The 42,793-nt window shown below is 55.6% G+C and carries 40 protein-coding genes and 1 riboswitch; all 40 genes read left to right on the top strand.

The annotated features are described in order from the left end of the window. Positions 1 to 431, top strand: a 431-nt coding sequence (pth, locus tag PPOP_RS08845) for an aminoacyl-tRNA hydrolase (protein ID WP_006285907.1), incomplete at its 5' end; no start/stop codon positions are given. Between the two features lie 74 nt (positions 432 to 505). Further along, positions 506 to 736 (top strand): anti-sigma-F factor Fin, encoded by a 231-nt coding sequence (locus tag PPOP_RS08850; RefSeq protein WP_006285909.1) that lies wholly within the window; start codon positions 506 to 508, stop codon positions 734 to 736. Between the two features lie 122 nt (positions 737 to 858). Next, entirely contained in the window at positions 859 to 4,389 is a 3,531-nt protein-coding gene (mfd, locus tag PPOP_RS08855; protein WP_042228076.1) for a transcription-repair coupling factor, read from the top strand. Beyond that, on the top strand, positions 4,376 to 5,500 hold the full coding sequence (locus PPOP_RS08860) for a peptidylprolyl isomerase (RefSeq protein ID WP_006285911.1): 1,125 nt from the start codon (positions 4,376 to 4,378) through the stop codon (positions 5,498 to 5,500). Before mfd ends, PPOP_RS08860 begins: the two co-directional genes overlap by 14 nt. A 363-nt stretch (positions 5,501 to 5,863) precedes the next feature. After that, positions 5,864 to 6,406 carry a stage V sporulation protein T gene (gene spoVT, locus PPOP_RS08865; protein WP_006285913.1) on the top strand — a complete coding sequence of 181 codons (543 nt, stop codon included), beginning with the start codon at positions 5,864 to 5,866 and terminating at the stop codon, positions 6,404 to 6,406. 199 nt (positions 6,407 to 6,605) lie between these two features. Next, entirely contained in the window at positions 6,606 to 8,234 is a 1,629-nt protein-coding gene (locus PPOP_RS08870) for a putative polysaccharide biosynthesis protein (protein WP_042228079.1), read from the top strand. A 47-nt stretch (positions 8,235 to 8,281) separates the two neighbouring features. After that, complete coding sequence (gene yabN / locus PPOP_RS08875) at positions 8,282 to 9,787, top strand: bifunctional methyltransferase/pyrophosphohydrolase YabN (protein WP_006285917.1); 1,506 nt, start codon at positions 8,282 to 8,284, stop codon at positions 9,785 to 9,787. Between the two features lie 200 nt (positions 9,788 to 9,987). After that, positions 9,988 to 10,260, top strand: a complete 273-nt coding sequence (locus PPOP_RS08880) for an HU family DNA-binding protein (protein WP_006285919.1) — start codon at positions 9,988 to 9,990, stop codon at positions 10,258 to 10,260. After that, positions 10,260 to 10,538, top strand: coding sequence for an RNA-binding S4 domain-containing protein (locus PPOP_RS08885; protein WP_006285920.1), 279 nt, complete (start codon positions 10,260 to 10,262; stop codon positions 10,536 to 10,538). The genes PPOP_RS08880 and PPOP_RS08885 overlap by 1 nt, the downstream gene beginning before the upstream one ends. Before the next feature lie 186 nt (positions 10,539 to 10,724). After that, positions 10,725 to 10,768: riboswitch (PreQ1 riboswitch) on the top strand. Between the two features lie 86 nt (positions 10,769 to 10,854). Further along, positions 10,855 to 11,580, top strand: coding sequence for a 7-cyano-7-deazaguanine synthase QueC (queC, locus tag PPOP_RS08890; RefSeq protein WP_006285922.1), 726 nt, complete (start codon positions 10,855 to 10,857; stop codon positions 11,578 to 11,580). Further along, on the top strand, positions 11,577 to 12,065 hold the full coding sequence (queD, locus tag PPOP_RS08895) for a 6-carboxytetrahydropterin synthase QueD (protein ID WP_006285923.1): 489 nt from the start codon (positions 11,577 to 11,579) through the stop codon (positions 12,063 to 12,065). Before queC ends, queD begins: the two co-directional genes overlap by 4 nt. Then, a complete protein-coding gene (gene queE, locus PPOP_RS08900) occupies positions 12,062 to 12,787 on the top strand; it encodes a 7-carboxy-7-deazaguanine synthase QueE (protein ID WP_006285924.1) in 726 nt (241 codons plus the stop codon). The genes queD and queE overlap by 4 nt, the downstream gene beginning before the upstream one ends. A 110-nt stretch (positions 12,788 to 12,897) precedes the next feature. Next, entirely contained in the window at positions 12,898 to 13,389 is a 492-nt protein-coding gene (gene queF, locus PPOP_RS08905) for a preQ(1) synthase (RefSeq protein WP_006285925.1), read from the top strand. A gap of 222 nt (positions 13,390 to 13,611) precedes the next feature. Continuing rightward, complete coding sequence (yabP, locus tag PPOP_RS08910) at positions 13,612 to 13,899, top strand: sporulation protein YabP (protein ID WP_006285927.1); 288 nt, start codon at positions 13,612 to 13,614, stop codon at positions 13,897 to 13,899. Next, positions 13,896 to 14,540 (top strand): spore cortex biosynthesis protein YabQ, encoded by a 645-nt coding sequence (yabQ, locus tag PPOP_RS08915; RefSeq protein WP_042228082.1) that lies wholly within the window; start codon positions 13,896 to 13,898, stop codon positions 14,538 to 14,540. Before yabP ends, yabQ begins: the two co-directional genes overlap by 4 nt. Before the next feature lie 45 nt (positions 14,541 to 14,585). After that, on the top strand, positions 14,586 to 14,906 hold the full coding sequence (locus PPOP_RS08920) for an FtsB family cell division protein (RefSeq protein ID WP_234399749.1): 321 nt from the start codon (positions 14,586 to 14,588) through the stop codon (positions 14,904 to 14,906). A 126-nt stretch (positions 14,907 to 15,032) separates the two neighbouring features. After that, complete coding sequence (locus PPOP_RS08925; protein WP_006285932.1) at positions 15,033 to 15,497, top strand: S1 domain-containing RNA-binding protein; 465 nt, start codon at positions 15,033 to 15,035, stop codon at positions 15,495 to 15,497. A 614-nt stretch (positions 15,498 to 16,111) separates the two neighbouring features. Further along, the gene (gene spoIIE / locus PPOP_RS08930) at positions 16,112 to 18,616 is read left to right on the top strand and encodes a stage II sporulation protein E (protein ID WP_042228084.1); all 2,505 of its coding nucleotides are present in this window, start codon (positions 16,112 to 16,114) and stop codon (positions 18,614 to 18,616) included. Between the two features lie 279 nt (positions 18,617 to 18,895). Next, the gene (locus PPOP_RS08935; protein ID WP_006285935.1) at positions 18,896 to 19,660 is read left to right on the top strand and encodes a vWA domain-containing protein; all 765 of its coding nucleotides are present in this window, start codon (positions 18,896 to 18,898) and stop codon (positions 19,658 to 19,660) included. Then, positions 19,644 to 20,654: a protein kinase domain-containing protein gene (locus tag PPOP_RS08940; protein WP_234399751.1), complete on the top strand. Its 1,011-nt coding sequence runs from the start codon at positions 19,644 to 19,646 to the stop codon at positions 20,652 to 20,654. Before PPOP_RS08935 ends, PPOP_RS08940 begins: the two co-directional genes overlap by 17 nt. A gap of 154 nt (positions 20,655 to 20,808) precedes the next feature. Continuing rightward, positions 20,809 to 22,386 carry a tRNA lysidine(34) synthetase TilS gene (tilS, locus tag PPOP_RS08945; RefSeq protein ID WP_006285937.1) on the top strand — a complete coding sequence of 526 codons (1,578 nt, stop codon included), beginning with the start codon at positions 20,809 to 20,811 and terminating at the stop codon, positions 22,384 to 22,386. Between the two features lie 81 nt (positions 22,387 to 22,467). After that, a complete protein-coding gene (hpt, locus tag PPOP_RS08950; protein WP_006285938.1) occupies positions 22,468 to 23,016 on the top strand; it encodes a hypoxanthine phosphoribosyltransferase in 549 nt (182 codons plus the stop codon). An 89-nt stretch (positions 23,017 to 23,105) separates the two neighbouring features. Then, positions 23,106 to 25,226, top strand: coding sequence for an ATP-dependent zinc metalloprotease FtsH (gene ftsH / locus PPOP_RS08955; protein ID WP_006285939.1), 2,121 nt, complete (start codon positions 23,106 to 23,108; stop codon positions 25,224 to 25,226). A gap of 159 nt (positions 25,227 to 25,385) precedes the next feature. Next, positions 25,386 to 26,324: a quinolinate synthase NadA gene (nadA, locus tag PPOP_RS08960; RefSeq protein WP_042228100.1), complete on the top strand. Its 939-nt coding sequence runs from the start codon at positions 25,386 to 25,388 to the stop codon at positions 26,322 to 26,324. A gap of 70 nt (positions 26,325 to 26,394) precedes the next feature. Beyond that, positions 26,395 to 28,020, top strand: a complete 1,626-nt coding sequence (gene nadB / locus PPOP_RS08965) for an L-aspartate oxidase (RefSeq protein ID WP_042228087.1) — start codon at positions 26,395 to 26,397, stop codon at positions 28,018 to 28,020. Beyond that, positions 28,013 to 28,876: a carboxylating nicotinate-nucleotide diphosphorylase gene (gene nadC / locus PPOP_RS08970; RefSeq protein ID WP_006285942.1), complete on the top strand. Its 864-nt coding sequence runs from the start codon at positions 28,013 to 28,015 to the stop codon at positions 28,874 to 28,876. Before nadB ends, nadC begins: the two co-directional genes overlap by 8 nt. A 3-nt stretch (positions 28,877 to 28,879) precedes the next feature. After that, a complete protein-coding gene (locus PPOP_RS08975; protein WP_006285943.1) occupies positions 28,880 to 29,653 on the top strand; it encodes a type III pantothenate kinase in 774 nt (257 codons plus the stop codon). A gap of 51 nt (positions 29,654 to 29,704) precedes the next feature. Continuing rightward, positions 29,705 to 30,625 (top strand): Hsp33 family molecular chaperone HslO, encoded by a 921-nt coding sequence (gene hslO, locus PPOP_RS08980; protein ID WP_006285944.1) that lies wholly within the window; start codon positions 29,705 to 29,707, stop codon positions 30,623 to 30,625. A 159-nt stretch (positions 30,626 to 30,784) separates the two neighbouring features. Continuing rightward, complete coding sequence (locus tag PPOP_RS08985; RefSeq protein ID WP_006285945.1) at positions 30,785 to 31,729, top strand: SurA N-terminal domain-containing protein; 945 nt, start codon at positions 30,785 to 30,787, stop codon at positions 31,727 to 31,729. Between the two features lie 256 nt (positions 31,730 to 31,985). Then, positions 31,986 to 32,927 carry a cysteine synthase A gene (gene cysK / locus PPOP_RS08990; RefSeq protein WP_006285946.1) on the top strand — a complete coding sequence of 314 codons (942 nt, stop codon included), beginning with the start codon at positions 31,986 to 31,988 and terminating at the stop codon, positions 32,925 to 32,927. 204 nt (positions 32,928 to 33,131) lie between these two features. After that, the gene (locus tag PPOP_RS08995) at positions 33,132 to 34,757 is read left to right on the top strand and encodes an anthranilate synthase component I family protein (RefSeq protein WP_042228089.1); all 1,626 of its coding nucleotides are present in this window, start codon (positions 33,132 to 33,134) and stop codon (positions 34,755 to 34,757) included. After that, the gene (locus PPOP_RS09000; protein ID WP_006285948.1) at positions 34,754 to 35,332 is read left to right on the top strand and encodes an anthranilate synthase component II; all 579 of its coding nucleotides are present in this window, start codon (positions 34,754 to 34,756) and stop codon (positions 35,330 to 35,332) included. Before PPOP_RS08995 ends, PPOP_RS09000 begins: the two co-directional genes overlap by 4 nt. Then, positions 35,329 to 36,216 carry an aminotransferase class IV gene (locus PPOP_RS09005; RefSeq protein WP_006285949.1) on the top strand — a complete coding sequence of 296 codons (888 nt, stop codon included), beginning with the start codon at positions 35,329 to 35,331 and terminating at the stop codon, positions 36,214 to 36,216. Before PPOP_RS09000 ends, PPOP_RS09005 begins: the two co-directional genes overlap by 4 nt. Before the next feature lie 92 nt (positions 36,217 to 36,308). Then, complete coding sequence (gene folP, locus PPOP_RS09010) at positions 36,309 to 37,148, top strand: dihydropteroate synthase (protein WP_042228090.1); 840 nt, start codon at positions 36,309 to 36,311, stop codon at positions 37,146 to 37,148. Between the two features lie 40 nt (positions 37,149 to 37,188). Next, positions 37,189 to 37,602 carry a dihydroneopterin aldolase gene (gene folB, locus PPOP_RS09015; protein ID WP_042228092.1) on the top strand — a complete coding sequence of 138 codons (414 nt, stop codon included), beginning with the start codon at positions 37,189 to 37,191 and terminating at the stop codon, positions 37,600 to 37,602. Continuing rightward, positions 37,595 to 38,134: a 2-amino-4-hydroxy-6-hydroxymethyldihydropteridine diphosphokinase gene (folK, locus tag PPOP_RS09020; protein ID WP_006285952.1), complete on the top strand. Its 540-nt coding sequence runs from the start codon at positions 37,595 to 37,597 to the stop codon at positions 38,132 to 38,134. Before folB ends, folK begins: the two co-directional genes overlap by 8 nt. Before the next feature lie 259 nt (positions 38,135 to 38,393). Next, complete coding sequence (gene dusB / locus PPOP_RS09025; protein ID WP_042228094.1) at positions 38,394 to 39,386, top strand: tRNA dihydrouridine synthase DusB; 993 nt, start codon at positions 38,394 to 38,396, stop codon at positions 39,384 to 39,386. Between the two features lie 381 nt (positions 39,387 to 39,767). Further along, positions 39,768 to 40,244 (top strand): transcription elongation factor GreA, encoded by a 477-nt coding sequence (greA, locus tag PPOP_RS09030; protein WP_006285954.1) that lies wholly within the window; start codon positions 39,768 to 39,770, stop codon positions 40,242 to 40,244. A gap of 278 nt (positions 40,245 to 40,522) precedes the next feature. After that, positions 40,523 to 42,031, top strand: coding sequence for a lysine--tRNA ligase (gene lysS / locus PPOP_RS09035; protein WP_006285955.1), 1,509 nt, complete (start codon positions 40,523 to 40,525; stop codon positions 42,029 to 42,031). A 242-nt stretch (positions 42,032 to 42,273) separates the two neighbouring features. After that, positions 42,274 to 42,384 carry a glycoside hydrolase family 95 protein gene (locus PPOP_RS24070; RefSeq protein WP_234399753.1) on the top strand — a complete coding sequence of 37 codons (111 nt, stop codon included), beginning with the start codon at positions 42,274 to 42,276 and terminating at the stop codon, positions 42,382 to 42,384. Positions 42,385 to 42,793: the final 409 nt, after the last annotated feature.

Genomic DNA, 42,793 nt, shown 5'->3' on the forward strand with positions numbered 1-42,793 from the left:
CCCTGATTGGCGAAGGGTGTGTCGGTACGGAGAAAATCGTGCTGATTAAGCCGATGACCTATATGAATCTATCAGGCGAAGCAGTACGAGCCTATATGGATTATTACAAGGCCAGCCCGGTAGACCTGACCGTATTGTATGATGATATGGATACCGAGCTGGGCAAAGTCCGCCTGCGGTATCAAGGAAGCTCCGGCGGGCACAACGGCATCAAGTCGCTGATTCAGCACTTGGGTACGCAATCGTTCAACCGGGTTCGTATGGGCATCTCTCGCCCGCAGCCGGGACGCGAGATCGTGGATTACGTCCTATCGCCCTTCGCCAAGGCCGAGCGCAACAAGCTGGGGGAGGCCATTGACAAAACCTGTGATGCGGTCGAATTCGCGCTGACTCATTCTTTTGATCAGACGATGGCCAAATTTAACGGGTAATCCGGCTAAATGCGCCCTATCCGGGACATACTGAGTAACTGAATCGGTATAATCACGCGATAGGGGGCATATACATGTCTGTGAATTATGTCTGCAAACATTGTCATACGTTAATCGGGCGCGTCGAAGGGGGCGAGATCGACGAGACGAGACTCGGCTTTCATCTGCTGACTGACGCAGAGCGCCATGAATATATTAAGGTTCATCCCAATGGAGACGTAACGGTGCGAATGACTTGCGATTTTTGTACAGAAGCAATCCAAATGCACCCCGAATTGTCCTTGCTATCATCGCCTTTGCAATGATAGCTTGTTGCATGCGAACATACGTCAGCCTTGGCTTGCCGCCGAGGCTAAATTTGGACGGACCCGAAAACTATATAACCCTGAAAATATGATTACGCGGGTAAGAAAGAGAGGCCTGTCCTTTGTTAAACGCACTCATGAAAGCATTATCTGGAGAGCGGGATATCGACTCCATCGTCGAAGGCATTCGCAGCGGGATGAAGGAGCAACTGGTATCCGGCCTGGCCGGTTCGACGCGGCAGGTCATGATGGCTGCTCTGTATCATCAGTTGGAGCGGCCTCTGCTGGTCGTAACGCACAATATGTTCTCTGCGCAGAAGGTAGCAGAGGATCTGCAAGAATGCTTGTCTGCGGACCAAGTATTGTTGTACCCGGCGAATGAGCTTATCGCTGCGGAAGCGGCCATATCCAGTCCGGAAGTGATTGCACAGCAGATAGAGGCACTGACTGGTATCGCCCGCGGTTTTCGCGGGATCGTCGTAACTCCGTATGCGGGGCTGCGACGGTTTTTGCCTGCCCGGGAGACGGTGGCATCCTCTCAATTGTCCATCGCCGTGGGCGACGAGGTGAAACTAGATTCCTTCCTCGAGTCCCTCGTCTCTCTCGGTTATGAGCGGGCTGAACGGGTGGAAGCGGCCGGAGAATTCAGTGTCCGGGGCGGCATCGTCGATCTTTACCCGCTGACATCGCCTCATCCGTACCGGATCGAGTGGTTCGACGATGAAATCGATTCGATCCGTTCCTTCGAAGCGGCCGATCAGCGTTCGGTGGAGAAGCTGAAGCAGTTGAATATCCCGTCGGCCAAGGAATGGATTGCCGACAAGACACGCTTCGCCCAGGCGGCCGAAGCGGCTTCCGCACGTCTGGAGGAGCAGCTTGCCCGAATGACCGATCGCCAGGTGAAGGAGAAGCTGCAGCAGGAGATTGGTCACGATATCGAGCGGCTGCGGGGCTCTTCCTATTTCAGTGAAATGTATAAATACGTGTCGCTGCTCTATCCGGAGCGGCATACGCTTTATGACTACATGCCGCAGGACACGCTGCTTCTGATAGACGAGCCGGCCCGGGTCATGGAGACGGCCAAGCAGTTGGAACGCGACGAAGCGGAGTGGAGCACGCATCTGCTTCAGAACGGCAAATCGCTGCCGTCGTTGGAGCTGGGCCTCACCGCTGACGCAGCCATGGGAAAGCGTCCGTTCCAGACGCTGTACCTGGCGCTATTCCTGCGTCAGGTGCCGCACACCCAGCCACAGAACATTATCAATGTCATGTGCCGGACGATGCAGAACTTCCATGGGCAGATGAATGTGCTCAAGGCCGAGATGGAACGGTGGAAAAAAGCGGGGGCGAATGTCATCATTCTGGCTAACGGACCGGAGCGGGTAGAACGGGTGCGCCGGGTGCTACAGGACTACCAAATCCCGGAGCCGACGATTATGACCGGCAATCTGCAATCGGGCTTCGAGCTGCCTTCGATCCATCTCGTTGTTATCACTGAAGGCGAGATGTTCTCCCAGAAGCAACGCAAGACGCGGCGCGCCGACGCAAGCATGAAGTTGGACAATGCGGAGCGAATCCGCAATTACACCGAGCTGAAAATCGGGGACTACGTCGTCCATCAAAATCATGGCATCGGCAAATATATCGGCATTGGCACCTTGGAGATCAACGGCATTCATAAAGACTATCTGCATATTATGTATGCCGGGGGCGACAAGCTGTCCGTGCCGGTCGATCAGCTTCATCTCATTCAGCGCTATGTCAGTTCGGAGGAGAAGGAGCCGAAAATATACAAGCTGGGCGGAACGGAATGGACCAAGGTCAAAAACAAGGTCCGTTCATCGGTTAAGGACATTGCCGACGATCTGATTAAGCTGTATGCTGCTAGACAAGCCTCGTCCGGCTATGCCTTCGACAAGGATACGTCGGAGCAGCAGGATTTCGAGGATCTGTTCCCGTATGAAGAGACGCGGGATCAACTGCGGGCGATCGCCGAGATTAAGAAGGATATGGAGCTGCCGCGACCGATGGATCGGCTGTTGTGCGGCGATGTCGGCTATGGCAAGACCGAGGTCGCGGTGCGCGCCGCCTTCAAGGCGGCTATCGAGGGCAAGCAGGTGGCGATCCTCGTGCCGACGACGATCCTGGCACAGCAGCACTACGAGACGTTCCGCGAGCGCTTCGCGGACTATCCGTTCCATATTCAGGTGATGAGCCGGTTTCGGTCGCGCAAAGAACAGAACGAGACGATCAAGGGGTTGAAGACGGGGAGCGTCGATGTGGTCATCGGGACGCACCGTCTGCTCTCTCAAGATGTCGTGTTCAAGGAGATTGGATTGCTGATTGTGGATGAAGAACAGCGCTTCGGGGTTACGCACAAGGAGAAGCTGAAGAAGCTGAAGACGAATGTAGACGTGCTAACGCTGACGGCCACGCCGATACCGCGCACGCTTCATATGTCGATGCTCGGCGTGAGGGACTTGTCTGTCATCGAGACGCCGCCGGAGAACCGCTTCCCGGTTCAGACGTACGTGCTGGAGTACAGCGATTCGCTGGTGAGAGAGGCGATAGAACGCGAGCTGGCGCGGGACGGCCAAGTGTACTTCCTGTTCAACCGGGTTCAGGGCATCCATCAGATGGCGGATCATATCAAGATGCTGGTGCCGGAAGCGAAGGTGGCGGTGAGCCACGGCCAGATGTCAGAGACAGAGCTGGAGAAGACGATTCTTGACTTCCTGGACGGGGAGTACGACGTGCTGGTCAGCACCAGCATTATCGAGACTGGGGTGGACATCCCGAATGTCAATACGCTCATCGTGCACGACGCGGACAAGATGGGCTTGTCCCAGCTGTATCAGCTTCGCGGGCGCGTTGGCCGCTCGAACCGGATCGCCTATGCGTACTTCACATACCAGCGCGACAAAGTATTGAATGAGGTCGCAGAGAAGCGCCTCCAAGCGATTAAGGAGTTCACCGAGCTTGGATCCGGCTTCAAGATCGCGATGCGCGACCTGTCGATTCGGGGCGCGGGCAATCTGCTGGGCGCGGAGCAGCATGGATTCATCGCTTCGGTCGGCTTCGATCTATACTCGCAGATGCTGGCGGATGAGATCAATAAGCGCAAGGTTGAACTGGATGGGGTCGCCATTCACGACCAGCAGGAGCTGTCGACGATCGTCGACCTCAATATCGACGCCTATTTGCCGCCGAATTATATTTATGATAGTATTCAGAAGATTGAGATTTACAAAAAAGTTGCCGGTCTCGCCTCATTGGAGGAAGTCGAAGAATTGCGCGATGAACTCATCGATCGCTTTGGTGAACCGCCGCTTGCCGTCTTGCAGCTGCTTGCCGTCGCACGGCTGAAGCTGCATGCGAGGCAGTATGGATTGGAATCCATCGTGCAGCGTGGGGATACGGTCACCATGAAGGTCCACCCTTCGGCTGAACCATGGCTTGACCGTAAGAAGCTGGCAATGATTGCGGCCCGGATCGATCGGCGTATCGTCGTCGATCGCGAAGCGCAGGGAACCGTGAAAGTCAATGTGCGCGGGTTGGATGGATTGCAGCTGCTGATGCAATTGGAGCAATTCATGCTCGAAGCTACAGATGCGATCAAAGCGAAGGGAGAATTACAACATGTTGCAAAATAAACAGACACGCTCCAAAAAATGGCTGCTGTTCGCACTGTCTGCCGTGTTGACGCTATCCGTCCTGACGGGATGCGGCAAAAAGGATACAACGGAGGCATCGAAGGATGGAAGCAAGGTGGTAGCTACTTATGAAGGCGGAGAAATTACCGAGGACGAATTCAAGAAGGAAAAGGCCACTATGCTCGTGTTCACTCCCGAGTATGAGCAAATTATCGACATGGACCAGTTCCAGGAATATCTCTTGACGCAGCAGATCGCTTCCTTGTACCTGGAGAGCCAAGCGTCCGACAAGGCGAAGAAGACGGGCGAAGAGAAGGCCAAGGAACAGTTGGCTCTGATGAAACAGCAGGCCGGCGATGATCAATTCAAGAAAATTCTGGATGCACAAAAGCTGACCGAGGCCGATGTAACGAAGTACATGACCCGGATGTTGACGGTCAATCAGGATTTCAATGACAAGGTCACCGATGATCAGTTGAAGGCCGAATTTGAGAAGAACAAGCAGGATCTGACTGTAGCGACCGTTCGCCACGTGCTGATCGGCTTTGAGGATAAGAATGGAAAAGAGCGCACAAATGAAGATGCGCTCAAGCTGGCCAAAGATATCGAAACCCGTCTGAAGAAAGGCGAGGACTTTGAGAAGCTGGCCAAGGAATATTCGGATGACAGCGGATCGGCTGACAAGGGCGGCCTGTACAAGGATGTGGCGGTAGGCAATTGGGTGTCTCAATTCAAGGAGGCGGCCTTAACGCTGCCGATCAACGAGATCAGCGAGCCGGTCGAGAGCGATTACGGGTACCATGTGATCCGGGTTGAAGCTCGTACGGAGAAGACGTTCGACAAGCTGACCGACGCCGAGAAGACGTCGCTGCGGACCGCTGCCGCATCGGAATTGATGAACGACTTCGTGGAGAAAGATCTGGACAAACTCATCAAGAAGATCGATCTACCGAAGACCGAGGAGGAGCCGAACGCATCCAAGGAAGAGCAGCCGGCTGACTCAACAGACGAGAACAAGGATACGGAGCAGGACGATAAGAAAACCGAGACGCCACAGGACAACAACGCGGCAACAGACAAGAAAGAGGACAAGGCGGAAGGTACGAAATAAAGTGATTGCCAGTGTGGCTGTCCCCAGTGTCGGGGACGGCTCTTTTTTTGTGCCCCTGCCTAGGGATAAAGACCTAGATGAAGTTTCTATTCGACAAAAACAGAGTTTTAGGATAAAATTATCCAATGTTAACGGCAGTAAGTGTGAAAAATTTGAGAAAGTAGAGAAAATATGTCGTTATTTGTCGTAAAAACGTGAGATGTTTTGCAGTCAACCGGGCATGAACGGAGTATCATGCAATGTATAAGAAGTTGGGAGCAGATGAATACTATGGTCAGAGTTTTGAAACGATACCGCATCTCTCCTAAAAATAATAATTCAGTTGACCTTTAAAACTAATCTTGGAAAGCGGGGCAACCTTTAATGAAAGCTACTGGTATTGTTCGTCGTATTGATGATCTCGGACGCGTAGTCATTCCCAAAGAAATTCGTCGTACACTGCGTATTCGCGAAGGAGATCCACTTGAAATTTTCGTTGATCGCGACGGGGAAGTCATCCTTAAAAAATATTCGCCTATCGGGGAATTGGGCGATTTCGCCAAGGAATATGCGGAATCTCTGTATGAAAGTACAGGGCATGTTACGATGATTTCCGATCGCGACATCATCATCACGTTGGCTGGAGGCTCGAAGAAGGAGTTTTTGGACAAGCAGATCGGCATGCTTCTGGAAAACTGCATGGACAACCGTAAGTCGGTACTAGAGACGAATTCCGGCAATTATGAGATCGTAAAGGATCATCAGGAGACGTTATCTTCTTTTGTCGCTGCGCCGATTGTGTCGGGTGGTGATCCGATTGGAACGGTCGTGCTGATGAGTCGGGATGATGGCGTCAAGATGGGCCAGATGGAAGTGAAAATGGCAGAAACGGCTGCCGGGTTCCTCGGAAAACAAATGGAACAATAATCCGCTCCGGCGGTGCATCGCTCCTGCTCGTGAAGGGCCGCCCCATGGGGCGCATATCTTCTGAAGCGGGAGTTTTTTGTTCCGGGAGCCAGGCTCTGTCCGCCGCAGCGGCCTATGATATAATACGTGTACATTAAAATGCGCGTAAGGAATCATGGACGAGCGGCAACCTTTGGATTCGGATGGGCGGGAGACAAGCATGGGGCGTACAACAGGAAGGCATGCCATATCCGGCGCCTTGATGCTGGGAGCGGCGGCGGTGTTGTCGAAGATGATCGGCACGCTGCAAAAGATTCCGCTGCAGAATATTGGGGGCGACGGTGTTTTCGGCATCTACAACGCCGTATATCCCTTTTACGTGCTGTTGGTGGTTGTCGCCTCGGCAGGCATCCCTGTCGCCGTGGCCCGTCTCATCGCCGAATGCGAAGCGACGGGGGACGAGACGGGATCGAACCGCGTGCTGTACGCCTCCTGCCTCTTGATGAGCATCACCGGGCTGATTGGCTTCCTCGCTCTGACCTGGGGAGCCGAGACGGTCGCTTCGTGGATCGGCAACCGCCATACCGTGCCGGCGATACGCAGCTCGGCCTACGCGCTGCTCGTCATGCCGCTGGGCGCTGCCCTGCGGGGCTACGACCAAGGGCGGGGACGGATGGAATCGACGGCCGCTTCGCAGGTGGCGGAGCAGACCGGCCGGGTGGGGATCATGATCGCGCTTCTGCTCTATTATGTGAGCCGGGAAGCGCCGGAGGAGACGATTGCGGCCGGCGCCACCTTCGGCTCTTTCGCGGGCGGCGTGTGCGGCTTGGCGGCGATGGCCTGCTTCCGGTGGAAGGAGCGGCGTTCCGCCGCTTCGGCAACCCGGGCCATATCGGCAGCGTCCGCCCCGGCGGCATCGCCGACAATCGGCGGCTGGATGTGGCGGCTGGCCCGGACGGCCTTGCCGATCTGCCTCGGCGCCATCGTGATGCCGGCCGTGAACGTCGTCGATGTGTTCACGGTGCCGCGCCTGCTGGCCCGAAGCGGGCTCGGCGAGGCGGGAGCGCTGGCGGAGTTCGGCGTCTACAGCCGCGCTTTCCCGTTGGTTCAGCTCGCAACGATGGTCGCCAGCTCGCTCGCGGTCGGCCTTGTGCCGTCCGTGGCCGATGCCGCCCGCCGCGATGCGGGCGAACTGCGGGAGCTGCTGGCGTCCGCGCTGCGCTGGACCTGGTTGATCGGCTGGGCCACGGCGACGGGGCTGATCGCTCTAGCCGAGCCGATCAATGTGGCGCTCTACACAAATGCCACCGGCATGGCGGCCTTCGTGTGGATTGCGTCCACGGCGGTCAGCGGCATGCTGCAGGCCGTGACCGCCCCGCTGCTGCAGGGCATAGGAGCCGTGCGCGCCCCCGCCCTGATTTTGCTATTCGCTGCCGGCGTGAAGGCGGCGATCAATCTGTGGCTGGTGCCGGCCTATGGCATCGCCGGGGCCGCCATGAGCTCGGCCGCCTCGCTTGCGCTCGCGGCGGCGCTGAATGCGGCCGCGCTGAGCCGCGCCAGCGGCGTACGCTACGCCGCCTGGGGCGCCCGGACCGCGCGCCTGGCGCTGGCGCTCGCCGTCATGGCCGCGGCAGCGCGTCTCCCTGCGCTCGCCCCGGCTGCGCTCGGCCTTGGCGTTCGCACAGGTGCCCTGCTCGCGGTCGCCGGCGGCGTGCCGCTCGGCGCGCTCGTCTTCGCCGGGCTGGCGCTGAGGCTCGGCTTCGTGCGGCCGCACGAACTGGCGGCCCTGCCGCGCATCGGACCGGCGCTGATCCGGATCGCGGCCAAGATCGTGCCGCGGAACAGGTAACGGATGGTTCTCCCCAGGGAGAGCCTAGACAAGAAGGAGGCATTCCCATGTCAGGAACAATCACGGTCGTCGGGCTTGGCTCCGGCGACACCGGACAGCTGACGCTGGACGTATGGACCAGGCTCCGCCAGGCGGGATGGCTGTATGTGCGCACGGAGCGCCATCCGGTGATGTCGCTGCTGCAGGAGGAAGGGACGGCATACCGTTCGTTCGATGAGGTGTACGAAGCGAAGGACGATTTCCCGGCGGTGTACGAGGAGATTGCCCAGGCGTTAATTGCAGCGGCACAGGACGGCGGCTCGGTCGTCTACGCGGTGCCGGGACATCCGATGGTGGCGGAGGCCACCGTGAAGCTGCTGTCCGAGCGCTGTCCGGCCGAAGGCATCCGGTTGGAGATCCGAGGCGGCGAGAGCTTCCTCGATCAAGCCTTTATCCGGCTCGGTTTCGATCCGATCGAAGGGTTCCAGCTCCTGGACGCGAGCGGACTGAAGCGCTCCATGTTCAATCCCTGGTTGCACACCGTTATCGGACAAGTGTATGATACGTTTACAGCTTCTGAGGTGAAGCTGGGCTTGATGGAAGTATATCCGGATGATTACGAGATCATCGCCGCTCATGCGCTCGGCGTCGAGGGGCAGGAGGAAATCCGCCGCGTGCCGCTATTCGAGCTTGATCGGCTGGAGGGCTACGGCAGCCTGTCGCTCATCTACGTGCCCCGTTCGGAGGCGGACGAGGTGCTGAACGGCACGTTCGACAAGCTGCACGAGATCGTGGCGACGCTGCGCAGCCCCGAAGGCTGCCCGTGGGATCGGGAGCAGACGCATCAGTCGATTCGCAAAAACTTCATCGAAGAGACCTATGAGGTGCTGGAAACGATCGACGATGACGATCCCGTCGGCATGCAGGAGGAGTTGGGCGACGTGCTGCTTCAGATTATGCTGCATGCCCAGATGGAGGAAGAGACGGGGACCTTCTCGGCGTATGATGTCATTCGGGGCCTGAACGAGAAGCTCATCTTCCGCCACCCTCATGTGTTCGGGGACAAGGCGGCCGCCGATTCGGAATCGGCGCTCCGCAATTGGGAGCAGATGAAGGCCGAAGAGAAGCGGCGCAAGGGACGCGACGCGGAACGCAAGTCCATATTAGATGGGGTGCCGCGGGACTTGCCGGCGCTAATGAAGGCCCGGGAACTGCAGCACAAAGCGGCCAAGGTCGGCTTCGACTGGGATCGGATCGAGGATGTACTTGACAAACTGGCCGAAGAATTGCAAGAATTGCGAGAGGCGATCAGTTTGGCAGAGACGGCAGGGGGCGGGGAGAAGCACCATGCGCATGCCGTAGAGGAACTGGGCGACGTGCTGTTCGCGGCAGTAAATGCGGCAAGATTTCTAGGAGCCGACCCGGAAGCGGCGTTGACGGGGACGAACCGCAAATTTATTCGTCGTTTTCAGTATATTGAGGAACAGCTTCGTATAGACGGCAAATCTTTTGACCAGACTGATTTACTAGAAATGGAGAAGTGGTGGCAGGAAGCGAAGCAATTGAAGCCTTGACCGGATCGGCTCAGCGGCCTGATACCCCTTATTTATCGTCAGAATATGAAAAAGTGCCGTAACCGGGGAGGATTTTACTCGCAAAGCAAGAATACATACATGCGAGAATACAACAGGGATTGTATTTTGCGACTCCGGCATCAGCCGCGAGCCCAACACACTCTATTGAATGAACTAATAGGATTGGGAGGCCAATAAACATGAACAAGACAGATTTGATCAACAACATCTCGGATAAAAGCGGATTGACCAAAAAAGACGTAGAAGCAGCATTGAACGGCTTCTTCGGCGAAGTTACCGAAGCATTGTCCAAAGGCGACAAAGTGCAACTGATTGGATTCGGCACATTCGAGACTCGCAAGCGCGCAGGCCGCACAGGCCGCAACCCGCAAACCGGCAATACGATCGAAATTCCGGAATCCACGGTTCCGGCGTTCAAAGCGGGCAACAAGCTTAAAGAAGCTGTAAAATAATGCGGCTCGACAAATTCCTGAAGGTGTCGCGGCTCATTAAGCGGCGTACCGTAGCCAAAGATGTGTCCGAACAGGGACGCGTCATTTTGAACGGCCGCGAGGCGAAGCCGAGCACGACCGTCAAGGTGGGAGACGAGATTATGGTTCAGTTCGGGCAGAAGCTCGTTACGGTCCGCATCGAACGTCTCCAGGAGACGACGAAGAAGGAAGAAGCAGCCGGCATGTACACGCTGCTGAAGGAAGAGCCTATTCCGCGATCGCAGGATCTGGAATGGTAATCGCCATGAATCCATCAAGCACGGCCCTTTTCCAATAACGGGGAGGGCCGTGCTTGTGCTTTGCCGCTTTGCCGGGAGGCTGCAGAGGGGCTTCGAACGCGGTGGAAGGGAAAATAAGTCTTTGAATCTCTTCTCCCTGTTTCCTATAATAGACGTATAACCAAATACACATTCCGTCGGCATTCGGCGGGAGAGGTTCGCAATCTCCCTCTATAAAAAACTAAGGCTGACAGCATCCGTTTGGGCATGGTTCTCCCTTGGTGTTGTCTTGTTCTGTAGAGGAATAAGAAGGGATGGACACAGGATGAATGATGCAATGAACCGCAAGGAAGCAGCCGCAGATCGGGCTGCGGGCACAGCCGTCCGGGGCAAGCCGCAGGAGAAGGCGGTCGTCGTCTTTAGCGGCGGGCAGGATAGCACGACCTGCCTGTTCTGGGCGCTGGAACGCTTCGATACCGTCGAGACGGTTACGTTCGACTATGGACAGCGCCACCGCAGCGAGCTGGAGCATGCGAAGCGGATTGCAGCCAAGCTGCAAGTGCCGAACCGTGTACTCGACATGACGCTGCTCAATCAACTGGCGCCGAATGCGCTTACCCGGGTCGATATCGACATCGCCCAGGAGGAGGGCGAACTGCCGAACACGTTCGTCGAGGGGCGCAACCTGCTCTTCTTCTCATTCGCCGCGATCTACGCGAAGCAGATCGGCGCGCGGCATATCGTAACGGGCGTCTGTGAGACCGACTTCAGCGGCTATCCCGATTGCCGAGACGTATTTGTCAAATCGCTGAACGTCACGCTCAATCTGGCGATGGACTACGGCTTCGTCCTTCATACGCCGCTCATGTGGCTGAATAAGGCTGAGACCTGGCGAATGGCAGATGAGCTGGGGGCGTTCGACTTCGTGCGTACAGAGACATTGACCTGCTATAACGGATTCCCGGGCGACGGTTGCGGACAATGCCCATCCTGCAAGCTACGGCGCGCCGGGCTGGAGGACTATCTCGCGGAGAGAGCGCAGAAGGCGGGGGCTAGGGCATGAACAGACCGGGCCCGTTCCGCATCGTAGAGAAGCTGCAGCAATACGGAACCGATATATCTCGCGAGTCGCTGCGCTACCACAAGCGCCGCGTACTCGTCAGCAAGGAATTCACCTTCGACGCGGCGCATCATCTGCACGCCTACGAAGGCAAGTGCAAAAATCTGCACGGTCATACGTACAAGGCCGTGTTCGGCCTGAGCGGCTATACGAATGACATTGGTATCGCCCTTGATTTCGGAGATATCAAGGAGATCTGGAAGGATCGGATCGAGACGTATCTCGATCACCGTTACTTGAACGAGACACTCCCCCCGATGAATACGACGGCGGAGAATATGGTCGTCTGGCTGTATGAGCAGATGAGCGCCGCGCTGGCAGAGGAACCGTACCGCGCCCGCTGCGAAGGCGGGCGGGTCGAGTTCGTCCGTCTCTACGAGACGCCGACCAGCTATGCCGAGGCGAGACGGGAGTGGATGGAGCAATGACCATCCCGGTGCTGGAACTGTTCGGACCGACCGTGCAGGGTGAAGGCATGCTTGTCGGCCGGATGACAATGTTCGTGCGCACGGCAGGCTGCGACTACCGCTGTTCCTGGTGCGATTCCGCCTTCACGTGGGACGGATCAGCGAAGGATGAGATTCGCAGCTTGACGGCGGAAGACATCCTGCGGGAGCTGAACACGCTCGCCGCTGGCCGCTTCGATCATGTCACGATCTCGGGCGGCAATCCCGCCCTGCTCCCGGGCATCGGCGATCTTGTGCATCTGCTTCGAGAGCACGGCATTTGCACCGCAGTGGAGACGCAAGGCTCGCGGTGGCAGGAATGGCTGCTGGACATCGATGACGTCACGCTATCGCCGAAGCCGCCCAGCTCCGGCATGAGCACCGATGAAGCGCGGCTCGATCCGATCGTGAGCGAACTGTGGGAGCGTCCGGATCGGAAGGGGCTGTGCCTGAAGATTGTTGTCTTCGACGAGCGCGATCTCGAGTATGCCATCCGCATGCATGAGCGGTATCCGGACATTCCGTTCATCCTACAGACGGGGAATGACGATGTGCGAAGCGCGGATGACCACGAGTTAATCCGGAAGCTGCTCTGCCGGTATGAATGGCTAATCGAGCAGGTCGCCGCCGATCCGCGACTGAACCGGGTCCGGGTGCTGCCGCAGTTGCACACGCTCGTATGGGGCAACAAGCGCGGCGTATGACAGGAGGCAGGCCTGTCGTCAGGCCGCTTGCAAAGGGAGCGGCCCTGGTGCGGAATCGGGGCGCTTATAAATTCGGCACGAATAACCGATATAGAAGGGGAGACAATGGCATGACAGGCAGGAATGAAGCAGAATTGCAACTGAAGCATCTTGGGGGGAAGACGGAATACGCGACCGACTACGCGCCTCATGTGCTGGAGGCGTTCGATAATAAGCACCCGGATCGCGATTATTTCGTCAAGTTCAACTGTCCGGAGTTCACCAGTCTCTGTCCGATGACGGGGCAGCCGGACTTTGCGACGATGTACATCAGCTACATTCCGGACCGGAAGTGCGTCGAGAGCAAGTCGCTGAAGCTCTATATGTTCAGCTTCCGCAATCATGGCGACTTCCATGAGGATTGCATTAATATCATTATGAACGATCTGATCGGGCTGCTCGATCCGAAATATATCGAAATATGGGGCAAGTTCACGCCGCGCGGCGGCATTTCTATCGATCCGTATTGCAATTACGGCCGCCCCGGCACGAAGTTCGAGGAGATGGCGGCTTATCGTCTGATGAATCATGATTTATATCCGGAAACGGTCGACAACCGGTAGGAAAGGTTGTTCAAAAAGTCTATTTTGATCACGAAGCCGACTTGAGCAAGCAACTCGACATCGAATCTTGCATTCACTTTCGAGAAGCGTATGCTTCCGAAGTATGATTCCTTGAGAAACATGGTAGCTGCTACGAATAGAGAATTGTTGGAAGCGTGGCTGCGTTGAAGTTCTATTCTGGCATTCCCTTCATAAGCTAGTATTGAGAAGGAGGTACATGCCATGATGGAATTGAACAAGCCAACGGTCAAGCGCCAGGAAATTAAGATGGTCAACCGCAAGCTGCTGGAGATTAGCGGGGTAAGCAAAGTAGAGAGCTTCGACAGCGAGGAGTTCCTGCTTGATACCGAATGCGGATTTCTGACCGTACGCGGCCACAATCTTCATATCAAAAACTTAAGCCTTGAACAAGGACAAGTCGCCATTGAAGGCACGGTCAACTCCCTGACCTATCTGGATGCGAGTTCGCACGATAAATTCAAAGGCTTCTTCGGGAAGTTATTCAAGTGAGCCTGTACGTACAATGGACGACCATGCTGCTTATGATGCTGAGCGGCTTGGCGCTAGGCATCGTATTTGATGGCTACCGCGTCGTAGCGGGACAATTCCGTTTCCCTCGGTGGACGGTTCCGCTGCTGGATTTGATGTATTGGTTGGCTGCGACGCTGTTCGTGTTTCAGATGCTCGTGAAGGGCAATCAGGGAGAGCTTCGCTTTTACGTCTTTCTTGGCTTGGCCGCCGGGGCGTGGTTATATGTTATCCTTCTCAGCAAGGTAACGGTGGGGATCGTGACGTGGCTCGTGCGGGCCATCTTGTCAATTTCTCGGTTCATCCGGCGATGCCTGTATGTTCTGCTCGTGCTGCCGCTCAAGGGCCTATGGATCTTTACAAAAGGTCTAGCTTCGTTTTTGCTGTCGCCGGCTATGTTCCTCGGAAAAATTGTGCTACAATGTGTTAAACCGCTCTGGTTGTTGATCCGATGGATTTTCCGCCCGCTCATCCTGCCGATCTGGGAACGGTTGGGTATGACGGAACGGCTTCGCTGGATTAAGCAGAAGGTATTATCCGGAATACGTCGAATGAATCAATGGGCGGCATCGAGAAGAGCGATGGCGGCTCATCTGCTGCGCCGGTTTCATCGTAAGAAGTAACGGGTAATTACTTATGCTGACGATATTGAAGATGGGGGTGTGCGTATGTCTGCGTCCCGTACACCGGATCGTACTCGTGAGAACATAATGGCAGGAGCCAAGCGAAGATTGCGATTGTGGATGGGGTTTATGGTGGTGTTCGCGGGGTGGGGCTTGTATACGTACATCGACCAGGCTGCTGCCATTAAGGGGCTCAAAGCCGACTATCAGGCGCAGGAGAAAAAGAAGCTGAGTGCCGAACAGACGCGGAACGAGGTTCAACAGGAAGTGGATCGCCTAAATACGACCGAATATATACTTCAGATAGCGAGAAGTCAAGGGATGCTGCTTCCGGACGAAGTCCTTATCCGCAAGCATGAGGAATAGGCGCCATATCGGGACAACCGTCGGTTGACCACTTGGTGCGGTTACAGTATAATCACGACATAAGCATTGCTTTCGATAACGAAGCGGTGTGCCGTTTACCATTTTAAGGGAGGAACATTTTATTCTATGACAATTGAAGTGGGCACCAAGTTACAAGGCAAGGTGACAGGCATTACGCATTTTGGGGCGTTCGTTGATCTGTCGGGAGGTGTCACGGGACTGGTTCACATCTCTGAAATTGCCGATAACTATGTCAAGGACGTGAATGACCATTTGAAGATTGACGATATCGTCACGGTCAAAGTAATTAACGTCGACAAGGACGGCAAAATTGGCTTGTCTATCAAACAGACAGTGGATAAGCCAGCATCGGAGCAAAGACCGCCAAGAGGACCTCGTCAAGACCGTCCGAACCGAGACGGCGGAGGAAGAGGCGGCTTTGGTAACCGCGACCGGGGTGGCCGCAAGCCTAATTTCGCTTCTTTTGAGGATAAAATGTCGCGCTTCCTTAAAGACAGTGAAGAGCGCATCTCGTCTTTGAAAAAGAACACAGAGTCCAAGCGTGGAGGCCGTGGCGCACGCCGCATGTAATAGATGACGAAGGAACGAAGCCGTAGACCGGACACCCGGTGTTGCGGCTTTTTTGCTGCATTCGCTCGGGACGTCCTGACCGGAGGCAAGCCTGCAATATCTGCAGCAATGAGAAGAGGTTGAACGGAAAACGGCCACTTTCCAAGCCGGTCATCGAGACCTCAACGCTCTCTCTTGCTGACTTCGACACCTGCTGCATCCTTTTCCACCTATGCCTCTGCTGCCTTTACAAAGGCTTCCGTCCTCCTATTTCGCCTCCAGTAGTCTCCACATTATGACGGAATGGCAGATTCATCGCATTGATTTTTCTGCCGCCACTATTTTTGTCACCCGTCCGAATGGTTACGACATGTTCTTACGCTATTCCATATCCTTTCCTCTTATTTGTAAATGATAGCAAATCCGGAATTGCAAGAAAGTGACAATCCCTGGCTTGCTCCCATACCGGCTTACACCGCACGACCCCTTGCGCGCACAGGCTTGGCCGTTTTCTCGCGCTGGACTCAACTGGTGTCGGAAATTTTTTTGAGCGGGACCCCTTTTTCTGACAAACTATTTCCAGTTCCTTCCCTATAATGAGAGGCACACATTTCATAGAATAGGTGGTGCTTGGTATGAGTAAGACAAAGGTGATTCCGTTTCCGAAGAAATGCGGGCAGAGCAGGGGTCAAGGAGAGAGCGAGTGGATCTTCCCTTATAACAAATGGCGGCTGGAACGATTCAAGCGGGTGCTTGGCACGCGGAAATGGACCTTCATGTTTGTGCTTATCGGGTTCTTGCTGGGACGGGCCATGATCTTGAATGAGTTATTTCCGTTCGCCGCTGCGTTTTTTGCGGTCGTTTATTTCACGCGTCGTGAGCTGGCAGCCTGGGTAGGGATGGCATTGCTGGCCGGAAGCTTGTTTGCGCCGGGGCAGATTTCGATCATGATGGGCATGCAGTTGTTGCTTATCGTACTGATGCACCGCAGCTTGAAAGCGTATGAACGGACCGATTTGAACATGGCGCCGATCATTGTATTTGCCGCCACGCTGCTCGTCAAGCTGTTCGTGACCTTTATATCGACGGCCCTGACCTGGTACGCCCTCGTGATGGATATGACGGATGCCGTGCTCGGTCTCGTCCTGACCCTCGTGTTTATACAAGCATTGCCCGTTCTAACGATGAGTAAACGTAATTATACGCTGAGGGTAGAGGAAATGATCTGCCTGATGATTCTCCTGGCCTCTGTTATGACCGGCGCCGTAGGCTGGACCGTCCAGTCGTTGCAGTTCGATCATATCATTTCCCGCTATTTCGTGCTGCTGTTCGCCCTGGTTGGCGGTTCCCCGCTTGGCGCCTCGGTCGGGGTCGTGCTCGGCTTGATTCTCGGCTTGGCCGAGCCGAACTCGTTGACGCAGATGAGCGTGTTGGCGTTTGCCGGCTTGCTGGCTGGACTGCTGAAGGACGGCCAGCGCTGGGCGGTTGCCTTCGGCATGCTGCTCGGGACGGCGATTCTGTCCGTCTATCTCGGGCCTCCAACGGAGGTGATAGCATCGACATGGGAGACGATTGTCGCAGCGGCGCTATTCTTGCTTACTCCTAAATCGATATGCGCCACCTTGGCCAAATATGTTCCGGGAACGAATGAGCATACGAAATCGCAGCATGAATATGCGAAGCGGATGCGTGATATGACGGCAGAACGGGTCACCCAGTTCTCGGAGGTGTTCCGGCAGCTATCGAGCAGCTTCAAGCAGACCGCCCATACTGGCGATCCTCCGACGGTCGAAGAGGAGCGCAACCGGATGATCGAGGCGGTAACGGGCTCCACCTGTCTCGGCTGTCCCCGGCAGCAGGCCTGCTGGAACCATAAGCCGCTCCAGACGATGTCGATGATGAACCAGATGATGAGTAAGATCGAGCAGGACACCGAGATCGTCTCTTACAAGGAGAAGCAGTTGCCCCAGATGTGGAGGAGCCACTGCATGATGGCGCCGAAGGTGCTCACGCTGATGAGGGAGCGTATGATCCGGGGGGCGCTGGACGAGCATTGGCAGAAGCGGATTTTGGACAGCCGCCATTTCGTTGCCGATCAGTTGGCCGGCGTCTCGCAGGTCATGGATGATCTGGCCCGGGAGATTCGGCGCGAAGGACGGGAGCTGTTCATGCAGGAAGAACAGATTCGGCAGGCAATGGAGGATCTCGGGTTGTCCGTGAACCGCGTCGACATTTTATCGCTTGATGCGGGACGGATCGAGATCGAGATGATTCATACCTTCACCGATGGTTATGACGAGTGCCGCAAGCTCATTGCGCCGCTGCTGTCGGATATATTGGGCGAGCATATCGCCGTCAGAGAGGAGAGGACAACTGGAACGGAGGGGCATGGCATGGTCACCTTCGTATCGGCGAAGGCATTTGAGGTGGAGACCGGCATGGCCGGGGCTGCCAAAGGAGGGGATATCCTGTCGGGAGACAGCTTCAGCGTGCTGGAGCTTGGCAGCGGGAAGTATGCGGTCGCCTTGAGCGACGGGATGGGCAACGGTGAACGGGCCCGCATGGAGAGCAGCACCGCATTGAAGCTTCTATCCCAATTCCTGCAATCGGGTATTGACGAGAAGCTGGCGATCCAATCCGTCAATTCGGTGCTGACGCTGCGGTCGACGGATGAGATCTACGCGACGGTCGATATGGCGATCATCGATCTGTATTCCGCCAAGACGACGTTCATGAAGAGCGGCTCCACGCCCAGCTTCATCAAGAGCGGGAAGGATGTCCGCTTAGTATCGGGCAGCAACTTGCCGATAGGTATTATACAGGATATTGATTTCGAGATGATTGACTCGGATTTGCAGCCGGGAGATATCTTGATTATGATGACGGACGGTATCTTCGATGCCTCCGGGTCCACAGTCAATAAGGAGGTGTGGATGAAGCGGCTCATCAGCGAACTGGAGACGGACGATCCACAAGAGATTGCCGATCTTCTCCTGGAGACCGTTATCCGTCATGCCAGTGGTCATATCGAGGACGACATGACCGTCGTCGTGACGCGTGTTGCACACTATCAGCCGCAGTGGGCGACGCTGCACTGGAATGGGCATGACCGTATGGAGCGGCCGCTGACGGTCAGCTAATCACTCGACCGCGGCTTCCTGCTTCCGCCCCCGCAATCGGGGTGTAAACTCTCTTTTCCTTGGAAATAATAGAAGAGGCAGTTCAAAAAGTCCGCTTTTGATTACGAAGAAATTCGGCATCGAATCTTGCCTTGCACTGCGCTGCTGCTTACAAGTTTTGCACAGCAAAACTCGCATCGGAAGATACGAGTTCTCGCAACCTTCTCGGCACTGAAAACCGGTCTTTTTGAACTCACGCTTGTACTAGATTCGGTAATGAGAGGATGTGCGGAAATCGACATGAAGCAAATTCTATTGATAACCGACGGCTGCTCCAATGTAGGCGTTCAGCCTGCCGTTGCTGCTGCAGAAGCACGGGAGTTGTGCATCACGGTTAACGTTGTGGGCATTGTGGATTACGGAAAGATAGGCGAGCTTGGAGCGCGGGAGATTGACGAGATTGCTCGTGCCGGAGGAGGGATAAGCCGCATCGTCCAGTCGCACAAACTGTCGCAGACGGTGCAGATGATGACGCGTAAAGCGGTTGTGCAGACCATTCATCAGGCAGTGAACAGGGAGCTGCGTCAAATAGTAGGAACCAGGCAGAACGTCGAATTCGAGACCCTTCCGCCGGAGCAGCGATCGGAAGTGGTGCGCGTCATGGACGAACTAAGCGAGAATTCGCCGCTGCGCATCGCCCTGCTCATCGATGCGAGCGCGAGCATGAAGCCGAAGCTCCCGGCAGTAGAGGAAGCGATACGGGATCTAATGCTGAGCCTGCAGGCTAGAGCGGGCAAAAGCGAGTTGAGCGTGTTCCATTTCCCGGGACTTTACGGCGGAGAAGAGGCCGTGCTGGATATGGAATGGACCGATGATATCAGCCGCGCGAAGCGTTTGTTCCAGCGCTTGAATATGCGGGGAACGACCCCGACCGGGCCAGCCCTCTTGAAAGTGATCAACCATTATCAATATGATGGAGGCAAGGCGAGTCAGAATCGCGACCTGATGTCGTACGCCTCAGATGGAACAGGAACGGATGGGATGTGGAGTGACTACATCGTGTAACATGGAGAATGAACAGCATCATGTACAGGCAGCGGTGCTTCGCGTCGAAGCGGGAACCACGCTGCAGGGAGTATGGAACGGGCGCGTTTACCGAATTGAGCGACGGCTTGGCCGCGGGGCCAACGGAGTCGTGTATTTGGTGACTCATCTTCCGCCTGCAGTGCAGCCGCGCGGAGGAAGGACCGCTGCCTATGCACTCAAAATGGGAATGAACTCGGTCGATCTCCAGTCCGAGATTAACGCGTTGCAGACATGGGAGAAGGGTTGGCGAGCGGTGGCGGGGCACGGCCATGCCCGACCATTTCTCGTCGACAACGATGATTGCGATCTGCACGGCAAGCGGATCCCGTTCTATGTGATGAGGTACATACCAGGGGTGAGCCTCCGCAAGTTCATTTACAAGCATGGGCCGGAATGGTATGGCATCGTGGGAGGACGCTTGTTGGGAAAGCTCAGGCAGTTGCACCGGCAGGGGCTTGTCTTTGGTGATCTGAAGGCGGAGAACGTACTGGTGAACGATAATGGAGAGGTTGAATTGATCGATTATGGAGGTCTGACCTCCATCGGGAAAAGCGTAAAGCAATTCACGGAATGGTATGACCGTGGGTATTGGCACGCCGGATCGCGAACGGCCGACTTCCAGTATGATCTGTTCTCCTTCGCGGTCATGACGATTCAGTTGATGGCCGAGCAGGAGCTTCGGGAACGGATCAAGACAACGCTCCCGCAGACGCGCGATATCAAGGATCTAATTGAGATCGCCCGGAACCACCCCCGGGTGCGATCGTATGAGCCATGGCTGGCACCGGCCTTGCGCGGGGAATTCTCCTCCCCGGAGGAGGCATGCCGCCTGTGGCATGAACGGACACGGAAGCTGCATCGCTCCGCTAAACCACTGAACCGCCCTACGCCGTCGTGGCTGAAGTGGGTTTTTGTCGTGTCTGTGCTGTTGTTGGCGGCGAGCATCGCTTTTTGGGCATGGGGTTTCGATTAATGGGACATATTGTGTTATATTGAATTTATACATAGTAAATACGTTTATCCGCAGGTCTCTTTTATAACATAAGGAATCAGATCCTCGGACTCGGCATGTTCGGGGAAGAGGAGTCTGCGGCAGCAGGAAATAATGGAAGGAATCGGGGGTAGACATGACGGCACCGGGCAGGCACGCGGGCAATGATAGCGAATATGCGTGGCGGCAATGGACGGAGAAGCTGCGGGATACCGTAGAGCAGCACCGGCTATGGAACGATGGCGACCGCATCGTGATCGCGGTCTCGGGCGGACCGGACTCCATGCTGCTGCTGCATGCCATTGCTGCCCTGATCGGACATCAACCGGGAAGCGAACGGATGATCATCGCCCACGTGCATCACGGCTTCCGCCCGCAGGAGTCGGATGAAGAAGCGCGGTTCGTCGAGCGGGAAGCGGAGCGGCTCGGGATAAGACTCGCGATGGAGCGAGTGGATGCTCCGGGCTGGGCGGTGGAGCATAAGATGAATGCGCAAGCGGCAGCGCGGCAGCTCCGCTATGACTTCCTGAAGGAAGTCGCTGCCCGCGAGCAGGCATCGGTAATCGCATTGGCGCATCATGCTGATGATCAGGCAGAGACGGTGCTGATGCGGCTACTACGCGGAACCGGCAGCACGGGGCTGTCGGGGATGGCTTGGAATCGGGAGGCAGATGGCTTCTCCTTCGTCCGGCCGCTGCTGGGCGTTCGCAAGGCGGAATTGGTGGAGTGGTGCCGCCTGCGCGGCATCGCTTACGTGACGGACAGCAGCAATGCCAAGACCGATTACTTGCGCAACCGGGTCCGGTTGGACGTTATGCCGCGACTTGAGCAGGAGAACCCGGGCCTGGTCGCTTCCCTATGCCGCACCGCCGATGTGCTGCGGGAAGAGAATGATTGGATGGAGGAACAGGCACGACAGTGGTTTCAGCGCGTGGCGAGGATAGTAAAGGATGGAGAAGGCGTTCCAATGGAGTCACCGTCGCTGGACGGCGTCGTTCTTGATCGAAGGGCGCTTCTACAAGTACATGTTGCTTTACAACGCAGGTTGATTAAACTAATATTAAACTATCTCACGCGGGAAGCGGAACAAGCTGATTTCGACACGGTTGAGGCGCTGCGGAATGCGGCAATCCGGGAACAGCCATCCACGTGGAAGACGAATGCAGCTTCCGGAGTCGAATTCCGGAGAGAATACGACCGTTTGCTATGGCTGCGCCAACCTATCGGTTACATGAAGAATGGACCGGATATGCGGGATCTGACAATCGATCGTATATATGAATCGGGCAGTCTCCCGATACCGTCGAATGGCAGTACACTGCATTGGGCTATAGAGTGCGATAGCGGATCTTCCATCGCGCAGGAAGCGGTCCATCACCCCGCATCCGAAGGAACGCGGGTCCCCTCGGGACAGGCGAAGGCGTTATTCGATGCGGAGCAATTGTGTTGGCCGCTGTGTGTCCGATATCGCCGCAACGGCGATCGAATGCGTATTTTAGGGTTAAATGGCAGCAAAAAGGTGCAAGATATGTTCGTCGATGCCAAAATCGCGCCCTCGCTTCGCGGCACCGTTCCCATCGTGACGGATGCCAACGGGAAGATCTTGTGGGTACCGGGCGTTCGGCGTTCGGATGCCGCGCTGGTCCGGCCCTCAACGGACCTTGTCCTGCGGCTTGAACTGGAAGGCGGTGCGCATATTCCGGCGCAGCAGTGATTATGCTCCGCCCAACCTGACCGCATGATGTAATTTACGTTCATGTAAGTTCTCAGTATTGACTCTAGGAGGGGCCCATCATTGTATAACGACATTGAAAAGGTAATTATCAGCGAGGAGCAAATTCAGGCGAAGGTCCAGGAACTAGGTGCTCAGATCAGCCACGAATATGAAGGGAAATGCCCGCTGGTCATCTGTGTCCTGAAAGGCGCATTCGTCTTCATGGCGGATCTGGTCAAGCGAATTACCGTGCCGTTGGAATTGGACTTCATGGCGGTATCCAGCTATGGAGCTTCCACGAAGTCTTCCGGTGTCGTACGGATTATTAAAGATTTGGATGTATCCGTGGAAGGCCGGGATGTGCTCATTGTTGAAGACATTATAGATACCGGCTTAACGCTCAGCTACCTGATTGAAGTGCTTCAAGGCCGCAAGGCGAATTCCATTCGTCTCGTGACGCTGTTCGATAAGCCGGCGCGCCGCACCGTTAATCTAGAAGCGGACTACAAAGGATTCGTGCTTCCCGACGAATTCATCGTCGGCTATGGCTTGGATTATGCCGAACGCTACCGCAATCTTCCATATATAGGCGTATTGAAGCCAACGATCTACTCGAATGAAGCCAAGTAAGACACATGCCTTACATGCTTGCTGGTCAAGTTGTGATGGCATTACGTGCTATGATACAATAATTTCGTGTCCTTGAGAGGAGGTTGGGGATGAATCGGTTCATCAAGAATTCTGGTTTTTATCTGATTCTTTTTTTGGTCGTGGTAGGATTTGTCCAGTTCATCGGCAACGGCAATGAAGCCACGGACACACCAAGATATGACCAGTTTCGCAAAGAGCTTTCGGCTAACAATATAGAAGAAATGACGGTTCAATATGAAGGTCGGGCTTATTTGGTCATCGGGAAATATAGAAAGATTCCAGAAGGGGCGAAATCCCAGCAGTTCGTAACGTATATTCCGGATAGCAATCCGGCCGTCGAAGAGTTAATGAACGCCGGGGATAATCAGCAATCACTGGAGATTAATTGGAAAAAAATGGAGGAACAAAGCCTCTGGCTGACGTTCCTGACGTCGATTATTCCATTTATCATCCTGTTCATCCTGTTCTTCTTCTTCTTTAATCAAGCGCAGGGCGGCGGCGGAAAGGTAATGAACTTCGGGAAGAGCCGCGCACGCTTGTATAATGAAGAGAAGAAGCGCGTTACCTTTGAAGACGTCGCAGGTGCGGATGAAGAGAAGCAAGAGCTAGTAGAGGTTGTCGAGTTCCTGAAGGATCCGCGCAGGTTCGCAGCCCTTGGCGCCCGCATTCCGAAGGGGGTGCTGCTGAATGGCCCTCCGGGCACCGGTAAGACGTTGCTGGCCCGTGCCGTTGCAGGGGAAGCAGGCGTTCCATTCTTCAGCATCTCCGGTTCCGACTTCGTGGAAATGTTCGTCGGTGTCGGTGCATCCCGGGTCCGCGACCTGTTCGAGAATGCGAAGAAGAATGCGCCATGTATTATTTTCATTGACGAGATCGATGCTGTCGGCCGTCAACGGGGCGCCGGTCTGGGTGGCGGCCATGACGAGCGGGAGCAGACGCTCAACCAGTTGCTGGTCGAGATGGATGGCTTCGGCGCCAACGAAGGCATCATCATTGTTGCAGCGACGAACCGTCCGGATATTTTAGACCCGGCATTGCTTCGCCCTGGGCGCTTTGACCGTCAGATTACGGTTGATCGCCCGGATGTGAAGGGCCGCGAGGCGGTGCTGAAGGTACATGCCCGCAATAAGCCGTTGAACAAAAACGTGAACCTCGATACAATCGCCAAGCGGACGACCGGCTTCACCGGCGCCGACTTGGAGAATTTGCTGAATGAAGCGGCGCTGCTGGCAGCCCGCAAAAATCATAAGGACATTACGATGACGGACGTTGACGAGGCGATCGACCGAGTCATCGTCGGAACGGAGAAGCGCAGCCGCATGATCAGCGAGCGTGAGAAGCGGATTGTTGCATTCCATGAAGCCGGACATACGGTGATCGGTTACTTCCTGGAGCATGCGGATATGGTCCACAAGGTGACAATCATTCCGCGCGGCCGTGCCGGCGGTTACGTCATCATGCTGCCGAAGGAAGACCGCATGCTGGTGACGAAACAGGAGTTGCTCGATAAAATCACGGGATTGCTCGGGGGCCGAGTCGCCGAAGAATTGTTTATCGGCGAGATTGGCACCGGCGCATACAGCGACTTCCAGCAGGCAACCCGCATTGTGCGCAGCATGATTATGGAATATGGTATGAGCGAGAAGCTTGGTCCGATGCAGTTCGGCAATCGTCAAGGAGAAGTGTTCCTGGGCCGCGACCTCGGTCACGAACAAAACTACTCCGATTCCATTGCGTACGAGATCGACCAAGAGATGCAGCGCGTCATGAATGAATGTTATGAGCGAGCGAAGAAGCTCTTGACGGAGCATTCTCACGAGGTAAGCTTGATCGCGAATACGCTTCTCAAGGTCGAGACCTTGGAGTTGGAGCAGATCAAGCAACTTATCGAGGAAGGCAAGCTGAGCGAGAGAACGCCTGCATCGACGGATGAGCCTGAATCCGGCTCGCCGGTTTTCGAGACCACGGGCGATGTGAGGGTGAATCTGGTAGGTAAGCCGGAGAAGCTTGGCCCGACCCAATGGGAGGGTCCTCCATCCGGCTCGCCGACAGGCGATATTTCTAACGGCTCTTCGCCGGCTGACATTCGCGGTGACTCTACCGAGCAGCCGAAGGCGGAACCGACATCTGAGCCGTCGGCGCCTGCGGACAAGGATGAGTCGCTGAATGACAAGAAAGACGAACAATAACCGCAATTACGTGGGCCGCCCTCCGGGCGATTGCAAGAGCGTACCTTCCGGTACGCTCTTTTTTACGGCAATTGGGTCCGCATTCCGAATTGACACCGTGGGTTGGTGTGTGTAAATTATAGGTTAATGACAAGGCCAAGGAGTGGGTTGAAGGTGACATTGGAAGCACTGGCGCTGGCACGGAAGGAAGAGCAGAAGCAGGAGCTCCGTAAACGGTTGATGCAGTTGAAGAAAGAGCGTAACGCCATTATATTAGCTCATTATTATCAGCGGGATGAGATTCAGGAAGTCGCTGATTTCAGGGGGGATTCCTTCTTGTTGGCGCAGAAGGCCGCTGAGACCGACGCAGGCGTTATTGTCTTTTGCGGTGTCCACTTCATGGGGGAGAGCGCCAAAATCTTGGCTCCGAACAAAACGGTCATCATCCCCGATGAGCGGGCGGGCTGCCCGATGGCCGACATGATCAATGTGGACGGGCTGCGGAATCTGAAGGCGGAGCATCCGAATGCCAAAGTCGTTACCTATATCAATTCCTCTGCGGAGATTAAGGCAGAGACCGATATTTGCTGCACTTCCTCCAATGCGGTGAAGGTCATCGCTTCGCTGGATGCGGAAGAGATCATTTGGGTTCCCGACAAGAACCTTGGCCATTATGTAGAGCAGCAGACCGGCCGTTCCTTGATTAAATGGGAAGGCTACTGCAATACGCATGACATGCTGACGGTGAAGGATGTGATGGAGATGAAGGCGAAGTATCCGGGCGCGCCGTTCGTCGTGCATCCCGAATGCCGCCCGGAAGTTGTGGCCATGGGTGATTTCGTCGGTAGCACAACTGCCATTATCGATTATTGCAAACGATCGAATGCGACCGATATTATTGTAGGGACAGAGGACGGCACCGGGTATCCATTGCGGAACGACAGTCCGGAGAAGCGATTCCACTTCGCCACGAAGTATCTCGTCTGTCCGAACATGAAGGTAAATAATCTCAAAAAACTCGTGAAATGCCTCGAAACGATGCAGCCGCAAATTTATGTGCCGCCGCAGGTTGCCGAAACAGCACGGTTATCCTTGGAGCGCATGTTACAAGTCAAGTAGAGTAGCATGCGCTACTCTTCTGTTCATATATAACGAAGCAAAAGAATCCATCTACGAGGTTGTGAAGGCAATGGCGAATCGGATTCCCCGTTACTTGATAGATTTTGCACTCGAAGATCTGAAGCATGTCCATACGGATGTCCTTGTGATTGGCGCCGGTATTGCTGGTCTTTATACTGCTATCCAGGCAAGCCGGGAACAGCGGGTGCTGGTAATAACGAAGAAGTCGTTGTTCGACAGCAATACGCGCTATGCGCAGGGCGGGATTGCGGCGGTGTTCGCGGACGATGATTCCCCGGCCTACCACCACCGGGATACATTAATTGCCGGGGCTGGCCTGTGTGTCCCTGAAGCGGTCGATGTGCTTGTCCACGAGGGCCCGGCTGGTGTCCAGGAGCTGATACGGATGGGCGCATCCTTCGATGAAGAGAACGGGGCTGTTGCCTTGACGCGGGAAGGGGCGCACAGCCATCGCCGCATACTGCATGCGAACGGCGACGCCACCGGATATGAGATTGTGCGCGCCTTGGTGGATCGTGTCCAGCAGCAGGAGCAGGTCACACTCTGGGACGATCATTTCGTTATCGATCTCGTTACCGATGCGGGTGAATGCTGTGGCGCGATTGTCCAGCGGGCAGACGGTAAGCGCATCTTCGTCAGCGCCAAGGCTACGATCATCTGCTCCGGCGGGACGGGTCAGCTGTACCGCTATACGACGAATCCGGAGGTCGCTACGGGTGACGGCATCGCTATGGCGTATCGCGCAGGGGCTTATATTCAGGATATGGAGTTCATTCAATTCCATCCGACCGTGTTCAGCTATCCAGGGGTGCCGCGCTTCCTCATTTCCGAGGCGGTGCGGGGCGAGGGCGCCTACCTGCGCAATATCCAGGGAGAGCGCTTCATGGAGAAATATCATCCCCAATTGGAGCTTGCACCCCGCGACGTCGTAGCCCGGGCTATCGTCAACGAGATGGAAGCGACCAAGTCGACCTTCGTCTATCTGGATATTACCCATAAGGCGGAGACGATGATTAAGCATCGCTTCCCAACGATATATGATACCTGCCTCCAATATGGCCTTGATCTAACGAACGACTGGATTCCGGTATCGCCGGCTGCCCACTACATGATGGGCGGCATTAAGACGGACTTGTGGGGAGAGACCAATATTCGCCGTCTGTTCGCCTGCGGCGAAGTATCCTCTACCGGCGTGCACGGGGCAAATCGTCTGGCTAGCAACTCATTATCGGAAGCGATTGTGTACGGCAAGCGGATCGTGGAGCGGATTGCCGGACTTGAACCGCGGGCGATGGCTTGTCCGCATGCCGCGCATCAGCGTGATCATCATGAGCTATGCTTCCAGCCGATAGTGGAGCGGCGGCTAAAGCTGCAGAAGGTGATGGTCCGTTATGTCGGGCTGCGCCGTCATGCGGACGGGCTGATGAAGGGATTAGGGGAGTTGAAGCGCCAAGCGGCTATATTCGCTATGCGGTTGTCGAAGCGGGAGGAGTATGAATTGGCCAATATGCTGGTCTGCGCCATGCTGGTTGCCGAGTCCGCCTTGTGGCGGGAAGAGAGCCGCGGCGCTCATGCGCGGGAGGAATTCCCCGAGCGGGATGACGAGACGTGGTGTACGCATACCCTGCTGCATCGTGAATATGGAATTACGAAGGAGCGAGTGAGCATTGTATAGCTTGGAACGATTGGCTCTGCGCCGACAGTTGGAAGCGTGGTTGCAAGAAGATATAGGAACGGGCGACGTCACGACAGCCTACACCATTCCGGCTGGACACCAGTCCCGCGGCATTATTCATGCGAAGGAAGAGGGCATAATCGCAGGACTGCCGGTAGCCGAAGCCGTGTTCGAGGTTGTGGATCCCTCGCTGCGGTTCAAGGCTCAGACCGAAGACGGAGCCGTTGTTGCCCGCGGCACCGTCCTGGCGGAGGTGGAAGGGAGCACGCACAGTATTTTGAGTGGGGAACGGCTCGCTTTGAACCTGCTGCAGCGCCTGTCCGGGATTGCGACGAAGACGCACAAGTTCGTTCAAGCCATTGACGGATTGAATATGAAGCTGGTCGATACCCGCAAGACGACCCCGGGCCACCGTGCCCTCGAAAAATATGCGGTTCGTGTCGGTGGGGGGAGCAATCACCGCTTCGGCTTGTATGATACCGTTATGATCAAGGACAACCACATCAAGGGTGCCGGAGGGATTGATGCGGCGGTAAGCCGGGCACGCGCTCATGTTCCGTATACGATGAACATTGAGGTCGAAGCTGAATCGATCGAGCAAGTGAAGGAAGCGGTGCGGGCTGGAGCGGATATGATTATGTTGGACAATATGGACATGGCACGGATGCGCGAGGCAGTCGCCCTGATCCGGGAAGCCGCGCCACATGCCCTCATCGAAGCATCGGGAGGCGTCACCCTGGATACGATTCGTGACAAGGCGCTGACCGGCGTCGACGTCGTGTCTGTCGGCGCATTGACCTATTCCTTTCACGCCCTGGACATCAGCCTGGACTTGAATGAGAAGAAAGAAGGGTAGGCCGTGATACTTGTTATCGATATAGGGAACACCAACATTGTCCTGGGTGTATACGAAGGAGACAGGCTGCTAGATAACTGGCGTTTGTCGACGAGCCGCCAGTCGACGACAGATGAATATGGCGTCATGATATACAATCTGTTCACGATGACCAAGCTGTCGGTTAAGGATATTGAAGGCGTCATTCTTTCTTCCGTCGTCCCGCCGATTATGAATACGATGGAGATGCTATGCAAGAAGTATTTAAATAAGGTGCCGCTCATTGTTGGACCTGGCGTCAAGACCGGTGTCAATCTTCGTATCGAGAACCCGCGTGAGGTGGGAGCGGACCGGATTGTCAACGCGGTGGCGGCGATTGAATGGTATGGCGGTCTGAAGCCGCTAGTCGTCGTTGACTTCGGGACGGCGACGACTTTCGATGTCATCGACGTGAAGTGCAACTATATCGGCGGCGCGATCGTGCCGGGCATTGGCGTATCTACCGAAGCGTTGTATCAGCGGGCGGCGAAGCTGCCGCGGATTGAATTGACGAAGCCCAGGTCGGTGATTGGGCGCAATACGGTTCATTCCATGCAGGCCGGTATTATTTTTGGATACGCTGGCCAGGTGGACGGCATCGTGGACCGTATAACCAACGAACTTGGAGCCGAACCTACCGTTATCGCCACCGGCGGCATGGCGGAGCTTATTGCAAGCGAATCGCGAACTATTGATACGACGAACCCGTTGTTGACGCTGGAAGGCTTGCGCCTTATTTATAATCGGAACAAATTGTAACCCTTTGACGGCCTAACTCGTCGTAGAATAAGAACAGTACAGGAGGCTCCCATGAACGATAGGTTAGGACAGCAACCCGAAGAGAGGGAGATGATGCAGGACATGCTGATTCGCGGCACCGGGCTGGGCGGCAAGGTCCGCATCTTCGCGGTACGCACGACCGAGCTGGTCCATGAATTGCAGCGGCGCCACAGTACCTACCCGACGGCGACGGCTGCGCTTGGACGCACGGTTACCGCTGCCGCCATGATGGGCGCCATGCTGAAGGGCGATGAGAAATTGACCGTACAGATTAAGGGCGATGGGCCGATCGGACAGATTGTCGTCGATGCAAACGCTCATGGCGAGGTGCGCGGCTATGTTACGCATCCGCAGGTGCATTTGGCCAGCAACACCCAAGGCAAGCTGGATGTGGCAGGAGCGGTCGGACGAAGCGGCTTCATCCATGTCATCAAGGATCTTGGCCTGAAGGAGCCGTATCGCGGCAGCTCCCCGATCATCTCGGGAGAATTGGCGGAGGACTTCACGTATTACTTCGCCACCTCCGAGCAGACCCCGTCTGCCGTAGGCCTCGGGGTGCTGGTGGACGTCGACAATTCGGTCCTGCATGCGGGAGGCTTCATTGTACAATTGCTGCCTGGACTGACCGACGAACAGATCAATCAGATCGAGCATTCACTCAGCATGCTCCCTCCCGTAACCTCTCTGCTGGATCAAGGCATGGAGCTGGATGAGTTGGCGACTTGGATTATTAGTGACGCGAACGTTATGGATCGGATGGCGATCCGCTTCCAATGCCAATGCTCCCAGGAGCGGGTGGAGCGGACATTGATTAGTGTAGGCAAGGGCGAATTGACAGCACTGATTGAAGAGGATGGCCAGGCGGAGGTCGTTTGTCATTTTTGCAACGAGAAGTATTCATTTGAAAGAGAAGAGCTGGAACAACTGCGTGATCAGGCACAACAAGCCTAGCCGGACAAGTCGCAATGGATGAGCACGGGCCGAAGGCGAGCCCCGCATCGAACGATGGGACCCGGATCGTGGTTCCGCATCCGAATCGGTCGATAGGGTGGGCGACCCGGAGGTAGGAGCGGCTAACACGGAAATAACGGGATAAGGGAAGCAAGCGATATGACGAAAGAAGTCAAAAGCTTATGGGGCTGCATTCTCATTCTGTGTGCCTGCATCTTGGTGCTCGCCGGCATGCTCATCTTCAAGCATGATCGCCCTTCCGCAGCGCCGGATGCGAGCGCTCCCCCCGATTCCTCAACGGTTGTGGCAACCGTCGGCGGGGAAAAGGTAACGCGCCAGGAATGGCAAGAGGAATTGGAGCGACAGTATGGCGTGCAGGTTATGGGACAGATGTTGACGGCCAGGGCGGCAGCGAAGGAAGCGGAAGCGTTAGGGATTGAAGTAAGCCCGAAAGAAGTGGAACAAGAGATTGCGCGGCAAATGCGTGGATATGAAAGCCCCGAAGCTTATTTTCAGGCAATGGCGGACCAGTTGGGCATGAGTCCGGAGCAGATTCGGCAGGATATCCATCACCGGCTGCTGCTGGAGAAGATCGCGACTCATAACGTGAATGTGTCGGAGGAGGAGCTTGACCGGTATTGGCAGGACCATTGGGATGCTTACGAGTCTGTCGATGTGTATCAGCTCGCTCATATTGTCGTGCCGATCCGCGAGGAAGCGGAGGACGTGCTGGCGAAGCTGAAGGACGGAGAGACCTTCGCCTCCTTGGCAGGGAGATTGTCGGTCGATGAATTTTCCTCCTATCAGGAAGGTCGTCTCGGATGGATCGACGCTAATGATCCGTTCTTCTCCCCCACGGAGCTGGAAGCGGCGCGCGAGATGGAGGTAGGAGATATCTCGGAGCCGATTGAAGTGAGTGATGGATTCGCCATTCTCACCGTAATCGGCAAGCGCGAAGCCCAGTCAGAGGGGGAAGCCGCGATCAAGGTGCAGGCCCGTCGCGATGTGGCGTTAACCAAATCGCCCCCACTGAAGGAGTTGGAAGAGGGGCTTCGCAAAAAGTATAATGCTGTCGTTTTCGCGGCAGTACCCGTGAACGGGTAAATAAAAGGGATAACCGCAAGAGCGAGTGGATTCGACCGCCCTTGCGATTATCCCTTTTTGTCATGCAAAGGTACTGGTTGTTGTAGTTTGGAGCAAGCCCCCATTTTTTGGCATAACCTTTGCGTGCGCTATTGACAACCTAAAGGTGGATTGGTAAGATTACATAAAACCAAGTTATTTAGTCGGAAATTAGTAAATCATACGGATGTACACGCGGCAAGACCGAGATATTAAATAATGGCAGGAGGGCATCGTTATGGCAAGAATCGTCAATAATGTAACCGAATTGATTGGGGACACCCCTCTGGTACGCTTGAACCGCATCGTGCCGGAAGGGAGTGCCGAGGTTTACGTCAAGCTCGAATATCAGAATCCGGGAGCCAGCGTAAAGGACCGGATCGCAATCAGCATGATCGAAGTGGCAGAACGGGAAGGCTTGCTGAAGCCTGGCGATACGATCGTTGAGCCAACGAGCGGTAACACCGGGATCGGCCTGGCTATGGTGGCAGCAGCCAAAGGCTACAAGGCGATTCTCGTCATGCCGGAGACAATGAGCATCGAACGGCGCAATCTGCTGCGCGCATACGGTGCAGATCTTATACTCACCCCGGGCGCGGAAGGAATGAACGGGGCCGTGCGGGAGGCAGAGGAGCTTGTTCAGGAGAATCCTGCTTACTTCATGCCGCAACAGTTCAACAATAAGGCGAACGTCAAAGTGCACAGGGAGACGACAGGGCCGGAGATTGTCGAAGCGATTCGTTCGCTGGACGGTCGGCTTGATGCGTTCGTGGCCGGAATCGGCACCGGCGGAACGATCTCGGGAACCGGTGAAGTACTGAAGGAAAATTTCCCGGGGATCCGCGTGGTCGCGGTCGAACCATCCACTTCTCCGCTGCTGTCGGGGGGCAAGCCGGGACCGCATAAAATTCAAGGCATCGGGGCGAACTTCATTCCGGAGATTCTGAATCGCGACATTTACGATCAAGTCATTGCGGTGGATAATGAAGATGCGTTCGAGGTGGCCCGCCAGGTCGCGAAGTCGGAAGGCATTCTGTGCGGCATCTCATCGGGAGCGGCCATTCATGCGGCCCTGCAGGTCGCCCGCGAGCTGGGCGAAGGGAAGCGCGTCATTGCTGTCGTTCCAAGTAATGGCGAGCGCTACTTGAGCACATCGCTGTTCACTTTCGAGAATGAATAGATTGGATTTATCGCATATCCCCTCCCATCAGGAGCATGCGGGCAAGTCATTGCCCTGCGCGCTTTCTGGTGGAGAGGGGTTTTTTGGATATGCAGGGGTTCCTTTTTTTCCCGGGGCTCTTTGTTTATACTTACGGTAACGATTCCGGTGATTCATGTCATAGGCGTGAGATCAACGGTATGACGAGGTGGAGAAGTGGAGCAGATGTCCCTGCGTGAAGCAGCGATCATTACAGCCGGTCATTGGAGCCGGTGGGTACAGGAAGGATACACCGTACTTCCTTATGTTTCGAAATATGAATGGGGGCATGAGGCGCTGGCTTCCTGGCTTCCGGTATGGGAGGATGCAGGCACTCATGCGACCGTACTCGAGAGCGGCAAGGACGGCCGGTACACGTATTTGGCATGCCGGCCCGTGTCTGTCATTACCGGGAAGGATCGGGAGGCGTTCATTCAAGAAGGGAGCAAGCCGGCCCGCCGGGAGGAAGGCGAGCCTCTCCAACTGTTGAAGCGATGGATGTCCCCTTACCGAGCGCCAAAGGTGGAGGGGATACCCAAGTTCGTTGGCGGCTGCATCGGGTATTTAAGCTATGACGTCGCCCGTTCCCTTGAACGGCTGCCCGAGTCGGCGGCAGATGATCTGGAGCTGCCGGATTACGTATTTGTGCAAATGGATGAGCTGTGGATTGTAGACAAGCAGGAGGGGCGGCTGTACTGCGCTGTGATGACGCGCTGGCCGGACGGGAATGCCGGGCAGCAAGCGGCTGGTGCTGCTCTTGCCATGAAGTATGAGGAAGCGGCATTGCGGGCGCAGGCGATGAAGGACCAGTGGGACGGATGGCAGGAACGGGCTTCCGCGAGCTTCAGCCCGCGCCAAGCGGCAAGCTCCTTGTCCGTTCGCGGCCATGATCTGCAGACGATAGATATTGAGGCGTTCGAAGGGGTCGCTTCGGCATTTCCGAAGGAGGAGTTCAAGGATGCGGTGCGCCGCATTCAGCACTATATCGGGCAAGGGGATGTGTTCCAGGTGAACTTGTCCATGCGCCAGTCCCGCCGCTTGCGGGAGACGCCGGATCGGCTATATGAATGGCTGCGCGCATTGAACCCGTCCCCGTACATGGGTTTACTTCGGTTCCCCGAGTTCCAGCTCGTGTCCTGCTCCCCGGAGCTGCTGGTTCGGCTGGAGCAAGGCGCCGTGAGCACACGCCCGATAGCCGGGACGAGACGCCGCGGCCGTACACCGGAAGAGGACGCGTGCCTGGCGGAGGAGCTTCGGACCAACGAGAAGGAGTGCGCGGAGCATATTATGCTCGTCGATCTGGAGCGCAACGACCTTGGCCGCATCTCAGCCTATAGATCGGTGCGGGTGGATGAACTGATGGTCATCGAGATGTACTCCCATGTCATGCATCTCGTCTCGGAGGTGCACGGCACGCTCGCCGAGGGTAAGGATGCCTTTGATGTCATCCAAGCGACATTCCCCGGCGGGACGATCACCGGTGCGCCGAAGGTGCGTACGATGGAAATTATCGAGGAGTTGGAGCCGGTCCGCCGCGGGCCATATACCGGGTCGTTCGGCTGGATTGACTATAACGGTGATTTGGAATTAAATATTATTATTCGTACGCTGGTGGTGAAAGACCAGATAGGCTATATTCAGGCGGGGGCCGGCATCGTGATCGATTCCGACCCGGAACGGGAATATGCCGAATGCCTGAACAAAGCCAAGGTATTATGGAAGGCAGTGCAGTTGAGCGAGAGTGTTCCGGCAGATGAGGTTCCGCCGGGAGAGAATGAAGCAGAGGCAGACGAGAGGAGCGGTTCAGGATGATTCTAGTTATTGATAACTATGATTCGTTTACGTACAACTTGGTGCAATATCTGGGGGAGCTCGGCGAAGAGGTGCGGGTCTACCGCAATGATGAGATCGATATCGCGGACATCGGACGGCTGCAGCCGGATCATCTACTGCTGTCCCCAGGCCCATGCACGCCGAACGAAGCGGGCATCACGCTGCAGGTCATTGAGCATTTCGCGGACAGCATCCCGATTCTGGGCGTATGTCTCGGCCATCAGGCGATCGGCCAAGCCTTCGGTGGGGAGGTTGTCCGTGCCGGACGGCTGATGCATGGCAAGACGTCGTCGATCCTTCACCAGGGCGAATCGATCTTCGCCGGCTTGCCGAATCCGTTCACGGCGACCCGGTATCATTCGCTTATCGTCGATCGGGCGAGTCTGCCGGCTTGCCTGGCGATTACGGCGAAGACGGCCGAAGGAGAGATTATGGGGTTGCAGCATAAGGAATATCCGCTTGTTGGCGTTCAATTCCATCCGGAGTCGATTATTTCCGAGCATGGCCACCAGATGCTGCGCAATTTCTTGAGCATGGCGGCGCTTGTGCGATGACGGGCATCATCGGTTGGAATGGAGAGCTGGTGCTGCGTCATCAAGCCGCGATTTCCGTGATGGACCACGGCTTTTTGTACGGCATGAGCCTGTTCGAGACAATGCGCACGTATAGCGGCCGTCCCTTCCTGCTGGACCGGCATCTGGACCGGCTGGCCGGCGCATGCGAGGAGTTGGGAATCCGTTGGACGGCCGAAGCGGAGCAGGCAGAGGCCCATATCCGGGCCGTCATGGCTGCGAATCATCTGGAAGAGGCCTATGTCCGGTATACGGTAAGCGCCGGCGAGAACGGCATCGGCTTACCGGGCGGCGATTACGCCACCCCGGTGACGGTTGTGCTGGTCAAGCCGCTGCCAGACGTCCCGGATGCGCTGTATGCAGATGGGAAGCCGCTGCAGCGGCTGCGGCTGGCGCGCAACCGGCCCGAGGGGAACAGGCGCTTCAAGTCGAGCCATTACATGAATAATATTCTCGCCAAGCGTGAGCTGGCCGGCTATGGGTCGGCAACTCTTGGGTCGGAAGGGTTAATGCTGAGTGGGGAAGGATGGCTGGCGGAGGGCATCGTCAGCAATCTGTTCTTCCTTATGGGCCGCCTACTTTGTACCCCAGAGCTTGCAACGGGCATTCTTCCCGGCATCACGCGGGGGGCCGTTCTGGAGCTGGCTTCGGCCTGCGGGCTTGTGGCGGAGGAAGGGCTGTACCGCTGGGATGACCTGCTTCAGGCAGACGAAATTTTCATGACGAACTCAGTGCAGGAGCTCGTCCCGATAACTATGCTATGGGATGAGACAGGACAGATGACCGAAGTGAGCGGGGGACGAATCGGAAGCTACACCCGGGCGCTGCTGGACGCTTATCGCTCCCTGACGGTGCGCAATTCTTGACAAACTATGAATGAAGGACGAGGCGTGGCGGCCCATTATTATAGTCACAACATTCATGAACAAGAGCTTATGATAGATCGGAGATGTTGAACATGCTGCAGCCGACATGGCGGCAACGAACCTATCGTTGGGCGAATGGTGCCTTGACTCTCGGTCAGCGCACTCTAATTATGGGAATATTGAATGTGACCCCAGATTCCTTCTCGGACGGCGGCCGGTACAACCGCGTGGGCGCGGCCCTGCGGCACGCGGAGGAGATGCTCGAAGCCGGAGCCGATATTATCGATATCGGCGGGGAGTCGACCCGTCCGGGTCATCAGCCCGTTGGGCAGGAGGAAGAACTGGAACGGGTGATGCCGATCATCGAGGCGCTGCGCTGGGAGTTGCCGCAGACCCCGATCTCGGTGGATACGTATAAAGCGGAGGTGGCGCGGCAAGCACTGAAGGCAGGTGCCCATATTATTAATGACATCTGGGGCTGCAGGAAGGAGCCGGAGATGGCGCATGTCGCCGCCCGCTATGGATGTCCTCTTATCTTGATGCATAACCGACTGGAACGGCGATATGATCGGTTCGTCGATGAGGTGAAGGCGGATTTACTCGAAAGCGTAGTGTTGGCCAAAGCGACGGGAGTGAAGGACGACCAGATTTGGCTCGATCCCGGAATCGGCTTCGCTAAGACCAGGGAGGACAATCTCGTCCTGATGAGTCATCTCGACGAGCTGTGCGCGTTAGGATATCCGGTATTGCTCGGCACATCCCGCAAGAAGTTCATCCGGGATACGCTGCAACTGCCGGTCGACGATGTGGTGGAAGGAACGGCGGCGACGGTGGCGCTCGGCATTGCACAGGGCTGCCAGATCGTGCGCGTGCATGATGTCGTCTCGATCGCCCGTACGGCGCGGATGTGCGACGCGGTGCTGTACCGTTGACAGCAAGCGGCCATATAAAGGGAGGAAAGGAGTGGGGGCGATGAGAGTCGTGAAGCCGGATCGGATGCAGCTCCATCGAATGGAGTTTTTCGGCAAGCATGGGGTGTTCGCGGAGGAACGGACGCTGGGCCAGCGCTGGATCGTCGATCTCGATTTGCAGATCGATTTGCAGAAGGCGGGGCAATCCGATAAGCTGGAGGACTCCGTTCATTATGGCGAAGTGTTTTATTCCGTCAAATCCATTGTAGAGGAGCAGTCGTATCTGCTCGTGGAGGCGTTGGCCGAGCGGATTGCCGAGACGCTGCTGGATGGCTATCCCGCGATTCAAGTGGCTCATGTGCGGGTAACGAAGCCCCACCCGCCGTTCGATATTCATTTCCAGGGTGTGACGATAGACATTACGCGGGCTCGGGAGACGGAGGAGATCGTTCAGGTGGAGGCTGCCGATGAATGAGATGAAACGGAAAGCTGTGGCCTATATTGCGCTTGGAGCCAATCTTGGCGATCGGGAGCGCTCTCTGCGGGAAGCACTGGCGAAGCTGGACGCCCACCCCGCAATTCGGGTGGTCGCATGCTCGGACATTTATGAGACGGAGCCGGTCGGTTATACGGATCAGCGTCCATTTTTGAATATGGTGGCCCGGATGGCTTGTACGCTGGCACCGCAGGATCTGCTGCACGTGATGCTGGACATCGAGCTGGAGATGGGACGGGTTCGAGATGTTCGCTGGGGACCCCGCGTCATCGATCTAGACCTGTTATATATGGAAGGATTCGAGATAGATTTGCCAGAATTGACGCTGCCTCACCCGCGGATGGAAGAGCGGTTATTCGTGCTCATTCCGCTGACGGACATTGTGCCTTTGGATAATAGCCGGCTACATGCATTCGTTCACCGTGCCCTGGGAACACTGGATGGGAAGGAAGAGATTCGGAAGTGGACACGCTTCAGTTGGCCCGACGAGTCCTCGCCTTCCGCAAATTAAAAGGCTTGACCCAGCAGCACTAGCCGACCAGCTGGGCATGTCGGTATCCGTGCTGGGCGAGATAGAGCGGGGATGGCAGAGATTGGATGAAGCTACAATGGGGCGCATTGTCTGGGAACCGGCGTTCGCAAGAGGAACTGGTATCTGATCCTCCTTTTCGGTAAAATGAAATCCTGGCATGCCCTAATGAATACGACCCGGCTCACGATGAGAAGACGGTGCATTCAATAGGACAACGAGGGAAAGGAGAGTGGACGATGTGTTGAAAATCGCCGACATCGAAATGAAAAATCAAGTCGTGCTGGCGCCGATGGCAGGCGTCTGCAATCCGGCGTTCCGGCTGATCGCGAAGGAATTCGGCTGCGGCCTCGTGTGCGCGGAGATGGTTAGCGACAAAGCGCTCGTCCATGGCAATGAACGGACGAGAGAAATGCTATATGTCGACGAACGGGAAAAGCCACTCAGTTTGCAGATTTTCGGAGGAGACCGTAAGTCGTTGGTGGAAGCGGCCAAAATTGTTGACAAAGAATCGAATGCGGATATTATCGACATCAATATGGGGTGTCCCGTTCCGAAGGTGACGAAATGCGATGCGGGCGCGCGTTGGTTGCTCGATCCGAACAAAATTTATGAGATGGTGTCGGCGGTTGTCGATGCCGTGGAGAAGCCGGTTACGGTCAAGATGCGCATCGGCTGGGACGACGAGCATATTTATGTCGTGGACAACGCCAAGGCTATCGAGCGTGCAGGCGGTCGGGCGGTCAGCATCCATGGCCGCACGCGGGAGCAATTGTATACCGGCAAGGCGGATTGGAGCTACATTCGTGAGGTGAAGGAGGCGGTCTCGATTCCGGTTATCGGGAACGGCGACGTGGCGACGCCGGAAGACGCGCGGCGCATGCTTGATGAGACGGGATGCGACGGTGTCATGATCGGCCGTGGCGCCTTGGGCAATCCGTGGATGTTGTACCGGACCGTCGAATATTTGACTACCGGCAAGCTTCTTCCGGATCCGACGCCGGTGGAGAAGGTACGCATTGCGATTATCCATATGGATCGCCTTATCGCGTTGAAGGGGGCGAAGGTGGCGGTCAGGGAAATGCGCAAGCATTTGGCCTGGTACTTGAAGGGACTGCCGGGAGCGGCACGCGTCAAGGACAAGGTGATGGAAGAGACGCAGCGCGACGAGATGGTGCGGTTGCTGGAGGATTATGTTGCCGGCATTGAAGCGAAGGAAAGTATGGCCAACTAGATGAATGCATGCGGCAGGGCGATATGCCCTGCTGATTTTATCAATATTGGATTGAATGGAATAATATCGACACCATTCTTTGCTGCCTAATTCAGGATAGGACCTACATCCAAGTGTTATTACTTCAGTGGAGCGTCTCATTGACTTTTACAAAATCATCCCATATAATTCAACAATAGAAAATTAGCTACGGGCTGATGCGTGCCCATGGATATATCGGGAATCTGGAACAAGCCTGCGCGAAGGAAAGGGGGCATCATGTGGCCGTGATGCCATATGATGAGATTAATTCATTCGCATCGATAAGCCGGCGTTGCTTACTGCGAGAGCGGCCCGAAGCTCGCATGCGAAAATAATGATCATGACAGGAGAATCGGTAAGATGAGTGATAAAGAAGTCATTCTGACCCAGGAGGGTCTGAAGAAACTCGAGGAAGAACTCGATAATCTCAAATCCGTCAAACGCCGCGAGGTGGCGGAACGAATCAAGATAGCGATCGGATACGGGGATATCAGTGAGAACTCCGAATATGAAGACGCGAAGAACGAACAGGCATTCATTGAAGGTCGTATCATTACATTGGAAAAAATGCTTCGCAACGCCCGCATCATCAACAACGACGAAATCGATACGGATACCGTGAGCATTGGCTCCACAGTTATCGTTCAGGATCTCGAGTTTGGCGACACGATGGAGTATACCATTGTTGGTTCGGCGGAATCCGATCCATTGAAGAACCGGATTTCGAATGAGAGTCCGGTAGGCAAGGCGATTTTGGGCAAAGCCAAGGGCACGGTCGTAGACGTCAGCGTGCCTGCGGGCGTGATTCAATACAAAATCGTCGATATCAAGCTCTAAGCCACGACCTAGCAAGAGCGAAGAAGCAGCTCGCATAGCGGCGGTTATCCGACAGCAGCAACGGGGACATAACAGATGAAAGCTTCCTTTAGGGAAGCTTTTTTTCTCATCGTCGGCATTGATATTGGGGGCAGTCGGCCGTTGCTAGACAAGCTGTCGGGCCGATGACAATCATTGACTATATCCCGGCGGCCCTTCGTGTTATGATAACGGTATGGAATGATCCGCAATGGGCTGATGCCAACCGGACAGGCGGAGCAATAGAAGGAGTGAAACGTATGACGGATGTCGTCAATCAAGAGACCGAATTAAGTGAATTGCTACAGATTCGCCGCAACAAGTTGGACGAATTGCGGAAGCTCGGCATTGATCCGTTCGGTGCCAAATATAGCCGCACACATACAGCCAAGGTTGTATTGGATAAATATAATGGCATGACGAAGGAAGAACTGGAGACGGAGGGCGCTATCGTCAGTCTGGCCGGACGCATGATGGCGAAGCGGGAGATGGGCAAGGCGAGCTTCGCCCATATTCAGGATCTGAGCAGCCGCCTACAGATCTATGTCCGTCAGGACACGGTCCCTGCTGCGAAGTATGAGGCGTTCACGATGCTCGACCTTGGCGATATTATCGGGGTAAGCGGTAAGGTATTCAAGACGAAGACCGGCGAACTGTCAGTAAAGGTAACGGATCTGGAGGTGCTATCCAAGTCGCTCTATCCGCTGCCGGAGAAGTATCACGGCTTGAAGGACGTGGAGATGCGCTACCGCCAGCGTTATGTCGATCTCATCATGAATCCGGACGTGCAGCAGACCTTTATTGCACGCTCCCGCATCATTCAATCGATGCGCCGTTATTTGGACTCGCTCGGCTACCTGGAAGTGGAGACGCCGACACTGCATGCGATCGCGGGTGGCGCGGCGGCGCGGCCGTTCATCACGCATCATAACGCGCTCGATATGACGCTGTACATGCGGATCGCGATTGAGCTGCACTTGAAGCGTCTCATTGTCGGCGGTCTGGAGAAGGTATACGAAATCGGACGCGTCTATCGCAATGAAGGGATTTCTACCCGCCATAACCCTGAATTTACGATGATCGAGCTATACGAAGCGTATGCCGATTATGAAGATATCATGCGTCTGACGGAAAATATGATCGCGCATATCGCGCAGGAAGTGTTTGGCACGATGCAGATCCGTTATCAGGGCATTGATATCGATCTGACTCCGCAATGGCGCCGCTTGTCGATGGTTGACGCCGTCAAGGAAGTGACCGGTGTCGATTTCTCGGCACAGATGACTGACGAAGAGGCGCATGCGCTGGCCAAGGAGCATAAAGTGCCAGTGGAGAATCACTTCACGTTCGGGCATATTTTGAACGCCTTCTTTGAGCATTTCGTGGAAGAGACGTTGATTCAGCCGACCTTTATTACCGGGCATCCGGTGGAAATCTCGCCGTTGGCGAAGAAAAATATGCAGGATCCGCGCTTTACGGATCGCTTCGAATTGTTCATCGTGGCTCGCGAGCATGCCAATGCGTTCACAGAGCTGAACGATCCGATCGACCAGCGCCAGCGCTTCGAGGCGCAGCTGGAAGAGCGCGAGCATGGCAACGACGAGGCGCATGAGATGGATGACGACTTCATCCGTGCCCTAGAATACGGCATGCCACCGACGGGCGGACTGGGTATCGGGGTTGACCGCCTCGTTATGCTACTGACCGATTCGCCTTCGATTCGCGATGTACTGCTGTTCCCGCATATGCGAGACCGCAGTAATTCATAATATAGAGCGGCCAAGGAGACCGGCTCTCGCCAAGAGGGCCGGCTTTGTGCGTCTAACAGCCGCCGGGTTATCGCGAAGAAACTACGAATGGAAACTGACATTTAGAAAACAGATTGCTATGTATATGATATCGGCAACACTTTATTTCTCACCTCTTGGCGAAGGGCATTCGGGCTCATTCCTGTGACGGTTCCTGGAGCTGCCCAGGATAGGGTCTACGAGGAGAGTGATATGACGACAACGTGACGAAAGACCGAGTGGATCGGTTATGGTACCGGGAGTCTGCCGGACAGTGGATGGAGGCGCTGCCGACAGGTACGGGCGCCTGGGGGCCTTACAATTTGGCGGGATAAATTCGGATCGCCTGCAGTGAAATCAAGGTTCAGTCTGATACACCGACCGTTCGCCTGTGTAATTTGGCAACTTGGCAGCTTGGAACGTGGAAGGCGGGCGCAGCTGCCTTATCTGGTCGGCTAAATCGAATGGGGAATAAATTTAGTACGACGGGGAAACTTCTATAATAATAGTAAGGAACGAGACCAGAGTTATCGCTCCAGCTCTGTTCCGATATAGTGACTGTACCGGGATATATTCGGTCAGAAAAGGCAAATATACTTGAAATTTTAAATAGTAATATTTTACCTATTGCGTGAAGGTGAAAGGTATGATATATTATATAAGTCGCCGCTGAGAGGCGCGGCACGGCAAGAAAAAATGAGATTGTTCTTTGAAAACTGAACAACGAGTGATGTTTGTGAAGAG

Source organism: Paenibacillus popilliae ATCC 14706 (assembly GCF_000315235.1).
GTDB classification, from domain to species: domain Bacteria; phylum Bacillota; class Bacilli; order Paenibacillales; family Paenibacillaceae; genus Paenibacillus_B; species Paenibacillus_B popilliae.

Coding starts and splice junctions, on each gene's coding strand:
- PPOP_RS09000 (WP_006285948.1), top strand. CDS start 34,754: ATGATTCTAGTTATTGATAACTATGATTCGTTTACGTACAACTTGGTG.
- ftsH (WP_006285939.1), top strand. CDS start 23,106: ATGAATCGGTTCATCAAGAATTCTGGTTTTTATCTGATTCTTTTTTTG.
- folK (WP_006285952.1), top strand. CDS start 37,595: ATGAATGAGATGAAACGGAAAGCTGTGGCCTATATTGCGCTTGGAGCC.
- spoVT (WP_006285913.1), top strand. CDS start 5,864: ATGAAAGCTACTGGTATTGTTCGTCGTATTGATGATCTCGGACGCGTA.
- tilS (WP_006285937.1), top strand. CDS start 20,809: ATGACGGCACCGGGCAGGCACGCGGGCAATGATAGCGAATATGCGTGG.
- queC (WP_006285922.1), top strand. CDS start 10,855: ATGAACCGCAAGGAAGCAGCCGCAGATCGGGCTGCGGGCACAGCCGTC.
- PPOP_RS08870 (WP_042228079.1), top strand. CDS start 6,606: ATGGGGCGTACAACAGGAAGGCATGCCATATCCGGCGCCTTGATGCTG.
- hslO (WP_006285944.1), top strand. CDS start 29,705: ATGAACGATAGGTTAGGACAGCAACCCGAAGAGAGGGAGATGATGCAG.
- PPOP_RS08925 (WP_006285932.1), top strand. CDS start 15,033: ATGACAATTGAAGTGGGCACCAAGTTACAAGGCAAGGTGACAGGCATT.
- PPOP_RS08995 (WP_042228089.1), top strand. CDS start 33,132: ATGTCCCTGCGTGAAGCAGCGATCATTACAGCCGGTCATTGGAGCCGG.
- PPOP_RS08880 (WP_006285919.1), top strand. CDS start 9,988: ATGAACAAGACAGATTTGATCAACAACATCTCGGATAAAAGCGGATTG.
- folP (WP_042228090.1), top strand. CDS start 36,309: ATGCTGCAGCCGACATGGCGGCAACGAACCTATCGTTGGGCGAATGGT.
- PPOP_RS08885 (WP_006285920.1), top strand. CDS start 10,260: ATGCGGCTCGACAAATTCCTGAAGGTGTCGCGGCTCATTAAGCGGCGT.
- cysK (WP_006285946.1), top strand. CDS start 31,986: ATGGCAAGAATCGTCAATAATGTAACCGAATTGATTGGGGACACCCCT.
- nadB (WP_042228087.1), top strand. CDS start 26,395: ATGGCGAATCGGATTCCCCGTTACTTGATAGATTTTGCACTCGAAGAT.
- greA (WP_006285954.1), top strand. CDS start 39,768: ATGAGTGATAAAGAAGTCATTCTGACCCAGGAGGGTCTGAAGAAACTC.
- PPOP_RS08920 (WP_234399749.1), top strand. CDS start 14,586: ATGTCTGCGTCCCGTACACCGGATCGTACTCGTGAGAACATAATGGCA.
- yabP (WP_006285927.1), top strand. CDS start 13,612: ATGATGGAATTGAACAAGCCAACGGTCAAGCGCCAGGAAATTAAGATG.
- folB (WP_042228092.1), top strand. CDS start 37,189: ATGAGAGTCGTGAAGCCGGATCGGATGCAGCTCCATCGAATGGAGTTT.
- PPOP_RS08860 (WP_006285911.1), top strand. CDS start 4,376: ATGTTGCAAAATAAACAGACACGCTCCAAAAAATGGCTGCTGTTCGCA.
- spoIIE (WP_042228084.1), top strand. CDS start 16,112: ATGAGTAAGACAAAGGTGATTCCGTTTCCGAAGAAATGCGGGCAGAGC.
- queF (WP_006285925.1), top strand. CDS start 12,898: ATGACAGGCAGGAATGAAGCAGAATTGCAACTGAAGCATCTTGGGGGG.
- lysS (WP_006285955.1), top strand. CDS start 40,523: ATGACGGATGTCGTCAATCAAGAGACCGAATTAAGTGAATTGCTACAG.
- PPOP_RS09005 (WP_006285949.1), top strand. CDS start 35,329: ATGACGGGCATCATCGGTTGGAATGGAGAGCTGGTGCTGCGTCATCAA.
- queE (WP_006285924.1), top strand. CDS start 12,062: ATGACCATCCCGGTGCTGGAACTGTTCGGACCGACCGTGCAGGGTGAA.
- queD (WP_006285923.1), top strand. CDS start 11,577: ATGAACAGACCGGGCCCGTTCCGCATCGTAGAGAAGCTGCAGCAATAC.
- PPOP_RS08935 (WP_006285935.1), top strand. CDS start 18,896: ATGAAGCAAATTCTATTGATAACCGACGGCTGCTCCAATGTAGGCGTT.
- PPOP_RS08850 (WP_006285909.1), top strand. CDS start 506: ATGTCTGTGAATTATGTCTGCAAACATTGTCATACGTTAATCGGGCGC.
- PPOP_RS08985 (WP_006285945.1), top strand. CDS start 30,785: ATGACGAAAGAAGTCAAAAGCTTATGGGGCTGCATTCTCATTCTGTGT.
- yabN (WP_006285917.1), top strand. CDS start 8,282: ATGTCAGGAACAATCACGGTCGTCGGGCTTGGCTCCGGCGACACCGGA.